General features: G+C 34.8%; 34 protein-coding genes and 1 tRNA gene. 27 read left to right on the top strand and 8 right to left on the bottom strand.

Annotated features, from left to right (window positions below):
• The coding region (locus tag J0M08_10985) for a hypothetical protein (protein MBN8703582.1) at positions 1 to 449 on the bottom strand (449 nt) is incomplete at its 3' end.
• Positions 450 to 648: 199 nt separating this feature from the next.
• On the opposite strand from J0M08_10985, the gene J0M08_10990 reads away from it, so the two are divergent.
• From J0M08_10990 to J0M08_11025, 8 genes are all read left to right on the top strand, one after another.
• A complete protein-coding gene (locus J0M08_10990; protein MBN8703583.1) occupies positions 649 to 3027 on the top strand; it encodes an enoyl-CoA hydratase/isomerase family protein in 2379 nt (792 codons plus the stop codon).
• A gap of 55 nt (positions 3028 to 3082) precedes the next feature.
• The gene (locus J0M08_10995; protein ID MBN8703584.1) at positions 3083 to 4258 is read left to right on the top strand and encodes an acetyl-CoA C-acyltransferase; all 1176 of its coding nucleotides are present in this window, start codon (positions 3083 to 3085) and stop codon (positions 4256 to 4258) included.
• Between the two features lie 142 nt (positions 4259 to 4400).
• Positions 4401 to 4748: a hypothetical protein gene (locus tag J0M08_11000; protein MBN8703585.1), complete on the top strand. Its 348-nt coding sequence runs from the start codon at positions 4401 to 4403 to the stop codon at positions 4746 to 4748.
• Between the two features lie 46 nt (positions 4749 to 4794).
• Positions 4795 to 5538, top strand: a complete 744-nt coding sequence (locus J0M08_11005; GenBank protein MBN8703586.1) for an outer membrane beta-barrel protein — start codon at positions 4795 to 4797, stop codon at positions 5536 to 5538.
• A 640-nt stretch (positions 5539 to 6178) separates the two neighbouring features.
• Positions 6179 to 6631 (top strand): DUF1801 domain-containing protein, encoded by a 453-nt coding sequence (locus J0M08_11010; GenBank protein MBN8703587.1) that lies wholly within the window; start codon positions 6179 to 6181, stop codon positions 6629 to 6631.
• A 96-nt stretch (positions 6632 to 6727) separates the two neighbouring features.
• Positions 6728 to 9427, top strand: coding sequence for a hypothetical protein (locus J0M08_11015; protein ID MBN8703588.1), 2700 nt, complete (start codon positions 6728 to 6730; stop codon positions 9425 to 9427).
• A 33-nt stretch (positions 9428 to 9460) separates the two neighbouring features.
• Positions 9461 to 11800, top strand: coding sequence for an OmpA family protein (locus J0M08_11020; GenBank protein MBN8703589.1), 2340 nt, complete (start codon positions 9461 to 9463; stop codon positions 11798 to 11800).
• A gap of 309 nt (positions 11801 to 12109) precedes the next feature.
• A complete protein-coding gene (locus tag J0M08_11025; GenBank protein ID MBN8703590.1) occupies positions 12110 to 13471 on the top strand; it encodes a lasso peptide biosynthesis protein in 1362 nt (453 codons plus the stop codon).
• A gap of 63 nt (positions 13472 to 13534) precedes the next feature.
• Here the strand turns inward: J0M08_11025 and J0M08_11030 are convergent, their stop codons facing one another.
• Positions 13535 to 13942 carry an SPOR domain-containing protein gene (locus tag J0M08_11030; protein MBN8703591.1) on the bottom strand — a complete coding sequence of 136 codons (408 nt, stop codon included), beginning with the start codon at positions 13940 to 13942 and terminating at the stop codon, positions 13535 to 13537.
• 243 nt (positions 13943 to 14185) lie between these two features.
• On the opposite strand from J0M08_11030, the gene J0M08_11035 reads away from it, so the two are divergent.
• The 9 genes from J0M08_11035 to J0M08_11075 are packed head-to-tail and all read left to right on the top strand — an operon-like array spanning position 14186 to position 26250.
• The gene (locus J0M08_11035; GenBank protein MBN8703592.1) at positions 14186 to 15433 is read left to right on the top strand and encodes a c-type cytochrome; all 1248 of its coding nucleotides are present in this window, start codon (positions 14186 to 14188) and stop codon (positions 15431 to 15433) included.
• Between the two features lie 28 nt (positions 15434 to 15461).
• Positions 15462 to 18758: a TAT-variant-translocated molybdopterin oxidoreductase gene (locus J0M08_11040; GenBank protein ID MBN8703593.1), complete on the top strand. Its 3297-nt coding sequence runs from the start codon at positions 15462 to 15464 to the stop codon at positions 18756 to 18758.
• Between the two features lie 45 nt (positions 18759 to 18803).
• On the top strand, positions 18804 to 20198 hold the full coding sequence (nrfD, locus tag J0M08_11045; GenBank protein ID MBN8703594.1) for a polysulfide reductase NrfD: 1395 nt from the start codon (positions 18804 to 18806) through the stop codon (positions 20196 to 20198).
• A gap of 19 nt (positions 20199 to 20217) precedes the next feature.
• Entirely contained in the window at positions 20218 to 20736 is a 519-nt protein-coding gene (locus J0M08_11050; protein MBN8703595.1) for a DUF3341 domain-containing protein, read from the top strand.
• A gap of 57 nt (positions 20737 to 20793) precedes the next feature.
• Positions 20794 to 21432 carry a cytochrome c gene (locus J0M08_11055; GenBank protein MBN8703596.1) on the top strand — a complete coding sequence of 213 codons (639 nt, stop codon included), beginning with the start codon at positions 20794 to 20796 and terminating at the stop codon, positions 21430 to 21432.
• A gap of 60 nt (positions 21433 to 21492) precedes the next feature.
• Positions 21493 to 22644, top strand: a complete 1152-nt coding sequence (locus J0M08_11060; protein MBN8703597.1) for a quinol:cytochrome C oxidoreductase — start codon at positions 21493 to 21495, stop codon at positions 22642 to 22644.
• Between the two features lie 33 nt (positions 22645 to 22677).
• Positions 22678 to 23694, top strand: coding sequence for a cytochrome c oxidase subunit II (locus tag J0M08_11065; GenBank protein ID MBN8703598.1), 1017 nt, complete (start codon positions 22678 to 22680; stop codon positions 23692 to 23694).
• 11 nt (positions 23695 to 23705) lie between these two features.
• The gene (locus J0M08_11070; GenBank protein MBN8703599.1) at positions 23706 to 25523 is read left to right on the top strand and encodes a cbb3-type cytochrome c oxidase subunit I; all 1818 of its coding nucleotides are present in this window, start codon (positions 23706 to 23708) and stop codon (positions 25521 to 25523) included.
• The gene (locus tag J0M08_11075; protein MBN8703600.1) at positions 25492 to 26250 is read left to right on the top strand and encodes a hypothetical protein; all 759 of its coding nucleotides are present in this window, start codon (positions 25492 to 25494) and stop codon (positions 26248 to 26250) included. The genes J0M08_11070 and J0M08_11075 overlap by 32 nt, the downstream gene beginning before the upstream one ends.
• On the opposite strand, the gene J0M08_11080 is transcribed toward J0M08_11075, so the two are convergent.
• Positions 26251 to 26832, bottom strand: coding sequence for a hypothetical protein (locus tag J0M08_11080; protein MBN8703601.1), 582 nt, complete (start codon positions 26830 to 26832; stop codon positions 26251 to 26253). It abuts the gene before it with no gap.
• 164 nt (positions 26833 to 26996) lie between these two features.
• Between J0M08_11080 and J0M08_11085 the strand changes: the two genes are divergently transcribed.
• From J0M08_11085 to J0M08_11100, 4 genes are all read left to right on the top strand, one after another.
• Complete coding sequence (locus J0M08_11085) at positions 26997 to 27737, top strand: ABC transporter permease (protein ID MBN8703602.1); 741 nt, start codon at positions 26997 to 26999, stop codon at positions 27735 to 27737.
• Positions 27734 to 28483, top strand: coding sequence for an ATP-binding cassette domain-containing protein (locus J0M08_11090; protein ID MBN8703603.1), 750 nt, complete (start codon positions 27734 to 27736; stop codon positions 28481 to 28483). The genes J0M08_11085 and J0M08_11090 overlap by 4 nt, the downstream gene beginning before the upstream one ends.
• Positions 28484 to 28665: 182 nt before the next feature.
• A complete protein-coding gene (locus tag J0M08_11095) occupies positions 28666 to 30603 on the top strand; it encodes a tail fiber domain-containing protein (GenBank protein ID MBN8703604.1) in 1938 nt (645 codons plus the stop codon).
• A gap of 18 nt (positions 30604 to 30621) precedes the next feature.
• Positions 30622 to 32163 (top strand): hypothetical protein, encoded by a 1542-nt coding sequence (locus J0M08_11100; protein MBN8703605.1) that lies wholly within the window; start codon positions 30622 to 30624, stop codon positions 32161 to 32163.
• Here J0M08_11100 and J0M08_11105 read toward each other — a convergent pair.
• Positions 32160 to 34217: a PKD domain-containing protein gene (locus J0M08_11105; protein ID MBN8703606.1), complete on the bottom strand. Its 2058-nt coding sequence runs from the start codon at positions 34215 to 34217 to the stop codon at positions 32160 to 32162. The two genes, J0M08_11100 and J0M08_11105, sit on opposite strands and share 4 nt — an antisense overlap.
• Positions 34192 to 34974, bottom strand: coding sequence for a TatD family hydrolase (locus tag J0M08_11110; GenBank protein MBN8703607.1), 783 nt, complete (start codon positions 34972 to 34974; stop codon positions 34192 to 34194). The genes J0M08_11105 and J0M08_11110 overlap by 26 nt, the downstream gene beginning before the upstream one ends.
• A 126-nt stretch (positions 34975 to 35100) precedes the next feature.
• On the opposite strand from J0M08_11110, the gene queD reads away from it, so the two are divergent.
• From queD to J0M08_11125, 3 genes are read left to right on the top strand one after another with little or no spacing between them, the layout of a single operon-like run.
• Complete coding sequence (gene queD, locus J0M08_11115) at positions 35101 to 35457, top strand: 6-carboxytetrahydropterin synthase QueD (GenBank protein ID MBN8703608.1); 357 nt, start codon at positions 35101 to 35103, stop codon at positions 35455 to 35457.
• A gap of 5 nt (positions 35458 to 35462) precedes the next feature.
• Positions 35463 to 36227: a YdcF family protein gene (locus J0M08_11120; protein ID MBN8703609.1), complete on the top strand. Its 765-nt coding sequence runs from the start codon at positions 35463 to 35465 to the stop codon at positions 36225 to 36227.
• Between the two features lie 37 nt (positions 36228 to 36264).
• On the top strand, positions 36265 to 38214 hold the full coding sequence (locus J0M08_11125) for a tetratricopeptide repeat protein (protein MBN8703610.1): 1950 nt from the start codon (positions 36265 to 36267) through the stop codon (positions 38212 to 38214).
• A 69-nt stretch (positions 38215 to 38283) separates the two neighbouring features.
• Here J0M08_11125 and J0M08_11130 read toward each other — a convergent pair whose 3' ends face one another.
• The 3 genes from J0M08_11130 to J0M08_11140 all read right to left on the bottom strand — a co-directional run bounded on the left by J0M08_11130 (position 38284) and on the right by J0M08_11140 (position 41414).
• Positions 38284 to 39141 carry a hypothetical protein gene (locus tag J0M08_11130; protein ID MBN8703611.1) on the bottom strand — a complete coding sequence of 286 codons (858 nt, stop codon included), beginning with the start codon at positions 39139 to 39141 and terminating at the stop codon, positions 38284 to 38286.
• Positions 39142 to 39255: 114 nt separating this feature from the next.
• A complete protein-coding gene (locus J0M08_11135; protein MBN8703612.1) occupies positions 39256 to 40047 on the bottom strand; it encodes a hypothetical protein in 792 nt (263 codons plus the stop codon).
• Between the two features lie 14 nt (positions 40048 to 40061).
• Complete coding sequence (locus J0M08_11140) at positions 40062 to 41414, bottom strand: carboxypeptidase regulatory-like domain-containing protein (GenBank protein ID MBN8703613.1); 1353 nt, start codon at positions 41412 to 41414, stop codon at positions 40062 to 40064.
• Positions 41415 to 41510: 96 nt separating this feature from the next.
• On the opposite strand from J0M08_11140, the gene J0M08_11145 reads away from it, so the two are divergent.
• The 3 genes from J0M08_11145 (at position 41511) to J0M08_11155 (ending at position 42954) form a co-directional block, all read left to right on the top strand.
• Positions 41511 to 42059 carry a WcaF family extracellular polysaccharide biosynthesis acetyltransferase gene (locus tag J0M08_11145; GenBank protein MBN8703614.1) on the top strand — a complete coding sequence of 183 codons (549 nt, stop codon included), beginning with the start codon at positions 41511 to 41513 and terminating at the stop codon, positions 42057 to 42059.
• 8 nt (positions 42060 to 42067) lie between these two features.
• Positions 42068 to 42814, top strand: coding sequence for a glycosyltransferase (locus J0M08_11150; GenBank protein MBN8703615.1), 747 nt, complete (start codon positions 42068 to 42070; stop codon positions 42812 to 42814).
• Positions 42815 to 42865: 51 nt separating this feature from the next.
• Positions 42866 to 42954: transfer RNA gene (locus tag J0M08_11155), tRNA-Ser, on the top strand.
• The last annotated feature ends 51 nt before the right edge of the window (positions 42955 to 43005 follow it).

Below are 43005 nucleotides of genomic sequence, written 5' to 3' on the forward strand. Positions count from 1 at the left end.
GCATAAAAATTCCCATAACTAAAATAGGCTCGTACCAATGCATGCCTATCTTCCGAAGATATGGCATACTGCATGCTCAAATCGTTCATCTCTTTGGCTTTTAAAAGGTTGTTGTTGTCGTAATAATAGTAGCTAAGTAGTTGGTAGATTTGTTGGGTTAGGGCATGATAATTTATAGCAGTGCTGTAGTCAAGAGCTTTTTCTGCCATCCATAAAATACTATCATTACTAGCGTTGTATGCATTTTGTGCCTTTAAAAACAGGGCTGTTGCTATACCTTTTTTGTAATCTATTTTTCTTGCAATTTTTAGTGCATGCGTTGCTTGATTAAGAGAAAGGTTTAAATCTCTGTTTTTATTTAGTTCTGCTAAATAGTTTAGTAAATCAACCTTAGCAGAGTCATTCTTTTCAATTTGCACTCTTCTTTCTAATGAGTCTATTAGCTTCACTTGCGCGAATAAGTTCGCAAATAAAAAACTGAAAATAATAAGTAAAAACCTTCGAATGTGCATAATGCCTTAATATACAGATTTTGCCATTATTTATGACGATCAAGACTATGTTTTTCTACTTTTTTAGTATCTTGTTGTTCTGTTTTGTACCCTAGTAGGGTTAAGCATTTTATTTTAACATCTAATTTTTCTATATATGAAGCGAATAATTAAAAAAGTTGCGGTATTAGGTTCAGGTGTAATGGGATCTAGAATAGCTTGTCATTTTGCAAATATTGGTTTAGAGGTATTGCTACTCGACATAGTTCCAAAAGATGCTCCGGCAGGCGATAAGAAGGCTCGTAATAAAATAGTAAATGACGCATTACAGTTTGCCTTGAAGTCAAATCCATCTCCTATTTACCATAAATCATTTGTTAATAGAATAGCCACAGGAAATTTTGAAGATGATATGAAAAATATCTCTTCTTGTGATTGGATTATAGAGGTTGTTGTGGAAAGATTAGACATTAAAAAAGTAGTGTTTGAAAATGTTGAAAAATATCGTAAGCCGGGAACTCTTATAACATCAAATACTTCAGGTATTCCAATGAAATTGATGAGTGAAGGCAGAAGCGAAGATTTTCAAAAGCATTTTTGTGGAACACATTTTTTCAACCCTCCTCGTTATTTAAAATTACTCGAAATTATTCCTGCACCTCATACATCTCCCGAAGTAATTGATTTTTTAATGAATTATGGGGAGCAGTTTTTAGGAAAAACTACCGTTTTATGTAAAGATACTCCAGCCTTTATTGCCAATAGAATTGGCGTGTTTGGTATAATGAGTTTGTTTCATTTAGTAGAAAAAATGGGATTAACTATCGAAGAGGTTGATAAACTTACTGGTCCTGTTTTTGGTCGCCCGAAATCTGCAACTTTTAGAACATGCGATGTAGTTGGTTTAGATACCTTGGTGCATGTGGCGAATGGTGTAGCAGCATCTTGCCCAAATGATGAGGCTAAAGATGTATTTAAAATTCCGGCATACATAACCAAAATGGTGGAGAATAAATGGTTGGGATCTAAAACTGAACAAGGTTTCTTTAAGAAGGTAAAAGGTGCTGGCGGGAAAAGCGAGATTCATGCGTTAGACCTTACAACTCTTGAATACAAGCCATCTCAAAAGGTTAAGTTTGCTACACTTGAAACAACAAAATCTATTGATAATTTAAAAGATAGATTAAAAGTGTTGCATGCCGGAAAAGATAAAGCTGGTGAGTTTTACAGAGCTAGTACATTTGGCCTGTTGCAATATGTTTCTAACCGTATTCCGGAGATAGCTGATGAATTGTTTAAAATTGATGCTGCTATGAATGCCGGATTTGGATGGGCTTTAGGTCCATTTGAAATGTGGGATGCACTTGGTGTGGAAAATACACTAACCGAAATGGAAAAGGCTGGTAACAAAGCAGCTGCTTGGGTTACAGATATGGTAAAAGCCGGACATAAAAGCTTTTATAAAATTGAAGATGGTGTGAAAAAATATTATGATATCCCATCTAAATCATACAAAACTGTCCCTGGTACAGAACAATTTATATTGCTTGATACAATTCGCCCTACAAAAACAGTTTGGAAAAATGCGGGTACAACTATAACCGATATTGGTGATGGAATTTTGAACTTGGAATTCCATACCAAAATGAATACGATTGGTAGTGAAGTTATACAAGGCATACATACTGCTATTGATATGGCAGAGAAAGATTATCGTGGTTTAGTGATATCAAATGAAGGAGATAATTTTTCTGCAGGGGCCAATGTCGGTATGATTTTTATGATGGCTGCAGAGCAAGAATGGGATGAATTAAATTTTGCTATCAAAGCATTTCAAAATGCTATGATGCGTGTAAGATATTCCTCTATTCCGGTTGTTGTAGCTCCTCACAATATGGCATTGGGCGGTGCAACTGAAATGAGTTTACACTCAGATAAAGTAGTTGCTCATGCTGAGTTGTATATGGGGCTTGTAGAGTTTGGGGTAGGTCTCATCCCTGGTGGTGGCGGAACTAAAGAGTTTGCTGTTAGATTGTCGGATGAGTTGCACGAAGGTGATGTGGAGTTAAACGCATTCCGCAATCGCTTCCTCACTATCGGACAAGCAAAGGTGTCCACATCTGCTCACGAAGCGTTTGATTTAGGTTATTTACGTAAAGGTAAAGATGTAGTGGTGGTATCACGCAATCGCTTATTGGCCGAAGCAAAAGAACAATGTTTAGAGTTAGCAAACGCTGGATATGTAAGACCAATTGAACGAAAGGATATCAGAGTGCTTGGTAAGCAAGGCCTTGGATTAGCTTATTTAGGAGCCAATTCAATGCTTTCCGGAAATTATATTTCTGAGCATGATGCTAAAATTTCTCAAAAACTAGCGCATGTATTATGTGGTGGTGATTTATCTTCTCCTACTATTGTAAGCGAACAATATTTACTAGACTTGGAAAGAGAAATGTTCTTGTCATTATGTGGCGAGAAAAAAACATTAGAGCGAATTCAAAGTATTATTACTGGTGGTAAAGTGCTTAGAAACTAATATAACTTATTATTATAACTCAAAACATTAAACTAGCAACATTAAACTTTTTTTTATGAACGCATACATAGTAGCAGCATATCGCACCGCAGTTGGAAAAGCCGGCAGAGGTGGTTTTCGTTTTACACGTCCTGACGATTTAGCAGCAGACGTAATTAAACACTTAATGAAATCAGTGCCTAATGTGGCGCATGATCAAGTAGATGATTTAATTGTTGGTAATGCTATGCCTGAAGCCGAACAAGGAATGAATTTTGCTCGATTTATTTCGTTGGCAGCCTTTAATACAGATAAGGTATCTGCCATGACGGTTAATCGTTATTGTGCATCTGGTTTAGAAACTATTGCAATTGCCTCTGCTAAAATTCATGCAGGACAGGCTGATTGTATTGTAGCCGGTGGATCTGAGTCCATGAGTTTAATTCCGATGGGCGGTTGGAGAATTATTCCAAATTACGAAGTAGCAAAAACTAATCCTGATTATTATTGGGGAATGGGACTTACAGCCGAAGCGGTGGCAAAAGAATATAAAGTTTCTAGAGAAGATCAAGATGCTTTTTCTTTCAACTCTCATATGAAAGCTATGAAAGCTATTAAAGATGGCAAGTTTAAAGAAGAAATTGTCCCAATTACTGTGAAAGAAACATTCTTAGATGCAAGCGAAAAAAAACAAACTCGCGATATTATTATAGATACAGATGAAGGTCCTCGTGCTGATACTACGTTGGAAGCATTGGCTAAATTAAAGCCTGTGTTTGCTGCAAATGGTAGTGTTACAGCAGGTAATTCTTCACAAACTAGTGATGGTGCAGCTTTTGTAATGGTAGTGAGCGAGAAATTTTTAAAAGCAAATAATCTTAAACCAATTGCGCGTTTAGTAAGCTTTGCATCTGCAGGTGTACCTCCACGTATTATGGGTATTGGTCCAGTAGCAGCCATTCCAAAAGCATTGAAATTGGCAGGTTTAAAGCAAGATCAAATTGATTTGTTTGAATTGAATGAAGCCTTTGCTTCTCAGTCATTAGCAGTAGTGCGTGAGTTGGGCATTAACCAAGAACTAGTAAATGTAAACGGTGGAGCCATCTCCTTAGGACATCCCCTAGGATGCAGTGGGGCTAAACTTTCTGTTCAACTATTTAACGAACTAAAACGAAGAAATAAAAAATATGGTGTAGTAACCATGTGTGTAGGTACAGGGCAAGGTGCTGCTGGAGTGTTTGAAATGTTGTAAAATTTAAATGAATGAAGTACAAGGCCTCGCTTGATTTAATAGCGAAAGTTACAACGTATGGATAAATAGTTTTTTGTGTTTTTGAAGGGCTGCTTTTTCTGCGGTTCGAAAATAGTGGTAATAACTATATTCACGGAATTGTATGTTTAATTTTGTTGCTTACAATTCTTATAAGTTTTTTTTTGCACCTAGATATTATATCCTTAATGACACACAACTCATAATCGTTAGACCTATTGCAAATAAAGTTTTTGAAAGAAAATCAATTGTTAATGCCAAGGTTATTGATAATGCAGCTTTCTTAAAAATTCAACGGACATTTGGTGTAGGTGGATTATTTGGTTATTTCGGTGTTTTTAGTGGAATTTATGTTTTCGCTACCCAGAAAAAGAATGGTATTTTATTTACTACAGCAAGTGATAATAAGGAGTATATAATCTCTCCAGATGATACAGCTTTGTATGATAACTTAATTTCAAAGACAAATTAGTTTTTTAAGGTTTTCTTTAGTTTCTAGAACCTAAGCTTATAAATGAATGAAGCGCATTTTTTTATTTTTATCATTTCTATTTCTCTTTCTCTTTAATTTTTCTAGAGCAGAAGACAATACAAATACGTATAGAAAAACTCAAATTGGATTTACTATTTCTCCGGATCTATGCTATAGAAAGCTAACGAATGGTTTTTCATATCGATACGACCTCGAAAAACCTAAACTTGGTTATACTTTGGGTGCAAGTGTTTGGTGGCAACTTCGCAAAAAAATTGGATTAGAATTAGGGCTTAGTTATTCTAATAAAGGATATAAATTTAAGTTTAATGATTTTAGTTTTCTAACCTATGGAGATTTTATTGATCCAACCAAAGGATTTGTCTTTAATACAGGCCCAACAGCAGATGTGAAAGGGAAATATGTTTATAATTTTAGCTATATAGAAGTGCCATTCAAATTAACATTTTTAGCAGGCACTAAATCTCTTCATTTTTTCTATAGTGTTGGAGTAGCTCCTGGTTTTCTTTTTTATAGTTCAACCAAGTCAATTGTTTCAATTGATGGTGAAGAACCCAATGTTACTAAAAACGCCACGCCATTCAATGGTATCCCGATTAATATTTCACCGCTGCTAAGCATTGGAATAAATTACAACATAAACGATAAATCTAACCTTCGTATTGAACCGTTAGTTAAATACGGTTTAATAGATATAAGTGGAGCAGCTACATCCGGAGAATTTTTGTGGAGTGCAGGATTAAGTATTTCGTGCTTTTTTATCAAATAAGTTGTTTCATTAACCACTTTCCTCGGTTAGTCGTAGTGTCTCGCTACGACTTCAACAATTTTAATTTTGTATTCTTGTAAATACTTTTAATGCCATCAACAGCGCTGTAGTCGAAAGCCACAACTTCCTAAGAATATGTAAAATCTTTGCCTTTCCATAGAAATTTTGACCTCTTTCCAATTTCAAACTATGCCCAAAGGAACAGGCTGTAGCTTTATAAAAACGGGTACTGGGTTGTTTGGGTTAATCTAGGCATCCACGAGTAACCCAATATTTATAACCAATGATAGCTTTTTCCCATGTTTTTAGTTTTGTCAAATCACGTTTATAATATTTGGGTAGCACTATCTTATTTAATTTAGCTAACAACTGAAAAATACTTTTTCTCATTTTATATATTTTGTTTTGGGAGCAAGGTAAAATTAATTAGGACTAACTATGTTGTTCAATAGTCAAAATAAATTTAGTACAAATTGTTTGTATATAACAAAGTCATTTTCAGATTAATCTTAATGATGCCTGTGCTGAGGTTTTGGCTAGCCCCAAAAACTACACTGAGAGTTTTTTTTGAATGAGTTTAAGATTAAATATTTCGTATCTTCTATACAATTATGTTTGTTTCATTAGATATTATTTTAATATGCAATCAAAAGCCACAACCCCCGAAGAATATGTAAAATCATTGCCTGTAGACAGAAAGCCTGCAATTACCAAACTTAGAGAGGTAATTCTGAATAATATCCCTAAGGGGTTTAAAGAGGAAATGAGCTACGGCATGCTTGGATACGTAGTACCTCATTCTCTCTATCCTAGCGGTTATCATTGTAATCCTAAGTTGCCATTACCTTTCATAAATTTAGCATCACAAAAAAATTATATTTCTTTTTATCACATGGGGCTATATAAGGGCGAACTGCTTACTTGGTTTGAGAAGGAATGGAAGTCCACTTCAAAAAACAAGCTAGATATGGGCAAATGCTGTGTGCGTTTCAAAAAGCTCGATGAAATCCCCTTTGAGCTTATTGGCAAACTCGTTTCTAAAGTCACACCTAAACAGTGGATTGATATTTACGAAAGTAGCATTAAAAAATAGGAAACTATATTTATCTGTTACTTATAGAAGTATTTTATTTGCTTTAAAATCTTATATCTATTATAATACTACATTTGTAGTACATTAAATTAAAGTATGTATAAGCGCGTTTTAATTGCATTAGCGGCATTGGCGTTAATTATAACTGCCGGTATATACTTGCTTAAGTCGTCCAATCAAAGTAATGAGGTTAAATTACTTGATATATCTTGTATACCAATAAATGCAATTTGCATTGTAGAATCTCATAATGCCATATCTGGTTTAAATTCCATTGTTAATCAAAATGAAGTTTTTGAAAAGTTAGCACAAACAGAATTGTTTAATTACAATACGTCCTTAGCTGTTTTAGACTCTCTAATACAGAGAAATAGCGCTGCAAAAAAATATTTTAAAAACAAAACCACTTATTTGTCAATACATCCCCGAGGCGTTAATAAAATTGGTGTCTTGTTTTCTTTTACTACCGGATCTTCTCAGCAAAACGATTCTCTGCAGCAATTTATTAGTAGTTATAAAAGCGACTCTCTTATTTTATCAAAAAACTATGATGGTGCTATAATTTCTCAATTGGCTATTGCAGGAGGAATTTATAATGCAACCATTTACAAAAATTATTTTTTGGTTAGTCAGCACATTACTTTAATTGAAGATGCTGTGCGGCAAATCAATTCGAAAATATCGTTGATAAATAATGAAGTGTTTAAGAAAGCCTATCAAACAAAGGGAAACAAAGGTTTGGGGACGCTTTTTTTAAATCTAGAGCAATTCCCTTTTTTAGCAAAAGATATACTTACTCCTGCAACTCAAATCAGTTTCAATAGAATTGAAAATTTTTGTCAGTGGATAGCTCTTGACATTGATAATGTTGCTAACTCAATTGTTCTAAAAGGGTTTTCTGCAGTTAAAGATTCTTTGAAAAGCTACCTTTCCATTTTTCGTAAGCAAGAACCTGTTGCTATTGACTTGTATTCTGTTATTCCTGATAATGTGTCTTTTTTTTCTGTTTGGGGTGTAAGCAATCAGATGGCTTTTAATCAATCATACAAAAGCTATTTACGCTCGTATAATTTGTTGCAGGATAATGAGGCCTATTTTAAAAAGGTTAAACGGAAAACCGGATTGGATGTAGAGCGTTTATTGATAAACGAATGGTCGTCCCAATTAGCACATTATTCTATTGAAAGTAAAGATGCGGAAAGCGCTAATTATATGGTTTTACAAGTGAAGGATGTGGATAAATTTGTTGAACTTACAACAGCTATTGTTGATTCTTTATCGGCAGATTCTATCCCTAAAGTTGATACTATTCACTATCAAACATATCCAATTTATAGTTTTCCCTTGCCCGAGTATTTTAATTATTACCTCCAAAGTTCTGTACCCAATTTTAAGTGTAATTACTTTACTGTTATTTCTAACGAATATGTTGTTTTTTCAGCTAGTATAGACAATTTGAAAAATTGTATCGAATCCTATGTTGCATCCGAAACTTTTGTCGGAACGTACTACTACAAAAACTATTTTTCGAAAAAATATAATTCCGATTGCAATTTTCTTACATACTATTCTTCTGCTTTTTTTATTGATAAACTTAAAACTAGTACCGTTCTTAATTATGCTACAAATGTTACAAAAGCTGAGCCATTGCTAAAAGAGTTTTATCCATTAGCGTTTCAGTTTTCAAATACCTCTAAATTAATGTATTCCTATGCAGCCATTGGACTTAAAGACTCTTTGGCGCAAACCATTGATGAGTATTGGAAAATAAATTTTGACACCACTATCACTAAAAAGCCTGTAGCTATTTACAATCATAGCGACAAAAGGGAAGATGTTTTTGTACAAGACAATGCCAATAAAATTTATTGGGTTAACTGTACCGGTGAAATAGCTTGGCAAATGCAGCTAAAAGATTCTATTGTAGGTAATGTTATTCAAATTGATGCCTATAAAAACAACAAGCTTCAGTTATTATTCGCTACGAAAAACGAAATTCACCTAATTGATAAAAATGGTAATTATTTAAAAGGATATCCTTTTAAAGTAAAGTCGACCATTGTTTCTAATTTAATTACTTACAACAAAAAAAGAGAAACTCTAATTGGATTTGTTAATTCGCAAAACGAGCTGCAATCATTTAAAATAAGCTCTGTTGCTATCGAAAAACATCAATCCGCAAAAATAGGTTTTGCTGCAAATTATCTTACCGCTTTCAATTTGTCAGACGGAACATCTGTAATAGCGGCTACCGATCCACAACATATTTCCTTTGTGAAGAATTTCAAGCAAGTTATACATACTGGGAATCTTAAAAACTCTATTATTTCTCCAATTTTGCTTTCTGAGAAAGCAAAAGATAAAATAGAGTTTTGTTTTGTTGATGCTAATTTTGAATACAATAGAATTGATTTGTTTTCCGGCAAGCATATTTCTAGTAAGGAAGATGTGTTTAGCGATGTCGAATTCGTAGTTTTATCCAATGCCAATTGGCTTATATACAAAGAAGGTTCTATAATACAGGTCGATGCTAATTTAAAAAACACGACTAGTCAGCTCTTCAAGAAAAAGTTGGAATCCGCAACAAATGCAGTAGAATTTGTTTCTAAAGACGCAAGTAAATATTGTGTTTCAAATAATAGTAAAACGGCTTTATATCTAAAGTCGTCAGAACGCGTTTTACCAACAGTTTTTAATGGCAAAATGTGTTGTATTGTTAAGTCCTTTAATAATTCCTACCAACTTATCACACTTCAAAAAGATAGAAAATTGGCTTCTTTTAGGTTAGAAGAATAATTTACTAAATTCGCTGTTCAAAAAACTTTAATCATGGTAAGGGCAGGAAAATTATTCTTTTTGTTGGTAATCTTAACAACAAGTATAAAGTCGCAAGATTTTTTAGGTTACATCAACAGTAATTATTCCGGTGTAAATGGAATAAACCTGAATCCAGCCTCTATTGCCGATAGTCGTTATAAAGTAGATGTCAATCTTATTGGTGCCAGTGGGTATTTATATAATAATTACGTTGGTATGCTTTCCGATGCTTTTAAAGAAGAAGGTGCTTTCGATGATACATTGTTTAAAGTAAACTATCTCCGACTAAAAGAAACCGATAAAAGCAAATCTCTTTTTTTAAGAAATAATTTCGAATTGCCCTCTGTGATGGTTTCTATTACACCAAAAGATGCTATTGGTTTCTCTTGGCGTATTCGCAATTACATTAACATTGATGGAGTAGAGCAGGAAATGGCCGATTTGATTTACAACGATTTTAGTATGAATAATTTATACAATAAATCTATTTCCAATGAACGATTAAGCGCTCAATTTATGAGTTGGTCAGAGGTTGGATTTTCATACGCACGAGTGTTATTGGATAAGGAACGAAATTTCATGAAGGCAGGAGTGCGAGCTAAAATTATTCGAGGTATTGCCGGAGGATATTTGTTTGTTGATAATTTGAATTATAAGATTAAAAACAATGACACCATTTCTATAGAGAATACAACAGTTAGATATGGCGTATCAGATAACTTAGATTTTTCTGGGGAAGGAAATATTAAATTCGGCTCTTCTCGCTCACTTGGGCTTGACGTTGGATTTGTGTACGAGTATCGCCCTAACTGGAAAAAATATCGCTACGAAATGGATGGAGATACTAATTTGGTTCGAAGAGATAAAAACAAATATAAACTTCGTTTAGGGCTTTCCATACTTGATATTGGCGGTGTTAAATTTACTAAATCATCTACTAGTAGCGATTATTATGCAAATGTGAGCAATATGGCACTAAGTGAATTAGATGTAGAAGATACAGATGAATTAAGCGATTCCCTAGCTGGAATTTTTCAACCCATTTCCAGTTCAAGTACTTTTAAAATGAATTTGCCAACCGCTATTTGTGCGCAAATTGATTACAATATTTACAAAGATTTTTATATAAATTTTACACCTTATATTGCTTTTAAGTATAAGAAAAATGAGAATAAAGTTCATGATTTTACAACTATCAGTATTACCCCACGTTGGGATCATAAATGGTTTGGGGTGTTTTTACCCGTGTCGCATAATGGATTAACCGGAACAAATTTGGGAGTGTCTTTTCGTTTAGGTCCTGTAATATTTGGAACAACTGATGTATTGCCAATTATAGGTACTCGTGATATTTATGGTGTCGACTTTCATTTAACAACTAAAATTCCAATATTCTTCAAGCATCCACGAGATAAAGACAAAGACAAAATTTCTAATAAAAAAGATAAATGTCGTGAAATACCCGGTATATGGAAGTTTCAAGGTTGTCCGGATTGCGATAAAGATGGTATCGAAGATTCAAAAGACGCATGTCCTGACGATGCAGGTATTCCTGAATTTAATGGATGTCCTGATACAGATGGAGATAAATTAATGGATAAATTAGATAGTTGCCCCGAAGTGCCCGGATTAATTGAGTTTAACGGTTGCCCGGATAAAGATGGAGATAAGATTATTGATATGCGCGACTCTTGTCCTGATGTGCCCGGAATAAAACAGTTCAACGGCTGCCCGGATAAAGACATGGATGGAGTGCAAGATTCAGAAGATGCTTGTCCAAATGATGCCGGACCAATAGAGCAAAAAGGATGCCCTGATACAGACAAAGATGGCATATTTGATAACGAAGATTTGTGTCCTGCCGAGTTTGGAACTAAAGAAAACAAAGGCTGTCCTTTCCCTGATAAAGATGGTGATGGAGTATTTGACAAGGACGATAAATGCCCTGAAACTGTTGGTGTAAAAGAAAATTTTGGCTGTCCTGTGTTGCAAAAAGAAGAGCAGGAAGTTATCAATACCGCATTTTCTAGCTTAGAGTTTGAAACAGGTAAAGATGTTATCAAACAAAATTCGTATGCATCGCTAGAGGAATTGGCTAAGTTGTTAACCAAAAAATCAGCATGGCAACTTAAACTCTCTGGACATACCGATAATCAAGGCAATCCGAAAAAGAACATGAAATTGTCCGAGCTGCGTGCAAAAGCAGTTAAGAAATTTATTGTAGAAAAAGGAGTTGGCGAGGAGCGAGTTATAGCCGAATGGTTTGGTCAAACAAAACCGGTTGCCAACAACAAAACTCCCGAAGGTCGCCAAAAGAACAGACGCGTGGAGATGAATATTATTTTTAAGTAAATTTTTTACTAACGAATTGTATGTGTTTGGAGGTTGTCCTTAGCCTTCAGAAGGGTTTTTTGAGGAGAAGCTATAGAAAATGCATATAACATAAATTTGATTTTACTCAATATATTGAGTAAATAATTTCCAAAAAGAATTTAAACCCGATAAGGTACTTCTTATCGGTAATTCAAGTTTACCATGGCAAGAGTTTCTACAAATTAACCCTTCGGAAATATTTTAATAACTCTAAAAACTTGTCTGTGTTGTCATATTTTGCTACACTTGCAAAATAATTTCGTTTTTAATTTTATAGAATTTCAACCCATGAAACTAAAATCTTTTCTTCCCCTTGCAATTTTATTTGCATTCAGTTCTTCTGTTTTTTCTCAAAAATATTATATCCTTGAAAGGTCAATTGTAATAGATAATGTTCCCTTCCAAGCAATTAATAAACCCTGTAATTATTATTTGCTCTTGCCTAAAGATTTTCATGCCAAGCAAGATGTTATTAGCTACGATTATTCAGTAAAACCAACTTCCTTATATGGAGCTAAGAATGAAAATTTTTATGCAAAATGGGAAAATATTATTTACTCTGAGTTCAAGGAAAAAAAGCTAACTGCTAAAATGAAAATTAAAACTACTAAATATGATTTAGCAACAGCAAGGTTAAAACCTCAACTAGATCCGGAAGATTTAGATACAAACAACTATTTGAAAGACGAGGCAAATCTAAAAATAAGTACGAAAGCTATTAGTGAAACAGCCCAAAAAATTACTGGAACTTCTCGAGAAGAACTAGTTAAAAATATCTACAATTTTGTGTGCGATACATTGTCATATAAGAATTTCGTTATCGAGAAAAGAAGCGCTAAGAAGGCTTTAACCCAAGGAGCCGGTGATTGCACAGAATATTCAGAGTTAATGGTTAGTTTATGCAGAGCAAAAAATATTCCTGCTAGATTAGTTGTCGGCCTTGTTCTTAAAGCAAAGTATGAAGCAGAATATCACAATTGGGTAGAGGTGTTTTTTCCTCAATATGGTTGGGTTGCGTTTGATCCTACTTGGGGCGATAGTAAAGTGAGTGGAACTACCTACGAGAAGATGAGAAACATTTATGTGAAAAGCAGCAGTACGAGAGATGTTGGAGGGGTTCTTAGATCAGAGTGCTTCCAAAAAGACTTAGATTTTAAAGTGAAAGTAATTGATACCTATACTTTTGGTAATCAAGATTTGTATGTAAAAAAGGATTCGTTATATCAAGACTCTGTTAACATAACAAATAATGCTACAAAGGCACTTAAAATTTTAGACACATTGCTTTCTTTAGAGCCAGATAATTATGCCTTTGCAATGCGAAAGGGAATTTGCTTGGCGCGTCTACAATCTTTTGATGAGGCTTTCAAATACATAGAAAAAGCTAATATTTTAACTGAAATTCCTTCTGAAAAGAGAAATGTTTTATATGCTTATGCAAATTATTACGCGCTTAAAAATGATGCTACGAATGCTGTTTTATATTTATATAAGTCATTCGATAACGGATTTAGTGGCTTTAATAGATCATTTCTTAAAGATGCCGATTTCGAAAAAATAAAAGATAATGCAGAGTTTATTGAATTCCGAAAAAAAATACAAGAAAAAGTAGATGCTGCAGATGCCCAAAAACTAAAAAAGAAAGGGTAAAAGCGGAAGAGAGTTTTTTATACTCCCCTAACTATCAAACTTTACAACTTTACAACTTTATAACTACTTACCCCTCGTCATCTCCACCTTATCCTCTACAATAAAGGCATCAGGGAAGTTGTCTTTAATTTGTTTTAAAAATTTATGTGCGTCCAATCTGTTTTTAAAATTGCCTACACGTACTTTAAAATTAGGCTGTTCGTACATCTCGTAGGTAGCAACATCAGGGTAGGATTGTAAAAATTTTGTTTTCTTTTCTTTCGCAACAGTTCTATCACTTCCAAAATGAATTTGTATCCTAAAGCCCGATGTTTTGCCATTGGTGCGTTTATTTGCATCTAGTTTCTTATCCAAAACAGCTTTAATTCCCGGATCGGAATAAACTATTGCCAACGAATCCGAATTAGCCTGCGCACAAGCTCCCCCGGCTATAAATAATAAATACAAAATAAAAAAATAGTGTCTTCTCATTTGTTCAAAAATAACATTAATTATGCCAAGTGCAATCAATTTCAAGCAAACTGCCCATCCTTAAAAAAGCAAAGGGCACAGATTGAGGTTTGCGAATGCATTTCTTTACACCAAGGAGACAATCCTTATTTAGAATCGATATAAATTAAAAAATATTTAACTTTTTTTAACCACCGAATCATGTTTCTTATAATTTTGTTATCGCTTTAAAACACTTAAACAAAGTACACATAGAAATAATTTATGCGTCATTATAAAAAAAGCTTTCTAACACTCTGTCTCCTAGTATTGTCAATATTTTCAACTACTACTGCCTTTGCGCAGCCTGACGGAGCCAAACTATTCAAACAAAATTGTGCAACCTGTCATCGGCTAGATGATAAAAAACTTACAGGCCCCGGCTTGAAAGGCGTTGCAGATCGTGTGCCAAAGCCGGCCGATGAATGGTTATTCAAATGGGTAAAAAATAACGACAAACTTCGTGCAAGCGGAGATGCCTATGCCAACAAGGTTTTCAACGATTTTGGTGGTTCGGCTATGACTGTTTTCGAATACCTAAGTGATGATGAAATAAAAGCAGTAATTGCATATTTTAAAAATCCTCCTGTAGAGGTAGCCCCTACAGCTCCTGTTGCCGGTGCGACAAGCGATGCTACCGAAAAAAAATCAGAAGGATTAAATCCCACCCTACCACTTATCATTATTGCGGTTTTCTTAGTTATTCTTGCTGCTGTATTGCGCGGTGTAAAAAAATCACTAAAAAATGTATTAAACGAAAAAGAAGGAAAAGGCGCTGATGCAGACTTAACAGTTTGGCAAGAGCTTGTACTTTGGATGAATGCCAACAGAACAAAAGTTGCAGTTGTAATTTTATTTTTAATTGGTTGGGGTGGAAAATTAGCATGGGATGGAATGATGGGTATAGGAATTTACCAAGGTTACAAACCGGAGCAGCCAATTGCGTTCTCTCATAAAATTCATGCCGGAGATAACGGAATCAATTGTGTGTATTGCCACTCTTATGTTGAAAAGAGCCGTCACGCAGGTATTCCATCTGTAAATATTTGTATGAACTGTCACCAAGGAATTGAAAAGGGGCCAAATACCGGTACTGCTGAAATAGCAAAAATATATGCTGCTGCAGGATGGAACACCGAAACGCAAGCATACGATAAGCCACAATCTCCTATAAAGTGGATTAAAGTTCACAACCTACCCGATTTCGTATATTTCAGCCACCAACAACACGTAGTAGTTGGTAAGCAAGAATGTACTACTTGTCACGGAGAAGTAAAAGAAATGACTGTTGCACAGCAGCACGCTCCACTTACAATGGCTTGGTGTGTTGATTGTCACAGAAAAACGGAAGTAGCTATGGCTAACAATCCTTACTACGAAGATTTGCACAAAAAATTAGCCGAAAAGTACAAAGGCCAAAAAATTACTGTTGATAAGATGGGCGGCATAGAGTGTGCTAAATGTCATTACTAATCAAAAATTAAAAGGAAACGCTTAATTTATGAGCACAAAAAAATACTGGAAAGGTTTAGAAGAACTAGCCAATACACCTGAATTCCAAAAGTCGGCACAAAACGAATTTGCTGAATCGATTCCTGTTGAAGACTTTCTTCAAAATGATTCGTTAGACAAAACGTCAACAAGTCGCAGAGACTTTTTAAAGTACTTAGGATTCAGCGTTACTGCTGCATCTTTGGCTGCTTGCGAAACTCCTGTTACAAAAGCCGTACCTTATGTGGTAAAACCCGAAGAGATTACTCCGGGTGTTGCTAATTGGTATGCTTCTACTTATTTCGATGGCAGCGATTACGCAAGTATTTTAGTTAAAACTCGCGAAGGTCGTCCAATTAAAATTGAAGGAAATAAATTATCCAAAATAACTAGAGGAGGAACAAATGCACGTATTCAAGCATCTGTTTTGTCTTTATACGATTCTGCTAGAATTACTGCACCTTACGCAAAAGGGGCTCCTAGTACTTGGGATACTGTTGATAAAGAAATTTCCGAGAAATTAGCATCCTCAAGCGCAATAAGAATTCTTACTTCTACAATCATCAGCCCTTCTACAAAAGCTGTTATTGAAGAATTTAAAGCCAAACATCCTTCTGCAAAACATGTTACCTACGATGCTGTTTCTTATTCTGCTTTAATAAAAGCAAACTGGCACAGTTTCGACAAAGGTGTTGTGCCTACTTATAATTTCGAAAAAGCAAATGTGATAGTAAGTGTTGGTGCCGATTTTTTAGGTACCTGGCTTTCTCCAATTGAATTTTCTAAACAATATGCTATAAATAGAAAAGTTGGTTCCAAGAAAAAGGAAATGTCTAAACATTACCAATTCGAATCAATTCTTTCGCTTTCCGGTAGTAATGCTGATAAGCGTTTCCCAATTAAACCTTCTCAAACAGGCTTGATTGTTCTTAACTTATATAATGCTGTCGCTAAATTAGCCGGTGTTGTGGGTGTTGGCTCTGCTGCATCTCAACATGATGCAGAGATTGCAAAAATTGCAAAACATTTGTTGGAGAATAAAGGAAAGTCTCTAGTAGTTTGTGGCGCAAATGATGTTGCAATTCAGTTTGCAGTTAATTCTATAAATTCTTTATTGGGTAATTATAGCAAAACAATCGATTTAGAAAATTATTCTAACCTTAAACAAGGAGATGACGAGCGTTTTGCCGACTTTGTAAAAGAAATGAAAGATGGAAAGGTAGATGCTCTTTTTGTTTATAACGCAAATCCAGTGTATAATACTTCTGCGTCTTTGGCTTTTAGTGAGGCGATGAAGAAAGTAAAATTAAAAGTTTCTTTTGGAGATAGAGTAGACGAAACATCCGAACTGTGTGATTATGTGTGTCCAGATCATCACTATTTGGAATCTTGGAACGATGCAAATCCTTCAAAAGCACAATTTAGTTTACAACAACCAACAATCAATCCAATTTTTTCAAAACCTAAATACGAAGGCACACGCTCTGCTCAAGAGTCTTTGTTAAAATGGTCTGGAAATAATTCGGATTATTTATCCTATATCAAAAAGCATTGGTCTTCTCACGTATTCCCAATGCAAGGTAAACATATGATGTTTACTGAGTTTTGGAATAACTCATTGCACGATGGTGTAGTTGAAATTGGGTTTGGAAAACCGGAGAATGCTCCAAATGTTGTAGCAGATTCTACTGCATCTGTTGGAATAGTAGAGAAAGTAAAAGAAATTTTAGGAAAGGATGAAAAGCAAACTTCGGAAGAAGTTAAAGATACCAACAGAATGTCTATTAATGATGCTTCTGCAGCTATTTCCAAATCCGCTAAAGGTGGAAATTGGGAAGTAGTGTTGTACGAGAAAGTATCAATGGGCAATGGTAATCAAGCCAACAATCCATGGTTACAAGAAATGCCTGATCCAATATCAAAAGTTACATGGGATAATTACATAACCATGAATCCTATTGATATGAAAGGCAAGTACAATTTGTTGGAACGTTACAACCAAATGGAAGATAAGGCTGATGTTGCAAAAATAACTGTAAACGGAACAACAATCGAACTTCCTGTATTTCCTCAACCTGGTCAAGCATTAGGAACCGTAGGTGTTGCATTGGGTTATGGTAGAACAAAGGCTGGCAAATGTGCCGATAACGTTGGTAAGAATGCGTTTACACTTGTTGGATATTCAAATTCGACATTTAATTATAATTTAACAGCAGAACTAAGCGAAAAAACTGGCGAGTTATATCAGTTGGCTTGTACACAAACCCACCATACCATGATGGGTAGATCGATTGTAAAAGAAACAGATTTAACTACGTTTGCTACACAACCTAAACAAGTTTGGAATCATTCAGAAATGATTTCTACACATAAAGGTGCTAAACCAGTTAGTGAAGTTAACTTGTGGGCTGATCACGATAAATTAGGTCACAGATGGGGATTGACAATCGACTTAAACTCTTGTATTGGCTGTGGATCTTGTATTGTAAGCTGTAACGCTGAAAACAATGTGCCTGTTGTAGGAAAAGAAGAAGTTCGCAGAAGCCGTGAAATGCACTGGATGCGTATCGATAGATACTATACAAGTGACATGACCAAGGAAAAAGCAGAGGAAGAACATGTAGGTGCAATTGATATGTATCTAAAAATGGAAAATCCAACTGCCGAAAATCCTAAAGTTGTTTTCCAACCTGTAATGTGTCAACACTGTAATCATGCACCTTGCGAGACTGTTTGTCCTGTATTGGCTACAAATCATAGTTCTGAAGGTTTAAACCAAATGACCTATAACCGTTGTGTTGGTACTAGATATTGTGCAAACAACTGTCCGTATAAAGTAAGACGATTTAACTGGTTTGAATACGATAGAAACCATCGTTTTACCGGAATTAATCCATCTCAAGACGATTTGGGTAGAATGGTTTTAAATCCAGATGTAACAGTGCGTTCAAGAGGAGTAATGGAAAAATGTAGCATGTGTGTGCAACGTGTACAGGAAGGAAAATTGAATGCAAAAAAACAGAATAGAAAATTGGGCGATGGAGATTTTACTACAGCATGTGCACAATCTTGTCCTACAGATGCAATTACTTTTGGTGATTTGAATAATTCGGAAAGTGTGGTTGCTCAGTTATTCCAAGAAGATAGAAGCTATTTCCTATTGGAAGAAGTTGGTATTAAACCTTCTGTATCTTACTTGGTAAAAGTAAGAAATGAGGAGCCTTCTGAAATTGCTGCATCTCACGGAGGTCATGGTAATCATGGCGAGGAGAAGCATGAAGAGAAAAAAGAAAAAGCGCATAGCTAGTTAATAGAATTTAACTTATTTAGAACTTAATATTAATAATATTTTATGCATCAGGAATCCGCAATTAGAGAACCGCTAATTTTAGGTGATGACGTAACGTACGGAAAAATTACCGCAGACATTGCAAAACCTATCGAGGGGAAAGCTAATAAGTGGTGGTACGTTTGTTTTGGTATTGCAATGGCAGCCTTCCTTTGGGGATTTGGCTGTATTTGCTATTTTATCGGTACCGGAATTGGAGCTTGGGGAGCAAACAAAACAGTAGGTTGGGCTTGGGATATAACCAACTTTGTTTGGTGGATTGGTATTGGTCACGCAGGTACCTTGATTTCTGCGGTGTTGTTATTATTCCGTCAAAAATGGAGAATGGCAATAAACCGTTCTGCAGAAGCAATGACAATTTTTGCCGTAATTTGTGCCGCGTTATTTGTTACACTCCACACCGGTCGCCCATGGTTAGATTATTGGTTGTTTCCGCTTCCAAATCAGTTTGGTTCCTTATGGACAAATTTTAACTCACCACTTTTGTGGGACGTATTTGCAGTTAGTACATACTTCTCCGTATCATTAGTATTTTGGTATTTAGGCTTAATTCCTGACTTTGCCATGTTAAGAGATAGAATGACAAAACCATTGGCAAAAAAAATATATGGAATTATGAGTTTTGGATGGAGTGGTAGAGCGAGAGACTGGACAAGATACGAAGAGGTATCTCTTGTATTAGCCGGTTTATCAACACCTCTTGTGTTCTCTGTTCACTCTATTGTAAGTATGGACTTTGCTACTTCTATCGTACCTGGATGGCATACAACAATTTTCCCTCCTTACTTCGTAGCGGGAGCCGTTTTCTCAGGATTTGCAATGGTTTTAACACTTCTTATCATCTGTAGAAAAGTATTAAATCTTGAAAATTATATTACGTTAAAACACATCGAATACATGAACATTGTAATCATTGTTACTGGTTCGATAGTAGGTGTTGCTTATTTAACAGAACTGTTTGTGGCTTGGTATTCCGGTGTTGAGTATGAACAATATGCTTTCTTAAATAGAGCTACGGGGCCTTATTGGTGGTCTTATTGGGGAATGATGACGTGTAACGTTATTTCACCTCAGTTATTTTGGTTCAAAAAAATTAGAACGAGCATCATTGCAACATTTATATTGTCAATTGTGGTAAATATTGGAATGTGGTTCGAACGTTTTGTAATTATTGTTACTTCTATTCATAGAGACTTTTTACCATCTAGTTGGAGTATGTATTCTCCTACTTATATTGAAATTGGATTCTTTATCGGAACAATAGGATTTTTCTTTGTAATATTTTTGTTGTTTGCTCGTGTGTTCCCTGTTATTGCACAGAGTGAATTAAAAACTATTATGAAGAGTTCTTCAGAGAAGTATAAAAAACTTCATAAAGAAAATAATCATCATCACTAATTATTGACTAACTAGTTTTATGAGTAAAAAAATTATACATGGAATTTACGATGATGACGACCAATTAAAAGTTGGTGCAAGAAAAATCGTTTCCAGTGGCTTTAAAGTTAAAGAAGTGTTTTCTCCATTTCCAATTCATGGTATTGATCCTATTATTGGAATTCCAAGAACGCGAATTGCTATTGCCGCATTTATGTGGGGTATAACAGGTACTTGCTTGGCAACTCTAATGATGTGGTACATGATGATTTCTGATTGGCCTACCGATGTGGGTGGAAAACCAAACTGGTCGTATATATACAATCTACCTGCGTTTATTCCAATTGCATTTGAATCAACAGTGCTTTGTGCTGCGCATTTAATGTTTTGGACATTTGCATTTCGTAGTTGGATATTGCCTGGCGTAAGTGCTAAAAATCCAGATCCTAGAACAACGGACAATATGTTTTTGATGTTGTTAGAAGTAAAAGAAGAAGATGCTGATAGAGTGGTGGGAATGCTTAAAGAAACAGGAGCTTTGGAAGTTAATGTAAAATAGGAGAGCGAGTAGTTAGTATGAAGTACCATGTATTAAGTACAATGAAAAAAAGAAATTATGAATACCAATAAAAAAATAATTACGCTAAAAAAATTATTCTTCCTACTTAGTACTTTGTACTTTGTATTGTCTTCTTGTAAAAGCGATCCAAACAGTCCTGGAATTGAGTATATGCCTGACATGTACAGAGGCATTTCTTATGAGGCCAATTTGGAGAATATTGTTACCGGAGATACTATTGCAACTAATTTAATGCCTCCAAAAGGCTCTATTGCTAGAGGTTTCATGCCCTATGCGTATGGGAATGACACTGCAGGCTATGCAAATTCAGGCAGGTATTTAAGAAATCCTATTGCAGCTTCTCCCGAAATTTTAGCTGAAGGAGAAATCCTTTATAGTAAATATTGTGTTCATTGCCATGGTGTAGAAGGAAAAGGAGATGGTGCTGTTTCTTCTAAACTACCAGGTGCTCCACCGTCCTATTCCGGAGCGTTGGCTAGTTTGCCAGAAGGTAAAATATTTCATTCCATAACATATGGAAAAGGTTTGATGGGACAACATGCATCTCAACTATCTCAAGAGGAAAGATGGAAGTTGGTACATTATGTTCAAAAGCTTCAAAAATTGGGAGCTCCAGTTGCTACGGCTAGTGCGGCTTCTTCAGATACAACAAAAACAACTACTGATAAAAAATAATAGTTTATGAATTTATCTTACGAGTTTACACAACGTTCAAAAAAAATAACCTACACTTTGATGGGTGTTGGTCTTGTTGGTGTTATTCTGGGTTTGGTATTGGCTCATGATGAGCATCTTGGTCAACGCTTATGGGCTAATGTGTTGATGAATAGTTTTTTCTTTTTAGGAATTTCTGTTGCTGCCTTATTCTTTTGGACATTGCAATATGCTACAGAATCAGCGTACGCAGTGGCTGTGAAACGTGTTTATGAGGCAATTGCTGGGTATTTACCTGTTGGTGCTATCACCTTAATCATCGTTTTATTAGCGAGTTCTTTAGGTTTTAATCATATATATCACTGGATGGCACACGGAATATCTGATCCTACCAGCGAGCATTATGATGAAGTTATTGCGGGAAAATCAGGGTATTTGAATTTGCCTTTCTTTTGGATAAGAACTCTAGCGTATTTGGGTATTTGGTACTTATTCTACAAAGGCTTCAGAAAAAGATCTTTGCAAGAAGATTTGGAAGGAGGATTAGATATACACTGGAAAAATGTTAAGATGGCCGCCATATTTTTAGTTTTATACGGAGTGACATCTTCAACTTCTGCTTGGGATTGGTTAATGTCTATCGATACGCATTGGTATAGCACTATGTTTGGATGGTATATTTTTTCCGGTACTTGGTGCAGCTCTATGATTATGTTGATTTTGTTTATTCTTTTCTTGAAAAGCAAAGGGTATTTGCAACAAGTAAACGACAGTCATATTCACGATATTGGGAAATGGATGTTCGCAACGAGCTTTCTATGGAGCTATTTGTGGTTTTGTCAATTTATGCTTATTTGGTATGCTAATATTCCTGAGGAGATCACATACTTCCAAACTCGTTTCGACCTTTACAAGCCAGTTATGTGGACAACTTTCTTTGTAAATTTTGCTCTACCAATGATATTTTTAATTGCTAGAGATGCAAAAAGAAATCCTAAATTTTTGGCTGTAGTAGGATGCATTATTTTCTTCTTCCACTGGGTTGATTTATTTCAAATTGTTATGCCGGGAACTGTTGGAGCACATTGGTATTTCTTTAATCCATTAGAGTTGGGGATGTTTATGATGTTTTTAGGTTTGTTTTTGTTTGTGGTTCACACCCAACTTACAAAAGCTCCTTTGATGGTAAAAAATCATCCTTATTTGGACGAGAGTTTACACCATGAATTTTAATTTGTACTAAAATTTAGAATAAAAAAATAACGTATGGTAAAATTTCTAATTTACGTTGTAGTTGTACTTGCTGTGTATGCAATTGCTCAGCTAGTGAGAGTTTTTGAAATAGCTTCAGCTTTAAAAGGCTCTAAACCGCATGAAATAAATGATACTGACAATAAGAACCAAGGACGAATGATGTTGTTGTTTTGGTTGGCATTTGTAGTATTTTGTATATGGGAGGTAATGGAGCATGGTCATAAAATATTACCTAAAGCAGCATCTGATGTGGGTGCTGATATAGACTGGTTAATGTGGCTTAATATGTCAATAATATCTGTTGTTTTCCTTATAACCAATACACTACTATTTTATTTTGCCTATAAATACCAAGGTAGCAAATCAAGAACAGCAACGTTTTATCCGCATAATAATAAATTAGAGTTGATTTGGACTGTTGTTCCTGCAGTGGTTCTTTTTGTAATTATCTTTTTAGGAATTAAGAAATGGAATAACATTACAGATGTTCCTTCAAACGATGCTATTGTAATTGAACTATATGCAAAACAGTTTGATTGGACTGCTCGTTATGCAGGTAAAGACAATGTGTTAGGAAAATCTAATTATAAATTGATTTCAGGTTCTAACTCCTTGGGTATGGATTCTACAGATAAGGCAGGATGGGATGATATGTTAGTAAGAAATGAGTTTCATATTCCTAAAGGCAAGCAAATATCATTTAGAATGAACTCTCGAGATATTATACATAGTGCATATTTTCCTCATTTCCGTCAGCAAATGAATGCGGTACCTGGTATGACTACTGAAATGCATTTTGTTCCAACAATGACTACAAAAGAAATGCGAGCTGAAACGAAGAACGATAAATTCGATTATGTTTTGTTGTGTAACAAAATATGTGGTGCAAGTCATTACAATATGCAAATGATAGTTGTTGTTGACGAAGAAAAGGAATACGCAGAATGGTTGTCAAAACAAAAGCCTTTTTTTACAAAAACTGTTTTAACTAGTAACGAAGAGAATAAAAAAATAGCTCTTAATAATTAATAAAAAAATTTATGGCAGCTCATACACATAGCCACGATTCGCACGCTCATGCTACTCCTCATCATCACGATGAACACGAGCACCACGACACTTTTTTGACTAAGTATGTTTTTAGTCAAGACCATAAAATGATTTCAAAGCAGTTTTTGATTACTGCTATTTTTATGGGCTTGGTAGCAATGACAATGTCTATTATTTTCCGTTTGCAACTTGCATGGCCTGAGCAAAAATTTGCATTTATTAATTGGATGCTTGGGGATAAATGGGGAAAGGATGGAATTTTAGATCCAAACATGTATTTAGCGTTGGTTACTATCCACGGTACTATAATGGTGTTTTTCCTTTTAACAGGAGGATTGAGCGGTACCTTTGCAAATCTTTTAATTCCGTATCAAATTGGAGCTAGGGATATGGCATCTGGCTTTATGAACATGCTGTCTTATTGGTTCTTTTTACTATCGAGTGTGATAATGATTTTTTCGTTATTTATTGAAACGGGTCCAGCATCTGCAGGATGGACTGTTTATCCTCCATTAAGTGCGTTGCCTCAAGCAATGCCTGGTTCTGGGTTAGGTATGACCTTGTGGTTGGTAAGTATGACATTCTTTGTGGTTTCATCTCTATTAGGCGGTTTAAATTACATCGTTACAATTGTAAACCTTAGAACAAAAGGAATGTCGATGACAAGATTGCCATTGACAATTTGGGCATTGCTTATTACAGCTATATTGGGGGTATTATCTTTCCCTGTATTGTTCTCGGCTGTATTACTATTGATTTTTGATAGAAGTTTCGGAACAAGTTTTTATTTGTCTGATATTTATATTGGAGGTCAAGCGTTAGAACAAACAGGCGGTAGCCCTATTTTATACCAACATTTATTTTGGTTTTTAGGACATCCTGAGGTTTATATCGTATTGTTACCTGCATTGGGTATGGCATCTGAAATTATATCCATAAACTCAAGAAAACCCATTTTTGGTTACAGAGCCATGGTTGGTTCTATGTTAGCAATTGGTTTCTTGTCATTTATTGTTTGGGGGCATCACATGTTCTTAACCGGTATGAATCCGTTTTTAGGTTCGGTGTTTGTATTTACAACTTTACTAATTGCAATACCGTCTGCAGTTAAGGCGTTTAACTATATTACTACTTTGTGGAAGGGTAATATTCAGTTTACTCCTGCAATGATGTTTTCCATAGGGTTGGTATCTACTTTTATTTCTGGTGGTGTAACAGGTATTATCCTAGCAGATTCTACGTTAGACATTCCTGTACATGATACATATTTTGTTGTAGCGCATTTCCATATTGTAATGGGGTTGTCAGCGGTGTTGGGTATGTTTGCAGGTGTATATCATTGGTTCCCAAAAATGTTTTTGAGAATGATGAACAAAAAACTAGGTTATTTACATTTTTGGATAACATTTATTTGTGCATATGGGGTGTTTTTTCCAATGCATTTCCTTGGATTAGCAGGTGTTCCAAGACGTTATTATTCCAATACAGCTTTCCCAATGTTTGATAATTTGGTTGATATAAACGTTTTAGTTACAGTATTTGCGATAATAGGTTCTCTTGCACAATTCATCTTCTTGTTTAATTTTTTCTATAGTATTTTTAGAGGGCCTAAGGCTACAGAGAACCCTTGGAAGTCTAATACATTAGAGTGGACTAATGGTGTTGGCCATGTTCATGGAAATTGGCATGGAGCGCTTCCTGTAGTTCAACGTTGGGCGTATGATTATAGTAAGCCTGGCAAATCGGAAGATTTTGTGCCTCAGACTGTTCCGTTGGATGAAAACGAACAAGACGAAGGAGGACATTAATCCATTAACAATTGAAAGTTATAAAATAACGAAAGAAGCCGCGAATATTACGCGGCTTCTTTCGTTATTTAGGGTTATGAAGCGAGTTGGTCAATTCATTTTAATTTTTTTTCTAGGGTACACTTGTACACTATTAAGTCAGAGTAAAGGATTCGCGGATTTTTTTAACAGTAACTACAGACTTACGGCTGCCTATACATCTCGTTATACATTTATTGATGGTATTCAACGGCCGGTTGCAAGTGTAAAGGCTGGGGTTTCTTTTTCAGAAAAATTGCGTGTTGGTTTAGGGTATGCACAATTAAGGCGTCCGTACGAGTTTAAGGGAATTGTGCAGTTGTCAGGAAATGTGTATAACGAAACGGATGTTCATTTTAAATTTTGGTATTTATATACCTACTTAGACTATGTTTTTTATAAAACCAAACACTGGGAGTTAAGCATGCCCCTGTATCTAGGAGCAGGAGCTTCAAATTTTAGATACACATTTCAAGATATAGAGTATAAGAAAAAAAATGGAATGGTATTTACCTACGAACCGGCCATTTCCGGACATTATAAGGCTTTGCCGTGGTTAGGAGTGGGTGCGGATATAGGTTATCGGTTTATGCATGTAAACAAACAGTATTGGAAACATCAATTTAATTCGCCTGTTTATACATTTAAAGTAATAGTTTTTTGGCGAGAACTGTATGAATCTGTGAAAGCAAAGAAAATACTGTTTTAGCTACCACCATTTTTGCTCCTTTACTAAGTCTAAATCATATTTGCGCTTTAACTTTTTATACACACGGTTAATACGTAATTCTAGGCCTATTGATAAATGAGTCTCTTGAGGATTTAAACTTACTTCTATAAATGGGTAACACACGTACGCATTAATTTGTAGCATTATTCCAAAGTTTGGAGGAATTATATCTTGCTGCAAATCAAATGGCATTGTCATTAGTTTAAGGCCTCCCAATGCATTTGCTTGTAAATATTTTGAAGCAAAAAAAGTATAGTAAACCGTAGTTGATAATCCTAAGCGATAACTGGAGTTAGGTGTGCCAATGAGTACTTCTCCCATAAACCGCCATTTAGCAGGTTTTGCTTCTTGTTCTTCTTCGGTTGTTTCGTGCAATTCATCTAGAGTAAAAACTTTCCATCTGTTGGAAATGTAGCGTATGTTTAAGTATCTACTTTGATAACGAGCAAGAGATGTACCTAACGAAAAACTACTTTGTTTCGGTCCTGGCAACTCATTTTGCGCAAGTAAAGATTGTAGGAGAAAAATAAATACTCCGCTGTATAAAACTTTTAGAAACATTTGTACGTGTTTTTAAAATGGAGTAGTTTATTTTCATTTGTCTTTATTTAGATTAGTATTTAAAGAAATTCCTCTTAAATTCCAGCTTGTTTTACTTATAAGACGGAGTAACCTATTAATGGTTGCTTTTAAATACGCATTTTATTTTCTATATTAAGGCTGTGATAAAACTTTTATATCATTTAGGTAAGTATGTTTTGCTGATGAAGCGGGTGTTTAAAAAGCCCGAAAAGTGGTCTATTTACAGAGCTCAATTTTTTAAAGAGGTAAATTCTTTGGGGATTGGTTCGTTAGGAATCATAGCCATCATTTCTGTTTTTATGGGTGCTGTTGTAACTATACAATCTGCATTTGGCTTTGAGAGCCCGTGGATTCCTATTTATGCAATAGGTATAACAGCCCGAGATTCTATGATTTTGGAATTTTCGCCAACGATAGTGAGTTTGATATTAGCAGGAAAGGTAGGCTCCAACATCGCGTCAGAAATTGGAACTATGCGTGTTTCGGAGCAGATAGATGCGTTGGAGATTATGGGCGTGAATTCGGCAGGTTATTTAATTCTTCCCAAAACATTGGCTGCATTATTTATAAATCCTTTTTTGATTGTGATAAGTATGTTTTTAGGAATATTTGGAGGTTGGGCATTAGGTGTTTTAACGGGAGTGGTAACATCTTACGAATATATTTATGGTATTCAGTATGAATTAAAAATGTATAATATTTATTATTCACTAATTAAAACGGTTGCATTTGCATTTATAATTACTACAGTTTCTGCGTATCATGGATTTTACACCAAAGGTGGAGCATTGGAGGTTGGTAGAGCAAGTACCAAGGCTGTTGTTTATAGCAGTATTATTCTGTTGGTGGTTAATTTTCTATTAACTCAAATTTTATTAGCTTGATAGAAGCCAGAAACATAACCAAGAAATTCCGAGATAAAACAATCTTGAGTGATTTTTCCTTTACGTTTGAGCGAGGGAAAACCAATTTAATTATAGGGCAAAGTGGATCGGGGAAAACGGTGTTGTTGAAATGCTTAGTAGGTTTGCATGATATTGATAGTGGAGAGGTGTTATATGAAAATCAAGATTTTTTCAAGTTGGATTTTGCGGGCAAAAAAAACATTAGAAGGCAGATTGGAATGCTTTTTCAGGGCGGAGCATTGTTTGATTCAATGACTGTAGAGGAAAATGTAATTTTTCCATTGTCAATGTTTACAGATATGACAAAAGAAGAATGTTTAGACAGGGCAAACTTTTGTTTGAACAGAGTTAATTTGGTAAATACAAATAAACTTTTTCCGTCTGAAATAAGTGGAGGAATGAAAAAGCGCGTTGCTATTGCAAGAGCCATATCTACACAACCTAATTATTTGTTTTGTGACGAGCCCAATTCCGGCCTTGACCCTAAGACATCTATCGTAATAGATAATCTAATTAAAGAACTTACCGAAGAGTTTAATATGACTACCGTGGTTATTACTCACGATATGAATTCCGTAATAGAAATAGGAGATAAAATTGCTTTTATTTTTGAAGGAAAAAAACGTTGGGAAGGAACACGAACAGAAATTTTATCTGCCGAAGATCCTGAATTGGTAAACTTTGTATATGCCTCCAAATTTATGATGGAGCTGCGAAAAAAGTAAAAAATGCCTACTTTCTATAACCTTTAGAAAACCTGTGTCTATTGTATTCCAGCCCTTGTCGTTTAATTTATCTGTTTAAACGAATATTTGCAACAAAAATCTTTATTTCGCAACATTAATACAAAAACCTACGTATAACTTGACCGAAGTTGGTATTTCTACTTAGTTAATAATAGTATATCATGAAGAAGTTAATACTTATAATAAGCGTATTTTTTATCGAGTATGAATTGAATGCGCAAGGATTTGGAATTGGAGCCAGTAGTCCAAGTGAAATTTTGCACTTAAAGAAAAATGGTGATGTGGCGGTTCGATTTCAGGGGGCCACTGCGGGTTCCTCTTCTTTGGGTGCTCAAGCTCCTACTGCTAATACAACAGGTGTGTTGGGCAGCAAAACATGGTCTAGCGGAGGGAACGTATATAGCAACAATGCATCTTATGCAACCGTAGCAACAGGAACATCGGAGTATTTGGTGGCAAAGACATTTGATTTTTCCGCTATTCCGGCTGGTGCCACTATTGATGGAATACAAGTAAGCGTTGATAGAAGTAGGACAGATGCTACGGATGTCGCATTATTGGATGCATGGGGATTTGATTCTGATGGTACTTATTCATATGCCGTAAGCGCTGGAACTAATCGTTGTTTAATTCTTATTGCCGGTATGGGACATGATGCAGGAGATAGAGATTTAACTGCTGTTACGTATGGTGGCGTGAGTATGACAGAGGTTACGTCTGCTGCAACAAGTAATGGAGAGGAAACGCATTTGGAAATTTGGTATTTAGGAGAGGCTGGAATAGCAGCAGCTACATCAAGCAATTTTGCATTTACGTGGTCAGGAGGATTTGATGCCCAAATTTATGCAGTGGCTTCTTTTCAGTATGTAGATCAAGCTAGCCCGGTTGCTGATTTTGAAACTATTGGAAGTACTTCTACTGCAACGCTAACGTTTTCATCTACTTTAGCTGTAGAGGATGGTGATATGGTAGTATTAGGAGCCCTTGCCGGTGATGATACAGATGATAACATAGATGGCGATTTTACAGATAATAATTTTACGTGTGCGGGGTATACAGAGGGGGGGGATATAAGTGTTGACAACGGTAATAATCCGAATAGCGAAGAGCTTCAGATGGCTTGTTATACAAAAGCTATATCTGCCAATGGAACAGAGAATCCTTCTGTGATTACTAATGTTGCCGCATTGAGAAATTTTAATATGGTTGGTTTAGTTTTAAATAGTGTTCGTACCGTTTATGATAACTCTATAAAATTGGTAAAAGCAGATGGTACAATTGCCGGTACTGATAAAGCGGCTACCTCTACAAACTGGCCAACGGCAGATGCTACTGCTACTTATGGCGGAAGTTCCGATTTGTGGGGTATTTCTTGGACAGAGGCTGATGTTAAAGATGCAGATTTTGGAGTGGCAATTTCTGTGCTTGCTTACAATGCAACTGCACAAATAGATTATATTGGAATTACTGTGTATTATACTCCATCCGGAAGTTTTAGTAATTATACAATGGGGATTGACCAAACCGATGGATATTTTAAGTTGTCTGGTTCTTCTTCATTGGGAACTAGCGATTATGTTACTGTTAATACCTCCGGAAATATGGGTATTAATTGTACTGCACCTACTCAAAAATTATATGTTGATGGCAATATCTATGCAACAGGCTCTGTATTGGGTTCTCAAGCTGCGTGTAGTGATAGACGATGGAAGACAGATTTTAAACCTATTGAAGGTGCTCTAAAAACGGTATTAGGCTTAGATGGTATTTATTACAACTGGAAATATAAAGAGTTCCCTGCAAAAAAATTTACCGAGCAACGTCAAATAGGGTTTATTGCCCAAGAGGTAGAGAAAGTGTATCCGGAGCTTATTTTTACAGACAACGAAGGATATAAATATTTGAATTATGCTAGCATGACCCCAGTATTAGTTGAGGCTATAAAGGAACAGCAACTTATGATCATCGATTTACAAAAGAAGTTGGATGTAGCTTCGGCTAAAGCAAGTAAGGTTGATGCATTAGAAGGCAGGTTAAATGAGTTGCAGAAATCCATTCAGGAGTTAAACAGCAAGCAAAATTTAGAAGCAAAAAAATAAGTATTATTCTGTGAAATCGTGTTTAAAAGAACATTCTATATTGCCATTTTTACATTAGGGAGTATTATTTTCTCAGGAACTCTTTTTGCACAGCTTATAGCTTATAATGATGGATTGACGGTTGTTACAGTTACTACTTCTACCAATATTTATATAGATGGTAGTTACATGAGTAAGACCAACGGAACAGATGGAATTATTACAAACGAAGGTTCGATTTACATAACACAAGATTTTTATAATTACAACACTTCTTCATCTGCATTTAGCGGTGCTGCGGGGGGAGCTGTTTATTTAAATGGTTCAACAGCAAGTCAGAATATACTAGGTACAACAGATCCAGCTTTTTACAACTTATATATTCAAAATACCTATACTACCACACCTCAAATTGTTTTAGGGTTAAACACCAGTGTTACTAATATTTTAGAAATGTCTTCTGGTACAATTAATTTAAATTCGAAAACACTTACGTTAGGAACTTCTATACTTAATACGGGAACATTAAGTAGGACGGGAGGTTGGGCGTATGGTGGTAGTTTTAAAAGATGGGTTACCACTTCGGGTATATCATCCGGAAGTTCTGCAGGATTGTATCCTTTGGGTGGTAGTTCCGATTATAGGCCATTTTCGTTGTACACATCATCAAGTCCATCTGTTGGAGGATTTGTTACCGTTAATCATAATTATGTAGGAGGCCGAACTGTTGTAAACTTTGCAGATGGGGCGTTTAATATCGATGCAAGAAGTAATTCCTATTGGGCTGTAAGTACAGGTGGTGGTCTGTCTGGTGGTACTTACGGAATTTATGCCGGAGGTACCGGATTTGGGTTGGTGCAAACTGAATCGGATTTAAGGTTGGTACAGGCAAGCAGTGTTATAGGTACGGCAGGAACGAATACCGGCACATATTCTTCCCCGGAAGTAAATAGAACAGGCATTTCATTATTTAACTTGGCTAATAATTTTTATATAGGAACAACAGATGTTGCTAATTCTCCATTGCCTATTGAGCTGCTTAGTTTCGATGCAAAATTGAATAGTGATGTAGTTGATGTTGAGTGGGAAACTGCAACTGAGATTAATTGCGATTATTTTATTGTCGAGAAAACTATTGATGGAGATAATTTTGAGTTTGTAAGCAAAGTTGCCGGTGCAGGAAATAGTTTTTCTGTTCAAAAGTATTCAACTGTTGATACCAATCCATACGATGGAGTTTCTTATTATAGATTGAAACAAGTTGATTTTGATGGCTCTTTTACCTATTCAAATTTGGTTGCAGTAGAGGTGTTAATTAATTCTGGATTTTCAGTATACCCCAATCCGTATATGAGCGGTAGTTTAAAAATAAAATTTGAGAGTGAGTTAGATAAAGAAGAGTTATTAGTAATTGTATATAGCAATACGGGTGCCGAAATGTACTCCAAGGTAGTAGTTGTGAAAAAGGAAAATAATTATTTGGCAGTACTTGATTTGGAAAATCGTTTAGCACCCGGACTATACCATATTGTTGGCGCCTCAAAGCATACTACAAAATCACAACGGTTGGTTATTTACTAATCTAAAATAATTTTTCCTGTTGTATTTGTTTTGGAACTCGAAAAGTTTATGAGATACATTCCAGATGAATTTAAGTCTAGCTTAATATCAATTCTATTTGTTCCTATTTTTGCCATGTGTTTAGTTTTATTTATCTCGCTGCCAACAATAGATACTAGTCTTATTTCTATTTCCTCTTGCTCCAAAGATGTATAAAAAACAGTAATTGAATTCGATTCTACACTGTGATAATATTTTAGAAAATTATTTTTTTCTATACCTGTAACACCAGTTATATTAATATCATCTAAGAAGAAATTATTTCCTCCTCCGTTTGTAAATTTAAATTTGAACAACACATTATTTGAAGCTGTAAGCGGAGAAATATTTACAATCTGATTTTTCCATTGAGATGTATTTGAAGGGGTAAACGGATTGGTTTCAATAGCTGTTGTAGCTAGGGCGCTACCCGATTTAGTATAGCGTATGTTCCATGTTTGTCCGCAAGTAGTAGAAGAAAATATTTCCAATTTATCTGCGTCTGAACTTTGTATTTGTGCATATGCATATTTAAAAGTAAATGCAGGGCTTGACATGGAAGATATATCAATAGCAGGGCTGATAAGCTCTGTAGATTCTCCAAAAGAAGAAAAGTAATTATCAATAAAAGCACTATTACTTCCAGAGTAAGCAACACTGTTTGTCTGATCCCACGTAATTGAATTTCCGATATTTACAATACTCCAGTCATTATTGGGAAGTATTCCTGATTCGTAACTTTCGAAAAAGGAACCGCTGTACGTTGCTGTTGTTGATAATACGTTTATATATCCTGTTTTTGTTGTTGTGTTTGCACCAACATTGTTTGACACGGTAAGTGTAACAGAATATACTCCGGGTGAATTATAGATTACCGAAGGATTATTAATAGTTGATGTGTTGGGCGTTCCTCCGTCAAAATTCCATAGGTAAGAAGTTGGAGTTCCTCCCCAAGAAAGGTCTGTAAAGTTTATGGAATTTCCTTGACAGGTGTATTTTGTATTAGTTTTAAACTCAGCAATTGGTGCACAATTACTTGACGTGTTGGTGTATGTGCCTGTCGCTATAAGGTTGGAATATCCCCACAAATTATTTCTAAAGCCAATAGGGGAGTACAACGCTGCATCCATTCTGTTTTTTTGTCCAGTTGTAAACATACGCGAGCAATAGGAGTATTCCATAAAATTTTGAACGTTGTCTACCAGATTGCCGCATGTTGCACCACTTGTGTTGCAATTAATCCAACCTTTGGTAGGAGGTGTGTCCGTTACAAAATCATCTCCACAGGCTACTCCCGGATTATTGGTACTTCCCCATGGATGTAATAAATTAAAAAAATGTCCTACTTCGTGTGTAAGTATTCTTGATTTTGCATTATTGCTGGTGCCTATACTGCCAACGTAATCATGTAAAATTAGAATGCCCTCGTTGTTAGCTGGTGTAGTTCCAGGTAAATAGGTATATCCTGCAACGCCAATAGATATGGAGTTTACAACCCAAATATTTAAATATTTCCAAGCAGGCCAACCATTTAATTTTGAATTGTCGTCTCCAATGTATGTTTCTAACGATGCTATTCTATTTATGCCATTCGTACAATTTCCATTTGGATCTTTTGTTGCAAGCCTAAATTCGATGGAACAATTAGCAATGTTGTTCTTAAATGCATTTACAACAAATGAAGTGTCTGAATTTTGCCTATTGAAATCTTCGTTTAAAATTTGAAGTGCATCATATACTTGTGCGTCCGAAATATTTTCTATTCCATAATCGTGTATAATATGAACAACAACTGGAATAATAAAAGTGGAGTTTTGTTTATTGGCGAGATGGAAATTTTCGGTGAAATTTTCTAGCTGCTCTTGTTGTAAAAGTAACTCAGGATGTTTTAAAAACGACTGGCGGACCATTTCATCTGTTCCGCATACTTTTAAAGATTGCGCTAGGCTGATGGTAGCAAAAGTAAAGAATAGAAGCAGCAAATAAAGTCGTTGCACGTTATGTATCAGTTTAGTTGCCCAAAATTTCAATTGCATTTTTAGTTGTTATTGCTGCAACATCATCAACAGAAACTTTTTTTATTTCTGCTAATTTAGTTGCTATAAGTGTAAGGTATTTACTTTCGTTTCTTTTTCCGCGATATGGAGTGGGGGCAAGGTATGGAGAGTCTGTTTCTAAAACAAGATGCTTTAAATCTAATAATTCAACAACTTTATCTAACCCTGAATTTTTAAATGTAAGAACTCCTCCAATACCCAATTTAAAGGTGTTTAGCGAAATTACTTTTTCTGCATCTGTTATTGTGCCTGAAAAGCAGTGAAAAATTCCTTTTAACGAAGTTTGTTTATATGCAGAAACTATTTCAAATGCCTCGTTAAATGCATTTCGTGTATGAATAATAATTGGCAAGTCAAATTCAATAGCAATTTCAATTTGTTCGGCAAAGGCCTTTTTTTGTTCCTTTTCAAGTGTTTTATCCCAATACAAATCAATGCCAATTTCTCCAATTCCATGAAATACTTTTTGTTGTTTATTGGCTGTAACTTTTTGTTTTACCCAATCCAACTGTTGGTGGTAATTTTGTGTTACTGAACACGGATGAATGCCAATAAGGGGAAAGCAATTAGATGGATATTTCGATGATAATCTCATCATTTCCTCATAGCTAGACTCATCTACATTGGGCAAATAAAATTTGGTAACAGTGTTTTTTATGGCATTGTCAATCACAGAGTCGATATCCTCTTTAAATTCATCGGAAAACAAGTGTGTATGCGTGTCAATAAATGCCATAAGCTGTTTTGCTAAAATTATTACTTTTTTATACAATGTGCCCTATGTTTTATATACTTTCAATTTTGTACTTTTAGTCAAGGCTAAATAGTATTATTTTTTATTTTAAAGCAAAGCCTAATTCGTATGGTGATTTTTAAGAAATTTGTTTTTGATTCAGCTCATTTTTTGCCAAATGTTCCTGATGGGCATAAGTGCAAACGTGTTCACGGGCATACCTATAAGCTTACTATTTTTATAGAAGGAGATTTGCAAGAAAAGTTAGATTGGGTAATGGATTTTGGCGATTTAAAAAGTGTTGTTAATCCTGTTGTAGATAGATTGGACCATAATTTTTTGAACGATATATCCGGCTTAGATAATCCCACTTGCGAACGAATAGCTCAATGGATTTGGGAACAAATAAAATCTCAATTGCCCGGCTTGGTAAAAATTGAATTGTACGAAACACCTACTTCGGGTGTAATTTACACAGGAAAATAAGTTACATGTTTTTTACACTATCCAAAATAACATCATTTTTAACATTTCCATTTACTTGGGTTGTAGTGTTGTTACTACTTTCTTTTTTTTGGAAGAAAGAGGTAGTAAAAAGAAAGTTGTGGATAGCCTCGATTGTGGTTTTACTGTTTTTTTCTAATGGTTTTATTTTGGATGAAGTAATGAGGTATTGGGAAGTGCAGGCTATTAAACAAAATGAGATACCAGCAAACATAACTACTGCTATTATTTTGGGCGGAAATGTTAGTTATGATGAGAGTTTGGATAGAGTGCAGATTCATAGAAGTGCAGATAGACTGATGCAAACAGTTGATTTGTACAAGAAAGGTATCGTGAAAAAAATAATTTTTACAGGTGGCTCTGCAAGCCTAGTTTATAAGCATAAAAGAGAGGCATTTTATGCCAAACGATTGTTGTTGAATTTAGGCGTGAAAATGGAAGATATTTACATTGAGTACGATTCTAAGAATACGTATGAGAATGCAATTTTTACGAAAGCAATTACTGAAAAGGAATTTCCGGCTCAAACATTTTTGTTGGTTACATCGGCATTTCATATGAGGCGTTCTATTCAATGTTTTGAAAAGGCGGGAATTTCTGTTTTCGCTTATAGTGCCGATAGATACAGCGGACCTAGGAAGTTTTATTTAGATCATTTGTTATTGCCTAATGCAGAAGCACTTGCTATTTGGAATATTGTTATTCACGAAATTGTTGGAACCATTACCTATAAAATTAAAGGATACATATAGAGAATTTTGAATTTCTGAATTATTATTAGAGGATAGAATGTCCGTTAAGAAAAACATACCAAACAGTAAAAAGAGCGCAGTTTCTAAAACTCCGGGTTATAAGGCTTATTTCCCTTGGATTATCGTAATTGCAATTTGTGTTGTTACTATTTTATCTTATCTCCCTGTTTTTGATGAAAAAAAAGAGTTTACCAACTGGGATGACCCGGTATATGTTACCGAGAATAAATTAATTAGAAGCACTAATGCTGAAAATATAAAAAAAATATTTAGTCCTAAAACAGATGTTTCGCTTAATTACCATCCGTTAACCGTTTATTCGTTGGCATTAAATTATAAAAGTGGGCAACTAAATCCGCGTCCATATTTTAAAACAAACCTTTTAATTCATGTTGCTAATGTAGCATTGGTTTTCTATTTAATTTTTTTATTTTCCGGCAGCAATTTATTTGTTGCCTCTGCTGTTGCTGCTTGGTTTGGGCTTCATCCCATGCATGTAGAATCAGTTGCTTGGATATCGGAACGAAAAGACGTTTTATATACTTTTTTCTTTTTGTCAGCACTAATTGCATATGTAAAGTATCTAGATAAAAAACATATTTATTTTATACTCATATGCTTTTTGTTTTTTGTTTGCTCCGGATTATCAAAAGCAATGGCAGCCCCTTTGCCATTCGTCCTTATTTTAATCGATTATTTAAAGCAACGTAAAATAAATCTTAAAGTTTTGTTGGAGAAAATCCCCTTTTTAGCATTTGCGTTTTTAATTGGAATAAATGCCGTAATTATTCAGTCAAAAGAGGCTATTAATGAGTTTGATACATTTACCTTATTTCAACGTTTAATGTTTGCTTCTTATGGTTTTGTAATCTATATCCAAAAAATGTTTGTGCCTATTAGTTTATCGGCATTTTATCCATACCCGAGTTTAGATAATTTGGGAAATATTCCGGTGTTTTTTTATTTAGCGCCAGTTGTTGCAGTCGCAATAGTAGTAGGTTCAATTATTGCGTTGTATAAGTATAAAAAAGAATGGCTTCCGTATGCTGTATTTGGTTTTACATTTTATTTTTTAACTATAGCCATGGTGTTGCAGTTTATATCTGTTGGTAGTGCATTAATGGCAGATAGATATACCTACTTGTCGTATATCGGGTTGTTTTTTCTAGTTGCTTTTTTAATGAATAAATTACTTGGCGATAAAAAAATTGTATTGATATTGATTATAGTTGTTACCAGCTCATTGCTGGCAAGTGCATGTTACGATAGAGTGAAAATTTGGCAGAATAACGATACGTTGTGGAGTGATGTAATTAAAAAGTATCCATTACAGGTTCAAGTAGCGTACAAGAATCGAGGAAATTATTATGCTCAAATAGGGAGATTAGATGAGGCTTATAAAGACCATATGACATTAATTAATATGAAGTCAACAGATGCAGGTGTATATGTTAATTTTGCAAATATTTGTGGCTTACGAAAGGAATTTGATAAGTCGCTAGAAGCATATTCAAAAGCATTGGAGCTAAAAAAGGAAAATACATTTGATATTTATTTAAACAGGGGTATTACGTATGCAATGGCTAATAAATTTAACGAAGCCATTAGTGATTTTAGCGTTGCAGATTCTATGCAGCCTAAGAATGAAAAATTGTATCAAAATAGGTCGTTTGTATTATTGCAAGCACAACAATACGAAGCATCTATTCGTGATTACAATTTTTTGATTGAGATTTTTCCTAGTGAAAAGGATTATTATTTTAATAGAGGGCTTGCTTATTTTAACCTGTCAAAATACTCCGAAGCTATAACAGATTTTAATTCGAGTATTAAATTAAAACCTGATTATGCCCAAGCCTATTTTAATTTGTCTGTAATCTATAATCAACTAAAGGACTATAACGCTGCGCTTGAAAATGCTAAGAGAGCAAAGCAATTTGGACATCCGGTTACCGATGCCTATTTGAACGAGCTTTCTTCTAAGTAAATTCATTTTATTTAAAAACAAGAGCGCTCTCGAATTTTAATTCGGGAGCGCTCTTGTTTTTAATTCTATTTATTTCAATTTAATATTGTAGGTGTTGTTATTTATTGTTACCGTAGCATCGTTATCACAGGCTCCAGAGCCAAAGTCTATAGTTCTAGTTAGCTTATTAGCAGGTGTAATGTCAATTGTGCCTTGCACAAAATGCTTCTTGCATCCGGGAGCCATATTTCTAATTAAGGGGCTTGTAATTTGGGAAGTAAACGAATTTCCATTTGCTTTTGTTCCACTTGCGCTACCAGTAATGCTGTATTGGTCATCTATCCAAGTGTAAGTGGAAGAACCTGCTGTCCATTCTCTATTTCTGTTCGATTGCCAAGTAATTGTTCCTCCTCCATTAGCAGACGATAATATGATAGAGCCATTTACTACAATATCATAATTTAAATTACCAGCCGCATTTCTACCTTTATTAGTAATTACTTTTGTCCCGATAACTTGATTATCGTTAACAAAATAGCTGTTTGGTGTTATGGTAATAACAGTTGCAGAGTCTCTGTATTTGCCGGTATAAGTAATTATAATCTGACCTCTTCTGTTTCTGCCGTCTAAACATAAGCAATTTGATGAACCAAAGTCTATTGTAATGGTGTCTGTGTTTGAAGAAACCGCAGTATCTCTTGTAATTGTTACACAGCCACTTAAAAGACTAAAATTAGTTGGGTCATTTTTATAGGAACTCATTGTGTTTGATGAAGCAGCTTCATTAGCCATGTTGTGCATATCGTTAAATGTTTGTTCTGCTAACGCATTATCACTAGCATCTGAAGTGTCATTGTCTTCATCCTTTTCTTTTCGGCAAGAAGTTAAAAACAAACTACCTACGACTAAAGTAGATAAGGCGACTTTAAATAAATTTCTTGTTTTCATATTCTATAGTTTTATTGATTTCTTGTTGGTATGACCAAGCAAAACATAAAAGGTTTAATCTGTATGTAAAATTTTTTTAATTAACCTATCTTTTTGAAAGATACTCGTTTATGATTAAAACTGAAATCCAGCAGTTAGTGTAGCCTGGCTTGTCCAAAAGCTATGATGCGCTTTTCCTGTTCCAATAACCAGCACATCCATATAGTTTGCAAAGGTTATTTTTCCTACTGTTTCAACAAAAAAATAGTTAAATGCCGTAAATCGTAGTCCGGCTTCAGGTCCGGTAACTATTCCAGCTATGTGAAATTTGTTATCTAGCTTATTGCCAAACAGTGTAACATTGGTTTTGGGTATTACCATTCCTAGCCCGTATTTAACAATGCCATTGATCGCAAATTTTTTGTTTTTTGATGACAGAAAATCAAATCTCTTAATTCCGTTTACCATTAAAAAATTTGCGCCATCTGTATGTTCAAATAATAAAAAATCACGATCCACTAAAGTATCTTGATTAAAGTAAGATCCTCTGATTGTTCCTTCTAAATGGAGCGTTTGGTTGTCTTTTATGACATATTTTGTGTGGTCAAAATTTATTTCAATCCCCAAATTGTATTTATCGTTAAAAAAATAGCCAACTCTATAAACATACTGCGGCACTGTTAAAGGCTTATTTAGCATGTTTTCAAAGTCTGATTTGTCTTCGGCTGCAACATTTTTCAGAACAAAGTCATACTTGTCAGAACCATCATCTTTAAAATGAAGATTACTCTTACTATACGTTGCTCGAGTATAACCCCAAGAAAAATAAAACGTTCCTTTTGTTTTGGTTTCTAATGAAGTGGAAGGTTGAGATTGGGAGAAGAATGATAAAAGGCAAAAGAATAGCGTAATTAAATGCTTATACATAGTTGTTTTCGATTCTAATTTAAATACCACTCAATAAGTTCTATCGCAGTTGATTGATTAGTATTTGGATTATTTGTAATTGCTAGTAATTCTTCAATGCTAATTTTTCCATCCAAATTGTTATCTGCAAATTGGTACTTAGGTGGATAATTATTTTTTCCTTTCAAAGAAGTTGAATGACTCCTCATAGCCAGGGTGCTTTCATCTTCTAATTCTAGTGCAGAAAATGTTTTTTTATCTTCTGTTAAAAGTGCATAAGTAAAGTGTTTTTCGTTTAATACCAATTTCTTCGAAACATTTTTTTGCTCATTGGTAATAAATATATTTTCTGAGTTATTCAATTGTAGATTATCTTCTTTTGAAATGTCAAAAATATAATTTTTATCAGCCTCAACTCCTTTAAAAACGAACTCTCCGTTTTTGTCGGATGTGGCTGTTGCAATAATGTTGTTGTTTGCAATATTTACTAAATTTATTTTTGTGAATGCAAGGGGTTGATTGTCCTTGTTTGTTACAACGCCTCTATAGTTTGCTTCAAAAACAGAGTCGTCTTCTTCTAAAATCATCAATGTTTCTTTTTTTTCGGCTTCTAAAAATTTGAACTCAAAGCGTTCATTAGTTTTTGCAATTACTTGTACTTGTTCGCCTTTTTTGTTTTTCATGATAATTTTGTCGTTTATTTTTAGGGCATAATCTGTATCATCAATAATTACCACAAATTTTTCATCTGCAGGAAGCTCCGTAAAAACAAAACCGCCTTTGTCATTTGTGATAGACGATTGAATTATTTCTCCGGCTTCATTAAGCAAGCTTACTCGAGTATGCTTAATAGGTTCTGTAGTTGCTTCAATAGACAAATTGCCAAGTATTTTTTTTGTTTTAGGTTTTGCAACAGTAACAGCATCTGTTGTGCTTTGCTTTATAAAGATATTACTAGAGAAATCCGAAAAATATTTTTCATCGTCTTTAAACGCTTTTTCTCCATCAAAAATTATTTTTAAAAAAGGATATTGGTACTTAGTTAAATCAATAGTTTTAGAGGTTTTTTCAAAAAAAACTACTTCAGTTTCGTAGTACGGAAGTATAGACTTTTTATCATCAGTAACTTGTGATGTATATACCATTAAGTGCATATTTACACATCCGGGAGCTTCAAATGTGATTTTATGATCTTCTCCGGTAAAGTCTAGATCAAACGCGAATTTTCCGGATTTTGTTGTAGTAACTTCCTTTATCAGCGCATCATTTCGGTATAGCTTTATAATAGCGTCTTTTAGTGCAGTGTTGTTTTTTATAGCCTTACCTTTCAATTCGAGATAGCCTCTTATTTGACTAGAAAGCTGGAGTGCATTAAGGATTAGAATCATCGAGAAAAAAAATATTTTCCCTGGTAATATTCTTAAAGATTTTATTTTCACTTTATTCAACACTTTTCCTATCTAAATTTCTTATATATTTAAGTAATGCAAAAAACTAATTTACAATTATTTACTAATTCATGGTATAATCCTGGTCGTAATTATTTGGTACGTTCTGTTTGGTTTGTGGTGAGTGCGCTGTTTTTTTTGTCAGGATTCCCCATTAATTCTTTTAAAATTTTTTTGCTTCGCCTTTTTGGCGCAAGAATAGGTAAGATGGTAGTTGTTAAGCCTGGAGTTAATATTAAATATCCTTGGAAGTTGAGTATTGGGGATAATTCTTGGCTTGGAGAGCGTGTTTGGATTGATAATTTAACTAATGTAACTATTGAAGCTAATTGTTGTATTTCGCAAGGTGCAATGTTGCTCACGGGAAATCATAATTACAAAAAGCAAACATTCGATTTGATTGTTGGTGAAATTGTTTTAGAAGAAGGTGTGTGGATAGGAGCCCAATCTGTTGTTTGTCCTGGAGTTGTATGCGGTTCGCATGCTGTGCTTACCGTTGGATCTGTTGCTACCAAAACGATGGAGCCTTATTTTGTTTACCAAGGTAATCCGGCTATTCAAGTTAAAAAAAGAGAAATTAATTAAGCTACACTGTGAAAGTTTCTATCATTACAGTTTGTTATAATAGTGCAAATACGATTGAATCTACCATTAAGTCGGTTATAGAGCAAAGCTATCCTGAAATTGAGTACATACTCATTGATGGATTATCAAAAGATGGAACACTTGGTATAATAGAAAAATACAGAAATTCTATAGCAAAAGTTATTTCAGAAAAGGATAGTGGCATATACGATGCGATTAACAAGGGTATAGATGTTGCTACAGGAGATGTCATCGGGATCCTAAACTCAGACGATTTTTATATAAATAATACAGTAATTGCTGATGTTGTAGATGCACTATTAAACTCTAATGCCGATTCGTGCTATGCAGATTTGCAGTATATAGATAGATTGAATATAAATAAAATTATTCGTAATTGGAAGTCGAAAAATTATTACGAAGGCATTTTTTATACAGGTTGGATGCCACCACATCCTACTTTTTTTGTAAAAAAAGCATGCTATGAAAAGTATGGAAAATTTAATTTGAAATTGAAAAGTGCAGCTGACTATGAATTAATGCTCCGCTTTTTGCATAAGCATCATGTGTCTACTACATATTTGCCAAAAGTTTTGGTTAAAATGAGGGTAGGGGGAATGAGTAATAAAACACTTATGAATAGAATAGCAGCAAATAGGGAGGATCGCTTAGCCTGGAAGATAAATGGCCTTAAGCCTGGCATGTTTACATTGTTATTTAAACCCTTGTCGAAGATTAAACAATTTTTGGGGTAGCGGAAAAAAAGTGTAAAACTTGATTTTTTTTTATACATTTGGCGCATTACTGGAGAGGTGGGTGAGTGGCTGAAACCAACAGTTTGCTAAACTGTCGTACGGGTTAAACTGTACCGGGGGTTCGAATCCCCCCCTCTCCGCACCATTAAGTTAGTCCCCTCAAGGGACTTTTTTTATGCCTTATTATGTTT

It is taken from the genome of Bacteroidota bacterium (assembly GCA_017303975.1).
Taxonomy (GTDB): Bacteria; Bacteroidota; Bacteroidia; order JAFLBG01; family JAFLBG01; genus JAFLBG01.

What these genes read in the sequence shown, in the direction of transcription:
- J0M08_10990 (MBN8703583.1), top strand. Translation starts at nt 649, where the DNA reads ATGAAGCGAATAATTAAAAAAGTTGCGGTATTAGGTTCAGGTGTAATG.
- J0M08_10995 (MBN8703584.1), top strand. Translation starts at nt 3,083, where the DNA reads ATGAACGCATACATAGTAGCAGCATATCGCACCGCAGTTGGAAAAGCC.
- J0M08_11000 (MBN8703585.1), top strand. Translation starts at nt 4,401, where the DNA reads ATGTTTAATTTTGTTGCTTACAATTCTTATAAGTTTTTTTTTGCACCT.
- J0M08_11005 (MBN8703586.1), top strand. Translation starts at nt 4,795, where the DNA reads ATGAAGCGCATTTTTTTATTTTTATCATTTCTATTTCTCTTTCTCTTT.
- J0M08_11010 (MBN8703587.1), top strand. Translation starts at nt 6,179, where the DNA reads ATGCAATCAAAAGCCACAACCCCCGAAGAATATGTAAAATCATTGCCT.
- J0M08_11015 (MBN8703588.1), top strand. Translation starts at nt 6,728, where the DNA reads ATGTATAAGCGCGTTTTAATTGCATTAGCGGCATTGGCGTTAATTATA.
- J0M08_11020 (MBN8703589.1), top strand. Translation starts at nt 9,461, where the DNA reads ATGGTAAGGGCAGGAAAATTATTCTTTTTGTTGGTAATCTTAACAACA.
- J0M08_11025 (MBN8703590.1), top strand. Translation starts at nt 12,110, where the DNA reads ATGAAACTAAAATCTTTTCTTCCCCTTGCAATTTTATTTGCATTCAGT.
- J0M08_11030 (MBN8703591.1), bottom strand. Translation starts at nt 13,942, where the DNA reads ATGAGAAGACACTATTTTTTTATTTTGTATTTATTATTTATAGCCGGG.
- J0M08_11035 (MBN8703592.1), top strand. Translation starts at nt 14,186, where the DNA reads ATGCGTCATTATAAAAAAAGCTTTCTAACACTCTGTCTCCTAGTATTG.
- J0M08_11040 (MBN8703593.1), top strand. Translation starts at nt 15,462, where the DNA reads ATGAGCACAAAAAAATACTGGAAAGGTTTAGAAGAACTAGCCAATACA.
- nrfD (MBN8703594.1), top strand. Translation starts at nt 18,804, where the DNA reads ATGCATCAGGAATCCGCAATTAGAGAACCGCTAATTTTAGGTGATGAC.
- J0M08_11050 (MBN8703595.1), top strand. Translation starts at nt 20,218, where the DNA reads ATGAGTAAAAAAATTATACATGGAATTTACGATGATGACGACCAATTA.
- J0M08_11055 (MBN8703596.1), top strand. Translation starts at nt 20,794, where the DNA reads ATGAATACCAATAAAAAAATAATTACGCTAAAAAAATTATTCTTCCTA.
- J0M08_11060 (MBN8703597.1), top strand. Translation starts at nt 21,493, where the DNA reads ATGGGTGTTGGTCTTGTTGGTGTTATTCTGGGTTTGGTATTGGCTCAT.
- J0M08_11065 (MBN8703598.1), top strand. Translation starts at nt 22,678, where the DNA reads ATGGTAAAATTTCTAATTTACGTTGTAGTTGTACTTGCTGTGTATGCA.
- J0M08_11070 (MBN8703599.1), top strand. Translation starts at nt 23,706, where the DNA reads ATGGCAGCTCATACACATAGCCACGATTCGCACGCTCATGCTACTCCT.
- J0M08_11075 (MBN8703600.1), top strand. Translation starts at nt 25,492, where the DNA reads ATGAAAACGAACAAGACGAAGGAGGACATTAATCCATTAACAATTGAA.
- J0M08_11080 (MBN8703601.1), bottom strand. Translation starts at nt 26,832, where the DNA reads ATGTTTCTAAAAGTTTTATACAGCGGAGTATTTATTTTTCTCCTACAA.
- J0M08_11095 (MBN8703604.1), top strand. Translation starts at nt 28,666, where the DNA reads ATGAAGAAGTTAATACTTATAATAAGCGTATTTTTTATCGAGTATGAA.
- J0M08_11105 (MBN8703606.1), bottom strand. Translation starts at nt 34,217, where the DNA reads ATGCAATTGAAATTTTGGGCAACTAAACTGATACATAACGTGCAACGA.
- J0M08_11110 (MBN8703607.1), bottom strand. Translation starts at nt 34,974, where the DNA reads ATGGCATTTATTGACACGCATACACACTTGTTTTCCGATGAATTTAAA.
- queD (MBN8703608.1), top strand. Translation starts at nt 35,101, where the DNA reads ATGGTGATTTTTAAGAAATTTGTTTTTGATTCAGCTCATTTTTTGCCA.
- J0M08_11120 (MBN8703609.1), top strand. Translation starts at nt 35,463, where the DNA reads ATGTTTTTTACACTATCCAAAATAACATCATTTTTAACATTTCCATTT.
- J0M08_11125 (MBN8703610.1), top strand. Translation starts at nt 36,265, where the DNA reads ATGTCCGTTAAGAAAAACATACCAAACAGTAAAAAGAGCGCAGTTTCT.
- J0M08_11130 (MBN8703611.1), bottom strand. Translation starts at nt 39,141, where the DNA reads ATGAAAACAAGAAATTTATTTAAAGTCGCCTTATCTACTTTAGTCGTA.
- J0M08_11135 (MBN8703612.1), bottom strand. Translation starts at nt 40,047, where the DNA reads ATGTATAAGCATTTAATTACGCTATTCTTTTGCCTTTTATCATTCTTC.
- J0M08_11140 (MBN8703613.1), bottom strand. Translation starts at nt 41,414, where the DNA reads ATGATTCTAATCCTTAATGCACTCCAGCTTTCTAGTCAAATAAGAGGC.
- J0M08_11145 (MBN8703614.1), top strand. Translation starts at nt 41,511, where the DNA reads ATGCAAAAAACTAATTTACAATTATTTACTAATTCATGGTATAATCCT.